The organism is Pseudomonas sp. EMN2 (assembly GCF_009650555.1).
In the GTDB taxonomy this organism is placed as follows: Bacteria; Pseudomonadota; Gammaproteobacteria; order Pseudomonadales; family Pseudomonadaceae; genus Aquipseudomonas; species Aquipseudomonas sichuanensis.
The window spans coordinates 56,109-113,779 of the sequence record NZ_VZZR01000018.1 but is presented as its reverse complement, the minus strand read 5'-3'; the positions used below and the strand labels follow the sequence as shown (position 1 = coordinate 113,779).

Here is a 57,671-nt window from a genome sequence, read left to right as displayed (position 1 = left end):
CCAGCAGCCAGCCGCGATGGTCGCGGTACAGCGCGCTGACCAGGTCGGCGTGTGGGCTTTGCGCAGACGTCAAGGAACGTCCCCCGATAAAGAATGCGTTAACTAACGATAATTATTCGCGATTGTGGCAGAGGCAGGGGTGGGGACGCAATTGACGCTTATCGGATTGCCATTACGGTTGGTGGGTTGCCGATGATTTGTATAGGAGCGGCCTTGCCGGGGCGCCGGACCGGCCGGAAAGGGCTGCGTAGCAGCCCCGGCGATTCTGCATGATGCCGAGATCCTGGGGCCGCTGCGCGGCCCTTTCGCGGCACAAGGCCGCTCCTACAGTCCGTGACTTTGCACTTTGCGCCGACGCCACTGTTTGAGGCGCTGATCCAGCTGCAATGGGCTGTCCAGCTGCTGGCGGCGGGCCTGGCTGAACAGGATCAGGGCCAACTCGGCGGTGACCTGGGCGTCGGCACTGGCATGGTGGCGCGCGGGGACTTCGAGGCCGAAGCGGGCGATCCAGTCATCCAGCCCGGCCTCGCGCAACACGGTGTCGGGGTTGAGCATGGGGGCCAGCTCGGCCACATCGAAGAACGGGTGCTGCAGGCGCAGGCCGAGGCTGTCCTTCAGCGCTCGCGCCAGCATGTGCTGGTCGAATGGAGCGTGGAAGGCCAGCACAGGGCTGTCGCCGATGAACGCCATGAGGTCGAGTAACGCTTCGGCCGGGTCACTGCCGGCGGCCAGGGCGCTGGGGCCGAGGCCGTGGATCAGCACGCTGGCGTTGGTCTTCTGCTCGGGGCGGTGCAGGGTGCGCTCGAACTGCTGGCCGAGGTCGATGGCACCGTCCTCTATGGCCACCGCGCCGATCGACAGCACCTGGTCGCGGTTGAGGTTCAGGCCGCTTGTCTCCAGGTCGAGCACCACCCAGCGCTGCTCACGCAGCGAGCATACGGCCAGTGGCGCAGGCCCAGGCAGGCTGGCCAGGCGCTGGCGCAGGTGCTCGTCCAGCGTGGGCGCCGGTGGGCGCAGCCAGGCGAACAGGTTCATAGCTGGTACCGCAAGGCCAGGCTGCTTTGCAGGCGCTGGGCCTGGCGCAGGGATTCGCGCAGGATGCGCCGGTCCAGGTGGTTGAGGCTGTCCGGGTCGAGGCGGTTGGAGTAGGCCAGGTTGGCGCGGGTCTGGCGCTGGTGCTGCTGCATGCGGGTCTGCTGGATGAAGTGGTAGGCCTCTTCGAAGGCGGCGCCGTCGAGGGCGTCGATGACGCCCTTGGCGACCAGCTCGCGCAGGCGCTCGAGGGTGTTGCAGGCCTTGATGCCATGGGCCAGGGCCAGCAGCCGCGCCCCGTCGACGAAGGGCGTCAGGCCCTGCACCTTGAGGTCGAGGGTGGCGGCCTTGTCGTCACCCTGGCGGGTCAGCACGAACTCGCGCAGGCGCCCCACCGGCGGGCGCTGGCGCAGGGCGTTGTCGGCCATCATGCGCTGGAAGATGCGGTTGTCGGCCACCTGCTCCAGCACGCCCTGGCGCAACTGTTCACAGCCCTGTTCATCGCCCCACACCACGCGCAGGTCGAAGTAGATGCTCGAGCCCAACAGGTTCTCTGGGCTGGCCTCGCGCACGAAGCCGGCGAAGCGCCGCGCCCACTCGCTGCGCGACAGGCACAGCTCGGGGTTGCCAGCCATCACGTTGCCCTTGCACAGGGTGAAGCCGCACTGGGCGAGGTTGTGGTTGATGTACTGGGCCAGCGGCAACAGCTTGGCGCGGATGGCGTCGGCTTCGGCGCGGTCGCGGGCTTCGAAGAGGATGCCGTTGTCCTGGTCGGTGTGCAGGGTCTGTTCGCGGCGGCCTTCGCTGCCGAAGCACAGCCAGCTGAACGGCACGCCGGGGTCGCCGCGCTCGGCGATGGCCAGTTCGATCACCCGGCACACGGTGTGGTCGTTGAGCAGGGTGATGATCTGGGTGATCTGGGTCGAGGAGGCGCCGTGGGCGAGCATGCGTTCGACCAGTTGGCCGATCTCGCCACGCAGCGACACCAGGCTGTCCAGCCGCGGGGCGTGGCGGATGGTGCGCGCCAGGTGCACCAGGTCGACCCGTTGCAGGGAGAACAGGTCGCGCTCGGAAATCACCCCGCACAGGCGCTGGTTGTCCACCAGGCAGACGTGGGCGATATGCCGTTCGGTCATGGCCATGGCGGCGTCGAAGGCGCTGGCCTGGGGGCTCAGGTAGAACGGCTTGGCGGTCATGTAGCGTTCGATCGGCGCAGTCAGCTCGGCGCTGGCATCGGCCACCACCTGGCGCAGGTCGCGCAGGGTGAAGATGCCGGTGGGGTAGCGTTGCGGGTCGACGATGACGATGCTCCCGACCTGTTGCTCGTGCATCAGCCGCACCGCTTCGCGCAGGGGCGTGTCGGGGCTGCACACCACGGGATGGCGCATGGCCAGTTCGCCCAGCGGGGTGTTCAGCGAATACTGGGTGCCCAAGGTCTCGACCGCTTTCTGGCGCACCTGCTGGTTGACCTGGTCGAGCAGGCTGCTGACCCCGCGCAGGGCGAAGTCGCGGAACACGTCGGACAGCGAGAACACGCGGATGAACGCGGCTTTGTTCAATTGCAGGCAGAAGGTGTCTTCGCCTGCCAGGTGCTCGGTGCGGGTGGCGCGCTCGCCCAACAGCGCGGCCAGCGGGAAGCACTCGCCGCCGGTGATCTCGAAGGTGGTCTCGGTGCCCGGCCGGGTGACGTGCTGGCGCTCGCCGACCACACGGCCCTGCTTGACGATGTAGAAGTGCTCGACCGGGCCGTCGCTGGGCTTGATGATACTTTCGCCAGCCGCGTAGAAGCGCAGCTGGCACTGTTCCACCAGGTAGGCCAGGTGGCTCTGTTCCATCTGGTTGAACGGCGCAAAGCGCTGCAGCAACTGCAGGGTGCCCTGGATGTTCTGCTGCACTGCTGTCCTGCCGGCCTGGGTGTAGGCGTCCTTTTTGCTCATGAAACTGACCGTTTCGCTACGCCGAACTATATATATCTATCTATAGGGCTCGGCTTTGTTGTTCTCGGCCTCCATGGTCGGCTGGCCGCCTTTTGGTGCCCATTGGACGTAAGTCTAGAGGCACTGATGGCAAGGCCCCGACGAAAGGCGAACCGGGTGGTATGGGTTTAGGGTCTTAAGGTTTGAGCGAGATTTTCGACGAGACGACCATGGCTGAGCATGACGACATTCTGAGTGACGCCGAGCGTGAGGCGTTGGCCGTGGTGAGCGCGCCGGTGGCGCCCAAACCGGTGGTACTGGTGGTGGATGACAACCCGGTGAACAGCCAGGCGCTGAGCTTGTACCTGAAAAGCCGGGGCATCGACTGCATGACCGCCGACGGCGCGCAGGAGGCAATGTTGAAGCTGCATTACGAGCGTCGGATTGCGCTGATGATCACTGATTTGCGCATGGAGCCGAAGGATGGCCTGGAGTTGATCCAGCAAATCCGGGCGTCGACGCGGGCTGACTTGCCGATCGTTGTGGTGTCTGGGGAGTCGGAAGTGTCCGAGGCCGTCAAGGCAATGCACTTGGGCGTGGTGGACTTTCTGGTGAAACCCCTGGATGGCGACAAGTTGCAGGCGTTGCTTGGGCTGGTCAAGCGGGAGCTGAAACTGGAGCAGGGTTGAAAACGATCGCGGGGCAAGCCCGCTCCCACGCCATTACCCCATTTTCAGGATTGGGCGTGGGAGCGGGCTTGCCCCGCGATGCGTTGCTGGCTAGTTACAGCCCGTTACGCGCCTTGAACTCGCGGCGACGACGGTGCAGCACTGGCTCGGTGTAGCCGTTCGGCTGCTTGGCGCCTTCAACCACCAGCTCGATCGCTGCCTGGAACGCGATGTTGTCATCGAAGTTCGGCGCCATCGGGCGGTACTGGGCATCGCCGGCGTTCTGCTTGTCCACCACCGCGGCCATGCGCTTGAGGCTTTCCAGCACCTGCTCCTGGGTGACCACACCATGGCGCAGCCAGTTGGCCAGCAGTTGGGCCGAGATGCGCAGGGTGGCGCGGTCTTCCATCAGGCCGACGTCGTTGATGTCCGGCACCTTCGAGCAGCCCACGCCGTGGTCGATCCAGCGCACCACGTAGCCGAGGATGCCCTGGGCGTTGTTGTCCAGCTCGTTGCGGATCTCGTCGGCCGACCAGTTGGTGTCGGCGGCCAGCGGGATGGTCAGGATGTCGTCCACCGAAGCCGGGGTGCGCTGGGCCAGCTCGCGCTGACGAGCCTGCACGTCGACCTTGTGGTAGTGCAGGGCGTGCAGGGTGGCGGCGGTCGGCGATGGCACCCAGGCGGTGTTGGCGCCGGCCAGTGGGTGGGCGATCTTCTGCTCGAGCATCGCGGCCATCAGGTCGGGCATGGCCCACATGCCTTTGCCGATCTGCGCACGGCCTTGCAGGCCGGTGGCCAGGCCCACGTCGACGTTGTTGTTCTCGTAGGCGCCGATCCACTTCTCGTTCTTCATGGCGCCCTTGCGCACCACGGCGCCGGCTTCCATGGAGGTGTGGATTTCGTCACCGGTGCGGTCGAGGAAGCCGGTGTTGATGAACACCACGCGCTCGGCGGCGGCCTTGATGCAGGACTTGAGGTTGACCGTGGTGCGGCGCTCCTCGTCCATGATGCCGACCTTGACGGTGTTGCGCTTCATGCCCAGCAGGTCTTCGACGCGGCTGAAGATTTCGGCGGCGAAGGCCACTTCTTCCGGGCCGTGCATCTTCGGCTTGACGATGTACACGCTGCCGTTGCGGGTGTTCTTGCGGCTGGTGTTGCCGTTGAGGTTGTGCAGGGCGATCAGGTTGGTGAACAGGCCGTCCTGGATGCCTTCGGGGATTTCGTTGCCTTGGGCGTCGAGGATCGCCGGGTTGGTCATCAGGTGACCGACGTTGCGCACGAACAGCAGCGAACGGCCGTGCAGGGTGACGCTGCCGCCGTTGGGGGCTGCGTACTCGCGGTCCGGGTTCATGGTGCGGGTGAAGGTCTTGCCGCCTTTGCTCACGTTCTCGGCCAGGTCGCCTTTCATCAGGCCGAGCCAGTTGCGGTAGACGATCACCTTGTCGGCGGCGTCGACGGCGGCGACCGAGTCTTCGCAGTCCATGATGGTGGTCAGCGCCGATTCCATCAGGATGTCCTTCACGCCGGCGGCGTCGGTGCTGCCGACCGGGGTGCTGGCGTCGACCTGGATCTCGAAGTGCAGGCCGTTGTGCTTGAGCAGCACGGCGGTCGGTGCGGCGGCATCGCCGTGGAAACCGATCAGTTGGGCGTCGTCACGCAGGCCGCTGTTGCTGCCGCCCTTGAGGGCCACGACCAGCTTGCCGGCTTCGATGCGGTAGGCGGTGGAGTCGACGTGGGAGCCGGCCGCCAGTGGCGCGGCTTCGTCGAGGAAGGCGCGGGCGAAGGCGATCACTTTGTTGCCACGCAGCTTGTTGTAGCCCTGACCCTTTTCAGCGCCGCCTTCATCGCTGATCGCGTCGGTGCCGTACAGCGCGTCATACAGCGAGCCCCAGCGGGCGTTGGCGGCGTTCAGGGCGAAACGCGCGTTCATCACCGGCACCACCAGCTGTGGGCCGGCCATGTGAGCGATTTCTTCGTCGACGTTTTGCGTGGTGGCCTGGAAATCGTCTGCTTGTGGCAGCAGGTAGCCGATTTCCTGGAGGAATGCTTTGTAGGCTGCGGCGTCATGGGCCTGGCCTTTGCGTGCCTGGTGCCAGGCATCGATCTTGGCTTGCAGCTCGTCGCGCTTGGCGAGCAGGGCTTTGTTCTTGGGAGCGAGGTCTTTGATGATCTCTGCCGCCCCGGCCCAGAACTTTTCGGCTTCGATGCCGGTTCCAGGGATCGCTTCGTTATTGACGAAGTCGTACAGGGCCTTGGCGACCTGAAGGCCACCGACTTGAACGTATCCAGTCATTGCTTGCCTCACCTCTGCTCAGCTATTTCGCTTTCGCTCTTCTGTATTAAGCCTGTAGCGCTTCTCTAAACACGGCACCAGTGCATGCACTCGCTGGGCGAGCGCGGCTGGGTGCGGCTCGCCAGACTGGCTGGCGGGCGGTTCGCGTATTTTCACAGGCGCCTTGGCAGACATCCAAACGACGCTTTGTAGTCCGCGTCGACGCATACTACATGAAGCAGCAGGCAGGTAAACATCAGACTAAAAGCGTCGCTGCGTGACCGATAAGTCGCGTATGGTCACGCCGGGAGAGAGTATGTTCGCAAAAAACAGGTGGATTGTTCCAGATAAATCTTGAAACAGTACACGATTGGTCGGCGAGACTGTCCTGCGGCAGGTTGCCGCGCCTTGCCTATACTGATTCGGTCCCTGTTGTTCGGCCGTTTGACACGGCCCTGACCGAACCTGAAGGAGTGGCCTGTGGACCATCTCGTACTCACCGTGATCGCCCCCGACAAGGCCGGGCAGGTCGAACGCATTGCCCAGTGCATCGCCGATCACAGCGGCAACTGGCTGGAGAGCCGCATGTCGCGCATGGCCGGGCAGTTCGCCGGGATCCTGCGGGTGGCGGTGCCTGCAGAGAACTACGACGAACTGGTCGAGTCGCTCAATAAACTGTCGAAATACGATATTCGCGTGCTGATCGCCGAGAGCGGCATCGAGCCGTCCTGCACTTGGAGGCCGATCGCCATGGAGCTGGTGGGCAACGACCGGCCGGGCATTGTCCGTGATATCACCCGCTTGCTGGCGGAGCAAGGGGTCAACGTCGAGCGTTTGAGCACCGAGGTAAGGCCGGCGCCGATGAGCAGCGAGCCGCTGTTCCATGCCGATGCCCTGCTGGCGTTGCCGTTGACCTTGTCGCTGGATGATTTGCAGAAGCGGCTGGAGAGCCTGGCGGATGATTTGATGGTGGAGTTGAAGTTGCGGCCGGAGGATTGACTGCAGGCCATCGCGGGGCAAGCCCGCTCCCACAAGTGCCCCCGTGATCGGGTTATCCCGATTTAACGGGGACGCTCCTGTGGATAACCTGGGGGCGCTACGCTGGAGGCCAGTAACGGCAAGGCCTGGCGAGATTTGAGCAAAAAACATCCACTAATCAGTAGCTTGTGCACAAACCACGGGGACGAGGGTGTGGATAACCTCTGGAGCGCTTGCTGCAGGCCACGCACCGCATGGCCTGCAGGGGTTTGAGCATTATTTGATCAGCCGCGCTTGCGCAAACTGAGCCAGGCATCGACGCTGTAAACGGCCAGGCCCGCCCAGATACAGGCGAAAGCCATCAACGTGCTCGGCGACAAATGCTCGCCAAACAGCAGCACCGCCTGCAGCAGCACCAGGGTCGGCGCCAGATACTGCAGGAAGCCCAGGGTGGTGTACGGCAAGTGACGGGCGGCGGCGTTGAAGCACACCAACGGCACCAGGGTCACCGGGCCGGCGGCGATCAGCCACAGCGCTTCGCTGCTATTGAAGAAGTCCAGGCTGGCGCTGTTGGCGGCAGGGTGCAGCAGCAGCCAGCCGATGGCCAATGGCACCAGCATCCAGGTTTCCACCACCAGCCCCGGCAACGCGGCCACTGGCGCCTGTTTACGAATCAAACCATAGAAGCCGAACGACAGCGCCAGTGCCAGCGACACCCATGGCAGGCTGCCGACCTGCCACACCTGCTGTGCCACACCCAATGCCGCCAGCCCTACCGCCAGCCATTGCAGACGGCGCAGGCGCTCGCCGAGCAGCAGCATGCCCAGCAGTACGTTGATCAGCGGGTTGATGTAGTAGCCAAGGCTGGCTTCGAGCATGCGCCCGTTGTTCACGGCCCAGACGTAAGTCAGCCAGTTGCCGGCGATCAGCGTGCCGCTCAGGGCCAGGATGGCCAGGCGGCGCGGGTTGTCGCGCAGTTCGCGCCACCAGCCGGGGTGTTTCCACACCAGTAGCAACAACGAGCCGAACAGCGCCGACCACAGCACCCGGTGGACGATGATTTCCACCGCCGGGACGCTCTGGATGGCTTTGAAGTACAGGGGGAACAGGCCCCAGATTATGTAGGCGCCGAGGCCCAGAAGGTACCCGCGGCGCGGGTTGGCGGCGTGCATGCAGAATCCTTGCTTAGGTAGCTAAATAACGCGACGCCTATTGTAGGCAGAGGCGGCTGCGCTTCTAGAACAATTTCAACGGTTGTTCATCCAGCGCAGCCATCTGTTCGCGCAGAGCGAGGATCTGGTCGCCCCAGTAACGCGGCTGGCCGAACCAGGGGAAGCTCGGCGGGAACGCCGGGTCGTCCCAGCGCCGCGCCAGCCAGGCACTGTAGTGCAACTGGCGCAGGGCGCGCAGTGGCTCGATCAGGGCCAGTTCGCGCGGGTCGAAATCGTGGAATTCGTTGTAGCCGTCGATCAGTTCGGCCAACTGGCCCAGGCGCTCTTCGCGGCTGCCGGCGAGCATCATCCACAGGTCTTGTACCGCCGGGCCCATGCGGCAATCGTCGAGGTCGACTACGTGGTAGGCCTCGTCGCGGTGCATCAGGTTGCCGGGGTGCAGGTCGCCGTGCAGGCGGATGGTCTGGTGAGGGGTGCGGGCGTAGATGTCCTCGACTCTTTTGAGCAGGTCGCGGGCCACGGACTCGAAGGCCGGCAGCAATTCTCGAGGGACGAAACCGCCGTCCAGCAGGGTGTCCAGCGAGGCATGGCCGAAGTTATCCACCGCCAGGTGTTCGCGGTGCACGAACGGCCGGGTGGCGGCGACGGCGTGCAGGCGCCCGAGCAACTGGCCAAGGCGGTAGAGCTGGTCGAGGTTGCCGGGCTCCGGGGCGTGGCCGCCACGGCGCGGGAACAGGGCAAAGCGGAAGCTGCCGTGCTCGAACAGAGAACGGCCTTCGTGTTGCAGCGGCGCCACCACAGGTACTTCACAGTCGGCCAGCTCGGCGCTGAAGGCGTGTTCTTCGAGGATGGCCGCATCGCTCCAGCGCCCAGGGCGATAGAACTTGGCGATCAGCGGCTGCGCGTCCTCGATGCCCACCTGGTACACGCGGTTTTCGTAGCTGTTGAGTGCCAGCACCCGGGCGTCACTGAGAAAACCCAGGCTTTCCACGGCATCGAGCACGAGGTCGGGGGTGAGGGTGTCGAAGGGGTGGGACATGGGGGCTCCAGGCACGGGGACAGCGTAGGCGCATGGTAGCGCATCCGGCCCGGGCTCATCGCCTGCTGGAGGGCGCGGCGGTGGCTTACCTGACATTTTTGCCAGTACCCACATCCGGCGTACTGATTTAGCGTGCAGGTCAATCGCTCGCGCAGCCAGGTCGTAGCGTTCGAACGGTCAGACCCCGGTCGGTCCAGCTGGAGGGCCAGGTACCGGGCAGTCGCCACGTCATGATGCGTGGCTTCGACTTGGAGAAGCTCCATGCGCCGTCTAGTTGCGTTCTGCCTTGCGTTATTGCTGGTCGTTGGGTTGGTGATGGGCTATCTGGCTTACACAGCTCGGACCTCGATAAAACCCGAGCCCAATCTGCAGGCGACACCAGAACAGTGCCAGGCCGAGCGTTTTTCACTTCCTGCAGAGAACGCCGGCAAGTACGCCACTGGGGCGCTGGTCACCAATACCAACCATGCCGGCCAGGAACATGCCTACGAGTGCAAGGTGGCGGGGTGGTGCAACCAGATCCCCTACGCCCCTGGCTCCAAGCACAATGGACAAGAAATCTGGCCCAATGCCTGGGGCGACCTCGGCGAGTGCGTCGCGCAACCCAAGGTCAACAGCCTGACACTGTCCTTCGAGACCGTTGTCGGCAAGGTGCCGTTCAAGACCACGGCCAAGGGTGTCGGCCCGCAGAACGAGCGCAACCTGCAGGTGACTGGCCTGCTGCGCTGCAAGGGCGAGGAAATTCCGTTCTCGGCCATGTCCACCGAGGAGCTGACCCTGAGCGACCTCAAGCCTTGCCGCTACGACCTGATCGTGAATGCGGCGCAGGGCTACCTGCCGCTGACCACGCCGGATCAGATCGAGTTCAAGGAGGGAGAGCCCGAGCAGAAGGTCTTTGCGGTCAAGTTCCGCCAGCCGCTCGATCTGCAGAAACTGGTGACCCTGCCGGGCGTGAAGATCGAGCTGTTCGCCACCGGGTTGTTCCAGCCCCGGCAAATGGCCATGGGCAACAAGGTGCTGTATGTGGGCTCCAGCGCAATTCCGGTGTATCTCTACGAACGTAAGACCGCTGGCGCCATCTATGCGTTGCCGCTGGACGATGCCGGCAAGCCCACGGGCATCTACGTACTGGCTAGCGGGCTCGAAGAGCCGCATGGCGTGGTGTATCGCGACGGTGACCTGTACTTCTCCACGTCCGGCAAGCTGTACCGCGTGCGCAACGTCGACCAGCACTACCGCGATGCCAGCCCCGAGGCGGTGCTGGACTTCCCGGCCGATGGCCGCGATTTCCCGTTGCTGCGGCCAGGGCAGCGCATCTGGCACCAGAAGCACCCGTTACAGTTCAACCCCCTCGACAGCACCGACAAGGCGCTGTACACGGCTGTCGGTATCCCCTGCAACAGCTGCATCATTCCGGCCGACGCACGCTATGGCACCATGCTGCGCTACGACTTGCAGACCGGTGCGTCGAAGGTGATCGCCAAGGGTGTACGCAACGCCGTGGGTTTTGCCTGGGGCGAGCAAGGCAACCTCTGGTTCGGTGACAACAACCGTGACACTTACCCTAACTCCGACGAGATCAACATGATCCCCAAGGAACAGCAGGCGGGTGAGCCACTGCATTTCGGCGTGCCTTACTTCTACGGGCGCGACACCCCCGGTTTCACGGCGCAAGAGTACCAGGAGCCTGGCTCGATCACGCCACCGCTGGCTGACGGCGCAATCGTCTCCGACAAACCCTTGCATCAGCTCAAGCCGGAGGACTACCGGGCCCCAGCTTATGAGCTCGGCAGCAACACCGCGCCGTTGGGAATCGCGTTCTGGAGGGGCTTCTACAACGATACGCAACCCGGCAAGACCTACGAGCGCTTGTTGGTGGCCGTGCATGGCACTGGCTTGAAAGCGAGCCCTGGTATGGAGCTGCGCATGCTCAACGTCGAAAACGACAGCAAGGTGGTCAGCCAGATACCGCTGGTGACCGGCTGGGGCGGCTCGACGGAAGCGTTCAACGTGTATTGCCTGGATGATTCCTGCCTGGGACGACCAACCGACATGTTGGTGCTGGGCGACAACTCGCTGCTGGTGTCCGACGACCTGGCCGGCGTGATTTACCGCATCACCTTCGACCCACGACAGCTCACCGGCAAGGCGTCGCTGCAACTGCGACCGACCGAGGCGCCCAATGAGCAAGTGCGGCCGCTGATGATCAGCGGCACGCTGACCGACGACAAAGGGGGGCGTCGTCGCTTCGATGTAGCGTGGGGCAACAAGCCACTGTTCATCATGGGCCTGGGAACAGGGCACTACACGATCACACTCGACAACGTCGGTGAGCTGATCCCGAAGACCCGGGAGACACAGGTAGCGCTGGTCGATGGTACTGCGCTGCAGAGCATCGATCTGGAGTACATGGAGCGACCACCGTTCGAACCGATCCAGGCCACCCTGGTGGCACCTGCCAGGCCCACTGCCAGTGGCAATGTGTCCGAGCAGTGGGAGGTTACCCTGATCGAGAACGGCAGCGCGCGGACTGTCAGCGTGCCATGGGGCGGTCAGGAGATCTTGTTGCTGTCGGTGGGCGATCACACCTTCAACTTCCCCTACTACCAGGGACAGTTGCCGGAACCCACCCAACAGGTGGTGAGCATCGTCGTACAGAGCAAGGACCCGGTCACTGTGACGGCGCGCTATCAAGCCGTGCCTGAGCTGGGCAAGCAACTGGTGGCAACGACCTGCTCCAATTGCCATACCGTGCAGTATTTCCAGGACGCCAACCGGGCGATCAACTGGAGCCTGGCGGGCCGTGAGGCACTGGTGCAGCAGATTCGCGGCATGAGCGTGCGCGGTCATTGCGACGCCTCGTGCGCGGGGCAGATTGCCGACTACTTTTACGACGACCTGTGGGCCGGCTACCTGGACCCCGGCCAGGCCTACGGCAAACGCCAGTTGCGCCTGTTGACCCGGGACGAGTACCTCAACAGCGTGCGTGACCTGTTCGGCGTCGAGTTGCAGGCCGACGAACTGCCTGCCAACAAGTTCGATCGACACTTCAAGTACCCCGGCGAGGCTGATCGAGGGGTGATTCAGGCAGATGACCTGAAGACCCTGTACGACGTTGCCTGGAAAGTGGCCAGGGAGGCCAGCAACAGCGTGGCCGACCTGAGCGTCGAGGCGCTGGGGCACCGAGTGTTCCGCAGGCCGCTGACCAGTGATGAGCGCAGTCGCTATGAGCGCTTGCTGGCCGAACATGATCGGGCCTCGCTGGTGGCCGCGATGTTGTTGTCGCCGCACTTCCTCTACCGCTCCGAGCTTGGGGTGGCCGCTGGCAAGGATGCCAGTTACCCATTGACGGCTAACGAGCGGGCAACCGCGCTCTCCTACACACTGTTGGGCACTACCCCCAACGACGAGCTGATGACGGAGGCAGAAGCGGGTAAGTTGGAAACGCCCGCGCAAATCGGTGCGGTGGCCGAGCGGCTGCTGAAAGAACCGCAGGGGGCCGTACAGTTCAACCGCTTCATCAGCTACTACCTGAAAACCGATCGTGGCAGCCAGGAAAAGCCCGGGCTGAGCGAGGATGTGATCAAGAGCATGCAGGCCGAGCAGGCGGCGCTGGTGGGGCAGGTGATTGCCGACGGTGGTTCGTTCGAGGCTCTGTTCAACCCTGGCTATACCTACGTCGACAAGGGCCTGGCCAGGCATTACGGCCTGGCGGAACCGGCGGGTAGCGGTATGCAGCGGCTGCAAGTGGACGACAAGCGCGGCGGGCTGTTGCACTTGGGCATCACCCAGGCGGCCAACTCCGACTACCAGGTCACCTCGCTGGTCAAGCGCGGCATCATGATTCGCGAGCAGCTGCTGTGCCGCGAGTTCGGTGCACCGGTGGATGCCGACCCGGTGGAGCCGCAGTACCCGCCCAAGGCCATCAGTACGCGTGAGCGGTGGGACCTGGTCAACGGGGAGCACGCGTCCGAGGGACGCTGCTGGCAGTGCCACAAGTACATGAACGACACAGGTTCGAGCATGGAGCACTACGACGCTGCCGGACGTTACCGTGACCAGGAACAGGCCTACAACCACGCCCAGTATCCGGTGAATGTACCGATCGACGCGGCCGGTCCATTCATCAGCAACACCGGCGCCGAGGAGTGGGGGCCGGTCGGCAACGTACGCGACCTTGCCCGCCTGCTGCCGGGTAACAGCACGGCGCAGACCTGCATGGCCGACAGCTACTTCCGCTTCATGTTCGGCAACAAGGTTTCGGGCGGCTCCGTGGGCACCCTGAAGGCCGCCTCTGAGTCGCTCAAGGACAATGGCTCGCTGATCCAGATGATTCGCGAACTGGCCACTTCACCTGTGTTCCTCAACCGCCACGAGGAGAACTGACATGGACCTTCTCAAGAGTCGCCGGCGTTTCCTGATGCAGCTGGCCGCGGCCGGTACCTTGCTGCCGCTCAGCAGCAGCGGGTTCGCGCAGTATCTGTTGCAAGGGCAGCGGCAGGAGCCACGGTTGAAGGTGGTGTTTTTCATCGTCCCGGACGGGCTGGCGGTGGATGCCTACAGTGGTGCCGAGCACAATGGCAAAGGGCTGTGGTTCCCCAGTGCGCAGGGGGAGGATACGGCGGACTTCGAACTTAACGAGGTCAGCAGGGAACTGGCGGACTATCGCGCACAGTCGTTGTACCTGCAGGGCATCATCCTGGCGAGCGGCACCGGAGGACACAACGGCTGGCTGTACGCCATGCGTGACAGCCAGGGCAGCAAGAGTTCCATCGACCGTATCCTCGGCGATGCCATGCCCGGTAACCAACCTGCGCACCGCAGTCTGTTCGCGGGGCCGCATGCGGGCATCGATGGCACACCCTGGTATGTGTCGTGGGAGGGCGACAAGATCCGCACGCCGCAGCAGAACCCGGTACGGCTTTACGAGTCAGTTTTCGGTGGTGCTACCCGTGAGGCGCGCGATCGTCAGTTGCGCAATGCCCATGTATTCGACCCCATCCGTGCCGATATCGCCGAGCTGCGCGGACGCGTGGCCGGCGCGCAGCGGGCCAAACTGGAAACGCATCTGGATGCGCTGGAGCAGGTGGCCAAGGACCTGGAGGAGGCCGTGCCTTCGCTGTGCGAGCCGGTGCGGCCGGAGGAGCACCCGATCAGTTCCGCGCAGTATCGCAACCAGATCCAGGCGGCCCATCACCAGGTGGTAGCCACAGCGCTGGGATGCGGTGTGACCTGCGTGGCCACGATTCAGGTTGGACGCTCGGCGGAGTCGCTGAATATTCTCGATGTGAGCGCCAGTACCAACCCCCATGACTGTGCCCACCGATACGCCGGTGAGGCGGTCTGGAAAGGTTCCCGGCAATGGTATGTGCGTCAGGCGAAACTGTTCATGGATGAGCTGGCCAAGCATGCCGACCCCGATGTGCCGGGCGACAATCTGCTCAAGCACACCCTGGTGGTGCTGACCAGCGAGATGGCCGACGGTGCCCCGGAGCACATGCTGAACATGCCCATCGTACTGATGGGCGGCGCCAGTGGCCTGTTGCGCAACGGCACCGGCAATGGCCGCTATTTCAACATCAAGGCGCAAGGTGACCGGCCGCACTGGACCGGTGGCAAGTACGTGGACATGCAACGCATCTGGGCCACGATCGCCCGGGCGGCCGGCACCACGGTGCCCTATGCCGGCGATGTGTCACCGGTGACCGGCATCTTCAGCAACGTGAGCTAGTCACGCCGGCACCCCCAGCAGTACGAACGAGGGCTGGAACTGCACCCGGACTCCGGCGTCGGTGCCCAGCCCCTGGGCTGCCAGCCATTCGGCCTCGGCGAAGGCACACAGGGTTTGCCCGTTGCCCAGGCTCAGGTGGACTTCGCTCGGGCCGTAGCTGGCTGCCAGTACTTCGCTGATGCTCGTCTGCAGGCAGTTGCTACCGGGTTCGGGGGTGTCTGCGTCAGCCAGCAGGTGCACCCAGCCAGCCTTGAGCAAGGCCACCACCGGGCTGCCCAGGGTCAGGCCCAGGTGTTCGGTGCTGTCCTGGGTAATCAGCGCTTCGATCTCGAGGCCGCCGCCCAGGGCCAGGCTGACCCGATCGTAGCGGCCTTCGCGGCGCAGGCCGCTGACCTGCCCCTGCAATTGATTGCGCGCACTGGTGCGCAGCATCAGGCGGCCGAGCAGGTCGAGGTCGCTGCTGTGCTCGGCGGCTTCCAGCAGTTCGCTCTGCAGCGCCTGCAGGCGCTGGTACAGGCGCAGCACCCGTTCCCCCTCTGGCGACAACCGCGCACCACCACCGCCACGGCCCCCTGTGCTGCGCTCCACCAATGGCTGCGTGGCCAGGTTGTTGAGCTCGTCGATGGCGTCCCAGGCGGCCTTGTAGCTGATGCCGGCGGCCTTGGCGGCGCGGGTGATCGAGCCTTGTTCGGCCACATGCTGCAGCAGGGCGATGCGCTGTGGACGGCGGGCGATGTGCTGGGTGAGTAGGGCGGGCAGGGACATGGTCGGGTTTCGGTTGTGCGGAAGATTGCCCGACGTTGCCGCCCGCACCCGGTCAAGTCAAGCCTGATCGGGCCGGGGCGTGCGCGCCAGGCAATAGATGTCGACGCGCCGGGCGCCCTGTTTGCGCAGCAGGCTGGCGATGGCCTGGGCGGTGGCGCCGGTGGTCAGCACATCATCGATTACCGCCAGGTGCAGGCCTTCGACTTCTGCGCCCGGAGCGAGGGAAAAGGCCTGGCGCAGGTTGCGCCGCCGGGCCTTGGCCCCCAGGGCCTGCTGGGCCTGGGTGTCGCGCGTGCGTTCGAGAAGCTGTTCATCGCAGGGCAGTTGCAGTTGAGTGGCCAGCCAGCGGGCCAGCATCCCCGCCTGGTTGAAGCCGCGTTGGCGCAGGCGGCGGCTGGCCAGGGGGACGGGCAACAACCGATCTGGCCGCGGCAGGTGTTCGTTGAAGCGATGCTCCAGGGCCTGGCCGAGCAACTGCGCCATCAGGCGGCCCAGCGGCCACTGGCTGTTGTGCTTGAAGCGACTGATCAGGCTGTCGACCGGAAAGCCGTAATGCCACAACGCAACGACCTGCTGGAATGCCGGTGCGCGGCGCCGGCAGCTGGCGCAGGCAAAGCCGTCCATCGGCAGTGGCAGCGCGCAGCGGCGGCACTGTTCCTGGAGCCAGGGCAGTTCGCTTTCGCAGGCCATGCACAGTGGCCAGGGCTGTTGCGCGGGTTCGTCGCAAAGCAAGCAGTTGTGATCAATATTTATACACTTGTAAACCAGTGATTTTATGTTTGGTTGACAGTTCATGGTCCTTCCGTGACTATGCGGGCTATCCGTGATGCGCTGGCGGGCTTTCCTGTCCCGGCGTCAGTCAGACCATAGATAAGGAAACGCCGATGAGCGCCAGCACAATTGCAACCACACGTCACGACTGGTCCCTGGCCGAGGTCAAGGCGCTGTTCCAGCAGCCTTTCAACGACCTGCTGTTCCAGGCGCAGACCATGCATCGCGCGCACTTCGACCCCAACCGCGTGCAGGTATCGACCTTGCTGTCGATCAAGACCGGCGCCTGCCCGGAAGACTGCAAGTACTGCCCGCAGTCCGGCCACTACAACACCGGGCTGGAAAAACAGAAGCTGATGGAAGTGCAGAAGGTGCTTGAAGAGGCCGCCCGGGCCAAGGCCATCGGCTCCACCCGGTTCTGCATGGGCGCTGCGTGGAAGCACCCGTCGGCCAAGGACATGCCCTACGTGCTGGAGATGGTCAAAGGGGTCAAGGCCATGGGCCTGGAAACCTGCATGACCCTCGGCAAGCTCGACCAGGAGCAGACCCAGGCCCTGGCCCAGGCCGGCCTGGACTACTACAACCACAACCTCGATACCTCGCCGGAGTTCTACGGCAGCATCATCACCACCCGCACCTACAGCGAGCGCCTGCAGACCCTGGCCTACGTACGTGATGCCGGCATGAAGATCTGCTCCGGCGGCATCCTCGGCATGGGCGAGTCGCTGGACGACCGCGCAGGCCTGCTGATCCAGCTGGCCAACCTGCCTGAGCACCCGGAATCGGTGCCGATCAACATGCTGGTAAAAGTCGCCGGCACGCCGTTGGCTGAAGAGGAAGATGTCGACCCGTTCGATTTCATCCGCATGCTGGCCGTGGCCCGCATCCTCATGCCCAAGTCCCACGTGCGCTTGTCCGCCGGCCGTGAACAGATGAACGAGCAGATGCAGGCCCTGGCCTTCATGGCTGGCGCCAACTCGATCTTCTACGGCGAAAAACTGCTGACCACCGCCAACCCGCAGGCCGACAAGGACATGCAGCTGTTCGCTCGCCTCGGCATCAAGCCCGAAGCCCGCGAGGAGCACGCCGACGAAGTGCATCAGGCCGCCATCGAGCAGGCAGTGGTCGAGCAGCGCAACAGCGCACTGTTCTACGACGCAGCCTCGGCCTGAGCATGGGCTTCGACCTCGCCGCGCGGCTGGCCGAACGGCGTGCCGCGGACCTTTACCGTCAGCGGCCACTGCTGCAGAGCCCGCAGGGGCCACAGGTGGTGGTCGACGGCCAGCCGCTGCTGGCCTTCTGCAGTAACGACTACCTGGGCCTTGCCAACCACCCCGAGGTGATCAAGGCCTGGTGCGACGGCGCCGAGCGCTGGGGTGTCGGCGGCGGCGCCTCGCACCTGGTGATCGGCCACAGCACACCGCACCATCAGGTCGAAGAGGCACTGGCCGAATTGACCGGGCGCCCGCGGGCGCTGTTGTTCTCCACCGGCTACATGGCCAACCTTGGCGCCATCACCGCGCTGGTGGGGCAGGGCGACACGGTGCTGCAGGACCGCCTCAACCATGCCTCGTTGCTGGATGGCGGGCTGCTCAGCGGGGCGCGTTTCAGTCGCTACCTGCACAACGATCCGGCCAGCCTGGCCAGCCGCCTGGGCAAGGCCACCGGCAATACGCTGGTGGTCACCGATGGCGTGTTCAGCATGGACGGCGACTGCGCCGACCTGCCGGCCCTGGCTGAAGTGGCCCGCGCCCGTGGTGCCTGGCTGATGGTCGATGATGCCCATGGCCTGGGTACCCTGGGTGCCAAGGGGGGCGGCATCGTCGAGCACTTCGGGCTGGGTATCGAGGAGGTGCCGGTGCTGATCGGTACGCTGGGCAAAGCCTGTGGCACGGCGGGCGCTTTCGTCGCCGGCAGCGACGAGCTGATCGAGGCGCTGGTGCAATTCGCCCGCCCCTACATCTACACCACCAGCCAGCCACCGGCGTTGGCCTGCGCCACGCTCAAGGCGCTGGAGTTGCTGCGCCGGGAAAACTGGCGGCGCGAGCACCTGGCGGCGTTGATCCGCCAGTTCCGCGAGGGCGCCGGGCAGATCGGCCTTACGCTGATGGACAGCCACACGGCGATCCAGCCGATCCTGATCGGTGATGCCGCCCGGGCGATGGCGTTGTCGCGCCGGCTGCGCGAGCGTGGCCTGCTGGTGACGGCGATTCGCCCACCCACCGTACCCGCTGGCAGCGCGCGCCTGCGGGTGACGCTGAGCGCCGCCCACAGTGAGGCGCAGGTGCAGCTATTGTTGAATGCATTGGCCGAGTGTTATCCACAACTGGAGGCCGCCGATGCGTAACCGATTGATCCTTCTGCCCGGCTGGGGCCTGGGCACCGCGTCGCTGGAGCCGCTGGCCGCCAGTCTGCGGGCACAAGATGTGCGCCTGCAGGTGGAGCTGATGCCGCTGCCGGAGCTGCCCCACAGCGACGTGCAGGCCTGGGTCGAACACCTCGACCGGCAGTTGCCGACCGATGCCTGGCTGGGTGGCTGGTCGCTGGGTGGCATGCTTGCCAGCGCGCTGGCACACAAGCGTGGCGACCACTGCTGCGGGCTGCTCACCCTGGCCAGCAATCCCAGTTTCGTCGCCCGGCCAGACTGGCCCCATGGGATGGCGGCGGACACCTTTGGCACCTTCCTCGATGGCTGCCGCAGCCATACGCAGGTCACCCTCAAGCGCTTTCGCACCCTGTGCAGCGACGGCGCGCTGCAGCCGCGCACCTTGTTGCGGCAGTTGGGGGTGGGCGTGCCCGATACCGACCCGTTGTACCTGGCCACCGGCCTGGAAGTGTTGGCCAAGCTGGATACCCGCGCGGCACTGGAGCAATACGGCGGCCCGCAACTGCACCTGTTTGCCGGCAGTGACGCGTTGGTTCCGGCGGAGGCGGCCAAGGCGTTGAGCGAGTTGTTGCCGGATGTGGAAGTCGGCCTGGTCGAAGATAGTTCCCACGCCTTCCTGCTGGAGTATCCGCAGGAGCTGGCGGCGGGCATCAAGAGTTTTTTGCATGAGAGTGGCGATGACTGACCTTTCCCAGCCGAGCCTGCCCGGCGGCCTGCCAGACAAACGCCAGGTGGCGGCTTCGTTCTCCCGTGCCGCCGCCAGCTACGACAGTGTCGCAGCCTTGCAGCGTGCGGTGGGGATGGCCCTGCTGGACAAACTGCCGGACGACCTGGCGCCTGAGCGCTGGCTTGACCTGGGCAGCGGCACAGGGCACTTCAGCCGGGTGCTGGCGGCGCGTTTCGCCGGTGCCAGCGGCGTGGCCATGGATATCGCCGAGGGCATGCTGCGCCATGCCCGTGAGCAAGGTGGTGCGCAGTATCACGTGGCGGGTGATGCCGAGCGCCTGCCGCTGGCCGATGGCAGTGTCGACTTGCTGTTCAGCAGCCTGGCGGTGCAGTGGTGCGGTCAGTTCGGCAGTGTCCTGAGCGAGGCCGGGCGGGTGTTGCGCCCGGGCGGTGTGATGGCGTTCAGCAGCCTGTGTGTCGGTACGCTCGATGAGCTGCGCGCCAGTTGGCAGGCAGTAGACGGCATGGTCCACGTCAACCGCTTCCGCCATTTCGAGGATTATCAGCGCCTGTGCGCGGGCAGCGGCCTGGAACTGGTCGGCCTGGAGCGCCGCGCCCATGTGCTGCACTATCCGGACGTGCGCAGCCTGACCCACGAACTCAAGGCTCTCGGTGCGCACAACCTCAACCCAGGGCGCCCTTCAGGGCTCACCGGGCGGGCGCGGATGCAGGGGCTGCTGCAAGCTTACGAGCAGTTCCGTCAGCCCCAGGGGCTGCCGGCCACCTACCAGGTGGTCTATGGTGTGCTGCGTCAATCTGCGGCAGAGGGGCAGTAACATGAGCCAGGCCTATTTCATCGCCGGCACCGACACTGACGTCGGCAAGACCACCATCGCCGCCGGCCTGCTGCATGCGGCGCGACAGCATGGCTTGAGTACCCTGGCAGCCAAGCCGGTGGCATCCGGTTGTGCGGTCACCCCCAAGGGTTTGCGCAACAGCGATGCCCTGGCGCTTATCGATGAAAGCTCGATCAAGCTGCCTTATGAGGAGGTGAACCCGTTCGCCTTCGAGCCTGCCATTGCGCCCCATGTCGCCGCACGGGAAGCGGGGGTGGCACTTGAGGTGCAGACGTTGCGCGATGCCATGAGGCATGTGCTTGATCAAGGCGCCGATTTCACCCTGGTGGAGGGGGCCGGTGGTTGGCGCGTGCCGTTGTCCAACCATGCCAACTTGTCGGACCTGGCGATTGCCTTGAGGCTGCCGGTGATCCTGGTGGTCGGCGTGCGCCTCGGGTGTATCAACCACGCCCTGCTCAGTGCCGAGGCGATCGCCCGGGATGGCCTGCAACTGGCCGGTTGGGTGGCGAATATCGTCGACCCGCGGACATCGCGGCTGGAAGACAACCTTTCCAGCCTGGCCGAGCGGCTGCCTGCGCCTTGCCTGGGACGGGTGCCATGGCTCAAGCAGGCGAGTGCGGATGCGGTGGCTGCGCATCTGCAGCTGGATCTACTGGACTAGACGGCCTGTCGGATGGCGGCATGATCCGGGTCTATTGGCTGGCACTAGGCTATTAGGGATTTAAACGGGCCTTTTTCCGGCCGGCCTGCTTTAATAAGCCCTGTTCATTACCCAGCGTCACGGAGTCCTGACATGGAAATCAACGCAAGCTCCGCTTTCTACGCAGGCCTGGGGGCCATCCAGAACGGGCAGAACCGCGTCGACCAGGCCGCCCAGCAGATCGCCAGTGGCGCGGTCGAGCGTGGCAACACCAGCCAGTCCACCGACTACCAGGCCGAGCGCCTGCGTGGCGTCGACCGCAGCCAGCAGATGGACCTCGCCACCAGCACCGTGCAACTGGCGCTGGGCAAGCAGGAGGTCGAACTGGGCGTGAAAGTCGCCAAGGCCTCGGACGAAATGCTCGGTCGGTTCATCGACACCTACGCCTGATCGTCACCTAACATTCAGCAACATCGCGGGGCAAGCCCGCTCCCACGCCCCGCCCATCGGCATTGCGTGGGAGCGGGCTTGCCCCGCGATGCGTTTAGAGGGTGCTGGCGTAAATGTCATGTTGGGCGGCGTAAATGCCGTTGAGCCTTCCTTGACATCACTGCTACCTAAACGTAAGTTTCAAACAACTGTTTGATCGATAGCCGCCAAGCGTTGGTCGGTGTCAGCGGTCTCCCCAGAGAACTCATCACAGAGGTTCATCGCAATGCCTGATTACAAAGCCCCCTTGCGTGATATCCGCTTCGTCCGCGACGAACTGCTTGGCTATGAGGCGCACTACGCGAGCCTGCCGGCCTGCCAGGACGCCACGCCAGACATGGTGGACGCGATTCTTGAAGAAGGCGCGAAATTCTGTGAGCAGGTATTGGCCCCGTTGAACCGTGTCGGTGACCTGGAAGGTTGCACCTGGAGCGAGTCGGGCGTGAAAACGCCGACCGGCTTCAAGGAAGCCTACGAGCAATTCGTCGAAGGCGGCTGGCCGAGCCTGGCCCATGACGTCGAGCACGGCGGCCAGGGCCTGCCTGAATCGCTGGGCCTGGCCCTGAGCGAGATGGTCGGTGAGTCGAACTGGTCGTGGGGCATGTACCCAGGCCTGTCCCACGGCGCGATGAACACCATCTCCGAACACGGCACCCCCGAGCAGCAGCACACCTACCTGACCAAGCTGGTATCCGGTGAGTGGACCGGCACCATGTGCCTGACCGAACCGCACTGCGGCACTGACCTGGGCATGCTGCGCACCAAGGCCGAGCCTCAGGCCGACGGCAGCTACAAGGTTTCCGGCACCAAGATCTTCATCTCGGCCGGTGAACACGACATGGCCGACAACATCGTCCACATCGTCCTGGCCCGCCTGCCCGATGCGCCTGCCGGCACCAAAGGCATTTCGCTGTTCATCGTGCCCAAGTTCCTGCCAAACGCCGAAGGCGGCGTCGGTGAGCGCAACGGCGTGAGCTGCGGCTCGCTCGAGCACAAGATGGGCATCCACGGCAACGCCACCTGCGTAATGAACTTCGACAGCGCCACCGGCTACCTGATCGGCCCAGCCAACAAGGGCCTGAACTGCATGTTCACCTTCATGAACACCGCACGCCTGGGCACCGCGCTGCAAGGCCTGGCCCACGCTGAAGTGGCGTTCCAGGGCGGCCTGAAGTACGCCCGCGATCGCCTGCAGATGCGCTCCCTGACCGGCCCGAAAGCGCCTGAAAAGGCGGCCGACCCGATCATCGTCCACCCCGACGTACGCCGCATGCTGCTGACCATGAAGGCCTTCGCCGAAGGTAACCGTGCGATGGTCTACTTCACCGCTCAGCAGGTGGATATCGTCAAGTACAGCCAGGATGAAGAGGCCAAGAAAAAGGCCGACGCACTGCTGGCCTTCCTCACCCCGATCGCCAAGGCCTTCATGACCGAAGTCGGCTTCGAAGCCGCCAACCACGGCGTGCAGATCTACGGTGGCCACGGCTTCATCGCCGAGTGGGGCATGGAGCAGAACGTACGCGACAGCCGCATTTCCATGCTGTACGAAGGCACCACCGGCATCCAGGCCCTCGACCTGCTCGGCCGCAAGGTGCTGATGACCCAGGGCGAGGCGCTCAAGGGCTTCACCAAGATCGTCCACAAGTTCTGCCAGTCGCAGGAAGGCAACGAAGCGACCAAGGAGTTCGTCGAGCCGCTGGCCGCGATCAACAAGGAGTGGGGCGAGCTGACCATGAAGATCGGCATGGCGGCGATGAAGGATCGCGAGGAAGTCGGTGCCGCTTCGGTGGATTACCTGATGTACTCCGGCTACGCCTGCCTGGCCTACTTCTGGGCTGACATCGCTCGCCTGGCCGCCGAGAAGCTGGCTGCCGGCACCAGCGAAGAGGCGTTCTACACCGCCAAGCTGCAGACTGCGCGCTTCTACTTCCAGCGCATCCTGCCGCGCACCCGCACGCATGTCGCGGCGATCGCGTCCGGTGCCGACAACCTGATGGCGATGAAGGAAGAAGACTTCGGTCTGTCCTACTAAGCCCGCTGGCTGTAGCAAAACCGCCTGCCGTTATCGGCAGGCGGTTTTTTTTCGTCCGTCGATTGAGCTGGCCATTGGGTAGGGGCTCAGGCATCTCCAATGCGATCTCGAAGCAACCCCGTTCTTACAAAAAGAACGGAAAAGTCTGCACAGATGTCGCATCCAGTAACGAGTGTGCCTCAAGCATGCACACTTGCCTGCCGTTAACCCGACGTCAAAATTTCATCTATTCAGGTGCACAGTGGATGAAGTAGGGGCACAATGCCATTATTGATCTGCCGGGTCGGAGATTACCCTTGTTTCGTCTATCCGCTGTACGCGCGAGCCACTTCCTGCCTTCGCTGATTCTTTTGTTGTCGGGCCTTGCCGCGGCCTATGTGAGGGACCTGAGTGTCTTCTTCACATCGTTGTTCAATGTGCTGCCCACCTTGGTCCTGCTGCTGGGCGGGGCCTATTGCGCGGTGTATCGCCGGCAGCGCGAGCTGTTCCTGATGGTCACGGTATACATCGGCTATTTCCTGCTCGACACCCAAACCGACTTCTACCGCGACAATGGCCGGGTGCGCGAGGATGCCGCGGTGATCTTCCACCTGGTCTGCCTGCTGCTCCCGGCGTTGTTCGGCCTGTACGCGGCCTGGCAGGAACGTACCCACCTGGCCCAGGACATGCTCGCCCGCTTTGCCGTGCTGTTCGCGGTCGGCAGCGTGGCGCTGGCGCTGGAGCAGAGCTTCCCCGAGGCCCTGTTGGGCTGGCTGGCGGAGATCCGCTGGCCGTCGCTGCATGGCCAGTGGATGAGCCTTATCCAGTTGGCCTACCCGCTGTTCATCGCCGTGTTCATCCTGCTGGTGGTGCAGTACCTGCGCGAGCCCCGGCCCTTGCATGCGGCACAGGTCATCGGGTTGATCGGTATCTTCTGGATGCTGCCCAAGACCTTCATCCTGCCGTTCACCCTGAACATCATGTGCAGCCAGGTGATGCTGATGATCGCGGCTGCAGTCTCCCACGAGGCCTATCAGATGGCCTTCCGTGACGAACTGACCGGCCTGCCGGGGCGCCGCGCATTGAACGAGCGCATGCAGCGTCTGGGGCGCAACTACGTGATCGCCATGAGCGACGTCGACCATTTCAAGAAATTCAACGATACCCATGGCCATGACGTCGGCGACCAGGTGCTGCGCCTGGTTGCCAGCCGCCTGTCCAAAGTCACCGGTGGTGGCCGAGCCTACCGCTATGGCGGCGAGGAGTTTGCCCTGGTGTTCGCCGGCAAGACTGCCGAGGAATGCCTGCCGCACCTGGAGGCGGTACGCGAGATGATCGCCAACTACGCCATCCAGTTGCGCGACCAGAGCAACCGCCCACAGGACGATGGCGCCGGCCGACAGCGCCGTGGCGGAAGCGGCAGCAGTACGGTCTCGGTCACCATCAGCATCGGTATCGCCGAGCGTCAGCTTGATCATCGCAACCCCGAGCAAGTGCTCAAGTCCGCGGACCAGGCCCTGTACAGCGCCAAGGGCGCGGGGCGTAACTGTGTGATGACCTTCGGCCAGCAATCACAGCGCGGTGCCATTCGAATGGCGTGACCGTTACTGACTATTCAGTCGCATGATGACCCTATGTCTCGAAAAAGTTGTTCGGTTACACTGGCTACAACCCAGTGCCGCGGTCCCGTCGGACCGCCCCGACCCTTATAGCGAGAGGTTGTCATGGCTGAATATAAAGCGCCCCTGCGCGATATGCGCTTCGTTCTCAATGAAGTCTTCGACGTGGCCGCACTCTGGTCGCAGCTGCCCGCCCTGGCCGAGACGGTCGATGCCGACACCGCCATGGCCGTGCTGGAAGAGGCCGGCAAGGTCACCAGCAAGACCATTGCCCCGCTGAGCCGTGCCGCCGACGAAGAAGGCTGCCACTGGGACAACGGCGTAGTGCGCACCCCGGCAGGCTTCATCGAGGCCTACCAGACCTTTGCCGAAGGTGGCTGGGTGGGCGTGGGTGGCGATCCGCAGTTCGGCGGCATGGGCATGCCCAAGGCGATCTCCGCCCAGGTCGAAGAGATGGTCAACGCATCGAGCCTGGCGTTCGGCCTGTACCCGATGCTCACCGCCGGTGCCTGCCTGTCGATCAACGCCCACGCCAGTGAAGCGCTGAAGGAAAAATACCTGCCGAACATGTACGCCGGGGTCTGGGCCGGTTCCATGTGCCTGACCGAGCCCCACGCCGGTACCGACCTGGGCATCATCCGCACCAAGGCCGAACCGCAGGCCGACGGCAGCTACAAGGTCAGCGGCACCAAGATCTTCATCACCGGTGGCGAGCACGACCTCACCGAGAACATCATCCACCTGGTGCTGGCCAAGCTGCCGGATGCCCCGGCCGGCCCCAAGGGCATTTCGCTGTTCCTGGTGCCCAAGTTCCTGGTCAACGAAGACGGCAGCCTCGGTGCGCGCAACCCGGCCAACTGCGGCTCGATCGAGCACAAGATGGGCATCCAGGCCTCGGCCACCTGCGTGATGAACTTCGACGAGGCCGTCGGCTATATCGTGGGCGAACCGAACAAGGGCCTGGCCGCCATGTTCACCATGATGAACTACGAGCGCCTGGGTGTTGGCATCCAAGGCCTGGCCTCGGCCGAGCGCTCGTACCAAAATGCCGTCGAGTACGCCCGTGACCGCTTGCAGAGCCGCGCACCGACCGGGCCGCAGGCCAAGGACAAGGTCGCCGATCCGATCATCGTCCACCCGGACGTGCGTCGCATGCTGCTGACCATGAAGGCGCTGATCGAGGGTGGCCGGGCCTTCTCGAGCTACGTGGCGCTGCAACTCGACAGCGCCAAGTACAGCGAAGACGCCGCGACCCGCAAGCGCAGCGAAGAACTGGTGGCCCTGCTGACGCCAGTGGCCAAGGCCTTCCTCACCGACCTGGGCCTGGAATGCACCGTGCACGGCCAGCAAGTGTTCGGTGGCCACGGCTATATCCGTGAGTGGGGCCAGGAGCAACTGGTGCGTGATGTGCGCATCACCCAGATCTACGAAGGCACCAACGGCATCCAGGCCCTGGACCTGGTCGGTCGCAAGGTGGTGGCAAGCGGCGGCGCCTACTACCAGCTGTTTGCCGACGAGATCCGCCAGTTTGTCGCCGCCGCAGGCAGCGATTTGGCTGAGTTCACCAAGCCGCTGGCGGCCTCCCTCGACCAGCTCGACGAACTGACGGCCTGGGTGCTGGACAAGGCCAAGGGCAACCCCAACGAGATCGGTGCGGCGTCAGTGGAGTACCTGCACGCGTTCGGCTACGTCGCCTATGCCTACATGTGGGCGCTGATGGCCCGTGCGGCCAAGGCGGGTGAGGGCGATGCCGACTTCTACGGGGCCAAGCTGGGTACTGCGCGGTTCTACTTCGCGCGGCTGTTGCCACGGCTGCATTCGCTGGTGGCTTCGGTGAAGGCGGGCAGCGATTCGCTCTATCTGCTGGACGCTGAACAGTTCTGAACTATCTGTGGGCTGCCCTGCGGCCCACTCCAGGCTGTCCGACGCCTCGATCTGCAACACTTAAGCAGGGCCACGATTTTCGTGGCCCTGCTTGTAGGAATGCTGTTGAGGTGGTGTGAGATTGATCGGAAAGTTGGAAGCATCACCTCCCGCTGACCTCGCTGTTTGCCTATGGACCTTTTTGTAAGCTTTGTCTTACATGACGTGGTGACTTTTCGCCTCTTTCCTAAGATTGGATCCACGGTTACTCTTTCTTACATGGACGTAGCGCAGGAAGCGCAATGGACAAACAGGGACACGAAAGGATCCTGCCAGGATGGTGGGGAGATAGGGATGTCAAAGGGAAACAGTCTAGGAAACCTCGCTTCGGCGGGGTTTTCTTTGTGCGCGTGTTTTTCAGCCGAGCACGTCCAGCGGTGATACGCCCAGCTGGCGCGCGTCGGTCTCTGCTTCCAGCAGGGTGCGCAGCAGCTCCACAGACGCCTGCTGGCGCTGGGCGTCGCGGAACACCAGGCCGACCTTCAGCGTTATCCGCGGCTCGCTCAAGGGCTTCCACAGCAGTGCCTGGTCATCCTCGGCAGCCTCTTTGGCCCGCCCTGGCAGGACGGTGGCCAGCGCCGTGTGTGCCAGGCTGTCGAGAATCCCCGCCATATTGTTCATCTCCGCCTGTACCTGCGGCCTGCGGCCCAGGTTGGCCAGTTGCGCCTTCCAGATCTGGCGGATCTGGAACTCCTCACCCAGCATCAGCATCGGCAGTTCGGCCGCCTGGCGTAGCGAGACCTTCTTGAAGTCTTTCAAGGGGTGGGTATTGGGGATGACCAGCTGCAACTCGTCCTCATACAGCAACAAGCCATGCAGCCCTGGTTGGCGCGGCGGTAGGTAGCTGATCCCGATATCCAGGTTGCCGTTGAGCAAGCGTCGCTCGATCTCCAGCCCCGACAGTTCATAGATCTGCACCACAAGGTGCGGCTGAGCCTTGCGCACGCGTTCCAGCAACTGCGGCACCAGGCTTGGGCGCACGGTCTGCAGCACGCCGATGGCCAGGGTACGCAGCGACTGGCCCTTGAAGTTACGCATGGCCTCGTGGGCCCGCTGTAGGCCGTCGAGCAGGGGCAGGGCGTGGTTGTAAAGAGTGTGGGCGGCCAGGGTTGGCAGCAGGCGTTTGTTGCTGCGTTCGAACAGGCTCAGGTCGAGGCTGTGCTCGAGCTGACGGATCTGTTGCGACAGGGCTGGCTGGGAGAGTGACAGGCGTTCGGCGGCGCGGCCCACATGGCCTTCTTCATACACCGCGACGAAATAACGCAGTTGGCGAAAATCCATAAGTGATACTTATCGAAAAAGCTGAAAAAACCAAATGGCCCCGAAGCGCCCCGACGCCTAGTCTATCGCCGTATTCCAGTGGGTTACAGCGATCATCGACGCGATTGTTACCCCGGATGAAAAACACTTTTGATAGGCAAGGCAAAATATCCAATCCGGCATTCGACCGGAGGCCTTGACCGCCGCCGACCGTGAATGGCTGGAGCCCTGATGAACCTGTTCAACCTGCGCCGCCCGGCCCCTGCCGTGGCAGCGCCCAAGCCTGTTGCGGCGCCCGAGCTGGCCACGGCGCAGTCATCGCGCGAACGGCTGATGTCCGGCAGCGCGCGCGCGGCGCAGGTGTTCGTGCGCGGCCAGGGTTCCTGGCTGTGGGACAGTGAAGGGCATGCCTACCTGGACTTCACCCAGGGCGGCGCGGTCAACAGCCTCGGCCACAGCCCGAGCGTGCTGGTCAAGGCGCTGGGCAACCAGGCCCAGGCATTGATCAACCCGGGCGCGGGCTACCACAGCCGCAGCCTGCTCAGGCTGGTCGAGCTGCTGTGCCAGAGCACCGGCAGCGACCAGGCCTACCTGCTCAACAGCGGCGCCGAGGCCTGTGAAGGGGCGATCAAGCTGGCGCGCAAGTGGGGGCAACTACACCGTAACGGCGCCTACCACATCATTACCGCCAGCCAAGGCTGCCACGGGCGAAGCCTGGGTGCGCTGTCGGCCTCCGACCCGCTGCCGTGCAACCGCTGCGAGCCGGGGCTGCCGGGTTTCAGCAAGGTGCCGTTCAACGACCTGGCCGCGCTGCATGCGGCGGTGGACTCGCGCACCGTGGCGATCATGCTCGAACCTATCCAGGGGGAGGCCGGGGTGATCCCGGCCACCCGCGAATACCTCAAGGGTGTGGAGCAGCTGTGCCGTGAGCTGGGCATCCTGCTGATCCTCGACGAGGTGCAAACCGGCGTAGGGCGTTGCGGTGCCCTGTTGGCGGAACACACCTACGGCGTGCGGGCCGACATCGTCACCCTGGGCAAGGGCCTGGGTGGCGGTGTGCCGCTGGCGGCGTTGCTGGCCCGTGGATCGGCCTGCTGCGCCGCCCCCGGCGAGCTGGAAGGCAGCCACCACGGCAACGCACTGATGACCGCCGCCGGGCTTGCGGTGCTGCAGACCGTGCTGGAGCCGGGGTTCTGCGAGCAGGTGCAGGACAGCGGCCGGCACCTGCGCGACGGCCTCAGCCGCCTGGCCGGGCGCTATGGCCAGGGCGAAGTGCGCGGCCAGGGCCTGCTGTGGGGCCTGCAGTTGCGCGATGACACCGCCGCAGCCCTGGTCGAGGCCGCGCTGCACGAAGGGCTGCTGCTCAATGCACCGCAGGCCGATGTGGTGCGCTTCTCGCCGGCCCTTACCGTGAGCAAGGGCAACATCGACGAGATGCTCCTGCGCCTGGCCCGCGCCTTTGCCCGCTTGCACGCCCAGCAAGCCAACCGCCGCGAAGTGCCGGCTTAACGAATTCAACGAACCGTCTCGCGTTTCTGCGCATCGCCCTTGGCCTGTAGTGTTTGGCTCGGGGCGTTTTTTTTGCCTGGCGTTCAGTGATGGAACCACTGCGCGGTGCAGCTAGTCTTTGTTGAAACCCTTCAAGGAGCGTTTCGCATGGATTTCATTCGCATCATCATCGCCATCATCCTGCCGCCACTGGGAGTCTTCCTCCAGGTGGGCTTCGGTGGGGCGTTCTGGCTGAACATCCTGCTGACCTTGCTGGGGTACATTCCGGGCATCGTGCATGCGGTGTACATCATCGCCAAGCGTTGAGGCCTGGGTGGCCTCATCGCCGGCAAGCTCCACTCATCTACCGGTTCAACACCCGGCAATAGAACTTCCACTCCTCCTCCAGCGCATGCGCCAGGTTCGCCGCCTGGCGAAAGCCATGTCGCTCGCCGGGATAGAAATGCCCCTCGGCCTCTATGCCGTTGGCCGTGAGGGCGTCGAGCATGCTGCGGGTCTGATCCGGTACCACCACCGCGTCCAGCTCGCCCTGGAAGAACACCACCGGCACCTTGATCCGCCCGGCGTGTAGCAGAGGCGTGCGCTGGCGATAACGTTCGGCATCGCGCAGCGGGTCGCCGATCAGCCAGTCGAGGTAATCGCCCTCGAACTTGTGGGTCGCACGGCCAAGTGCCTCAGGGTCGCTGACGCCATAAAGGCTGGCACCGGCACGGAAGACCTCGTGGAACGCCAAGGCGCACAAGGTGGTATAGCCCCCGGCGCTGCCGCCCCTGATAAAGGCCTGGCTCGGGTCGATCAGGCCACGCGAAGCGAGGTGGGCGACGGCGGCGCAGGCATCCTCCACGTCGCTCTCGCCCCAGCGCAGATGCAAGGCCTGGCGGTAGGCACGACCATAGCCGCTGCTGCCGCGGTAGTTGAGGTCGGCGACGGCGAAACCGCGCTGGGTCCAGTACTGGATGCGCGGGTCGAGCACCGGGTAGCAGGCCGAGGTCGGGCCGCCGTGGATGAACACCAGCAGCGGCGACGCTGTGCCACCGGCCATGGCGGGGTAGAAGAAACCGTGGGCCACGCCATCACCGCTGGCGTAGCGCATCGGCTGCGGGGTGCTGATATGCGCGGCGGGCAGTACTTCAGCGCCGCCAGCCAGCACCTGGACGTCATGGTTGCTGCGGTCGATGGCGATCACGGCCGGCGGGCTGATCGGCGACGCGGCGATGGCGTAGATATGCCCGGCATCCATGGCCAGGCTGCGAAAGCGCGTATAGGTGCTGGCGTATCGCGTCATCTCGCCCGTATGGCTGTGTAGCCCGAGCTGGCCGAAGCCATCCTCGAACCAGCTGGCCAGGTAGCTTTGCGGGCCAAGCGCCAGCCAGGTGCAGGGCCCCAGTTGCCAAGGGGCCGCTGCGTGGTCGGCGCTTGCCGAGGGCAGGCGTTGCCAGTGCCCATCGACCTCGCCCCAGGGTTGCCAGTAACCGTCGAGGTCAGACAGGCAGTACAAGCGGCCCTGGGCATCGAAGCGCGGTTGTTGCAGGGACTCTGCACCACCGACAATGCAGTGTGGCGCTCCCCACGCACCGCTTGCATCGCGCTCGCGACACATCAGGCGGGTGAGGGTCCAGGGTTGCTGCGGGCGGTCCCATTCAATCCAGGCCAGGCGGCAGCCATCGGTACTCATGGCCGGCGTGGCATAGAAGTCGGCCCCTTCGGCGAGCACATCGCGCCGGCCTTCGGCAAGGGCAACCAAGCGGTGCTCGACATCGGTGCCATGACGCTCCTCGACCGCCAGCATTTCACCCTTGTGCCATAGCAGGTCGCCGTAACGGCAATCGGTGTACTGGGTCAGCCTGTGAGGTGGCGTGCCGTCGAGCGCCTGGAGATAGACCTGTTGATCATTCTCGTTGACGAACGCCAGGCCATCATCGGCGAGGCAGAAGCTGCCGCCACCATATTCGTACACCCGGCTGCGCACACTGAAACCATCGGGGGTGAGGCAGCGGGCCTGCTGGTCGCGCCAGTGCCAGATACGGCAAGCGCCGTCGGCAGGGCGGAATTCGTTCCAGAACAACCCCTGCTCACCGGCCTTGAGCTCGGCGAAATCGGTACCGGCGGCCACCGCCTGTGCGGCGCTGAACTCAGCCGCGGGCGATGACATGGGAGTTGCGCTCATTGCGGAAAGTCAGCTCTTCGATGGCAAGGGTGGCATGTTCGGCCTCCTCGCGGGCCTTGAGGATGATGCCGTGGTCCGGCGACTTGCCGCACACCGGGTCGGCCTTGCTGGCATCGCCGGTGAGCATGAACGCCTGGCAGCGGCAGCCGCCGAAGTCCTTTTCCTTCTCGTCGCACGAACGGCAGGGTTCGGGCATCCACTCATAACCGCGGAAGCGATTGAAACCGAACGAGTCGTACCAGATGTGGTGCAGGTCATGCTCGCGCACATTGGGGAACTGCACCGGCAACTGGCGTGCGCCGTGGCACGGCAGGGCGGTACCGTCGGGGGTGATGGTCAGGAACAGGCTGCCCCAGCCGTTCATGCAGGCTTTGGGGCGCTCTTCGTAGTAGTCCGGGGTGACGAAGATCAGCTTGCAGGGGTGATCTTCGGCCTTGAGCTTGGCGCGGTATTCGTTGGTGACGCGCTCGGCTCGCTCGAGCTGCTCACGGGTTGGCAACAGGCCCAGGCGGTTGAGCTGCGCCCAGCCGTAGAACTGGCAGGTGGCGAGTTCGACGAAGTCGGCCTCCAGGGCGATGCACAGCTCGATGATGCGGTCGATCTTGTCGATGTTGTGCCGGTGCGTGACGAAGTTGAGCACCATCGGGTAGCCGTGGGCCTTCACTGCCCGGGCCATCGCCAGCTTCTGCGCGAACGCCTTCTTCGAGCCGGCCAGCAGGTTGTTCACCTGCTCGTCGCTGGCCTGGAAGCTGATCTGGATATGGTCCAGCCCGGCCTGCTTGAAGGCGGCGATCTTCTGCTCGGTGAGGCCGATGCCGGAGGTGATCAGGTTGGTGTAGTAACCCAGGCGCCGGGCTTCACCGATCAGTTCGGCGAGGTCCTGGCGCACCAGCGGCTCGCCGCCGGAAAAACCGATCTGCGCAGCGCCCATCTCGCGGGCTTCGGCCATCACCTTGAACCACTGCTCGGTGGTCAGTTCCTTGCCCTGCTCGGCGAAGTCCAGCGGATTGGAGCAGTACGGGCACTGCAACGGGCAGCGGTAGGTGAGCTCGGCCAGCAGCCACAAAGGCAGGCCGACCGGCACCTCAGGCGAGGGTGATCCAGTGTTCGGCACGGGCCACCTCCATGAATTGCTCGATATCGTCGGCGACTTCGGGCACACCGGGGAACTGCTGTTCAAGCTCGCTGATGATCGCCGCAACGCTGCGCTGGCCATCGATCAGCCCGCCGATCAGGCCGGCGCTGTCGTTGAGCTTGATCATGCCTTCGGGGTACAGCAGCACATGGCCCTTCTGCGCCGGTTCGTACTGGAAACGGTAGCCGGGGCGCCAGGCGGGCACCCGTTCACGATTGAAACTCATAGGGCGATCCCCTTGTGCCAGACCCGTTCAGCCGTGACGCTGTGATAGGGCGGGCGGTTCAGTTCATAGGCCATGCTCATGGCGTCGAGCATGCTCCAGAGGATATCCAGCTTGAACTGCAGGATCTCAAGCATGCGCTCCTGCCCGGCACGGGTGGTGTAGTGCTGCAGGGTAATCGCCAGGCCGTGTTCCACATCGCGGCGGGCCTGGCCCAGGCGGGTGCGGAAGTACTCGTAGCCGGCCGGGTCGATCCACGGATAGTGCTGCGGCCAGCTGTCCAGCCGCGACTGGTGGATCTGCGGGGCGAACAGTTCGGTCAGCGAGCTGCTGGCGGCCTCCTGCCAGCTGGCGCGGCGGGCGAAATTGACGTAGGCGTCGACGGCAAAGCGTACGCCGGGCAGTACCAGCTCCTGGCTGCGCAACTGGTCCGGGTCCAGGCCCACGGCCTGGCCCAGGCGCAGCCAGGCCTCGATGCCGCCGTCCTCGCCTGGGGCGCCGTCATGGTCGAGCAGGCGCTGGATCCACTCGCGGCGCACTTCGCGGTCCGGGCAGTTGGCCAGAATCGCCGCATCCTTCATCGGGATGTTGACCTGGTAATAGAAGCGGTTGGCCACCCAGCCCTGGATCTGCTCGCGGCTGGCGCGGCCCTGGTACATCGCCACGTGATACGGGTGATGGATGTGGTAATAGGCGCCCTTGGCGCGCAGGGCCTGCTCGAATTCGGCAGGGGACATCGGTGTTGCGTCATTCATTCAGCGCACTCCCTTGGAATGAACCATCGGCCCCTGTGGGAGCGGGTTTACCCGCGAATGCTTCGGTGCATTCACTGCCGCATTCGCGGGTGAACCCGCTCCCACAGGCTTGTGCAATACCTTCACAATTCGATGCTCATGCCATCGAAGGCCACTTCCACACCCCGACGCTGCACCTCGGCCCTTTCTGGCGAGTCTTCGTCGAGGATCGGGTTGGTGTTGTTGATGTGGATAAGCACCTTGCGCTGGCGTGGGAAGCCGTCCAGCACTTCGAGCATGCCGCCCGGGCCGTTCTGCGCCAGGTGGCCCATCTCGCGGCCGGTGCGGGTGCCGACACCGCGACGCTGCATTTCATCATCCTCCCACAGGGTGCCGTCGACCAGCAGGCAGTCGGCGCCGTGCATCATCTGCAGCAGCTTGTCGTCGACCTGGCCCAGACCCGGCGCATAGAACAGTTTGCCGCCGGTGCGGGTGTCTTCCACCAGCAGGCCCAGGTTGTCGCCCGGGTGCGGGTCGAAACGGTGCGGCGAGTAGGGCGGTGCGGCGCTGCGCAGGGGGAAGGGGGTGAAGCGCAGGTTGGGGCAGGCGTCGATCACGAAGCTGCCTTCGAGCTCGATGCGGTTCCAGATGAGGCCACCGTTCCAGTGGCTGAGCATGGTGAACAGCGGGAAGCCGGTGGTCAGGTCCTGGTGGACCATGTCGGTGCACCACACCTTGTGCGGGCAGCCTTCGCGCAGGCTGAGCAGGCCGGTGGTGTGGTCGATCTGGCTGTCGAGCAGAACGATCGCGTCGATGCCGGTATCGCGCAGGGCGCGGGCCGGCTGCATGGGCGCGAAGGCCTGCAACTGGGCGCGGATGTCGGGCGAGGCGTTGCACAGGATCCAGTGCTCGCCGTCGTCGGACAGCGCGATGGAAGACTGGGTGCGCGCAGTGGCGCGCAATGTGCCGTCGCGGTAACCCTTGCAGTTGGCGCAGTTGCAGTTCCACTGCGGGAACCCGCCACCGGCGGCAGAGCCGAGAATCTGGATGTACATGGCCACTCTCTATCCGAAAAACCGTGTCCGAAAACAAAAACGCCCCGGCGGGCCGAGGCGTTGAACCGCAGAGCTGCTTAGCGGCTGGCGAAGTACATGGTGACTTCGAAGCCGATACGCAGGTCGGTGTAAGCGGGTTTGGTCCACATGGGATGTCTCCTTCCGGATGGGGTTGAGTTGAACAGCTGATGATTGGGTACCGCCTGAAACAGGCAGTTCCATTAGCCGGGGTTGCGCTATCTTACAAGAATTATATGTACCGAAAGGTTAATTCTTCGAAAAGCGCCGTTACATTCCGGGTAACAATCCAGCTGCACCTACTGCCAGCGAGCGTCCGGTGCTGCGGCATTACCCAGGCAGAGCCAGCCGTGGCGGGCACTGATCAGCAGCTGCAACAAATCGTCCAGAAAGTCCTGCTCGGTATTGAGAATAGACCAGCTTGTGTAGGAAAGGTCTGGGTTGTGCTGTGCGATGTGCGCCTGCCAAGCCCACTCAGCCACCTCGGCGTTGCCCATGCTGGCTTCGTCGAACTGCTCGGCGAGTTGCCGGCGGCTCTGGGTATCCAGGCTGATGCCTTGGTGCAGGAGGCCCAGCAGGTGGCCGAGGATCTGCTCATGGCTGGCGTGGGGTGATTGCACGCCAAACAGCAGCCCGCCGACGCCCTCGACCTGACGGAAGGTACTGAATACGGCGTACCCCAGTTGCAACTCCACCCGCAGGCGCTGGTACACCGGGCCTTGCAGCAGGTGTGCGAGCAGGCGGCCGGCCGGCTGCAGCTCAGCCGGCAACGGGCAGAACAGCAGCAGTGCCGGCTCGCTGCCCGACGTGGGTACCTGCCGCCACTGCCGGCCAGTGATCGCCACCTTCGCCCGGGGTGCGCCGGGTTGGCCCATGACCCCCTGCAATGCAGCCCCCAGGGCGTTGTGCTGCGTTGCCGCGAAGCCCACTGCCAGGCCCTGCCAGTGGGCCTGTTGCCACAGCGAGTCGAGCAAGGGCTGGGTGAGGATGCAGGATGGCTGCGGTTGTTCCTCACCGGCCATCAGCGCATCCGGCAATGCCTTGAGCAGGGCGCGTATCGGGATCAGTTCCGGTTCCACGGCAGCAGGGGCAGTCCAGTGCTCGGCGGCGGGTCTGTGCATGATTGCGAGGGTTTCTTCGATACCTCTGATCACCGCTGTCGGCTGACCGGCGGCCTGCAGTTGCCAGTACTCACCGCTGGCACTGAAGCGCAACTGTAGGGCAACACGCTCGGCGCGCTCCTGCAGCGGTTGCAAGGCGCGTTCGATGATTGCCTGGAAGCGAACGCGCAGCGGCGATGGGATGTGCCAACGCAAGTAGAGGCTGGCGAACTGGCGGGTGGGCGGCAGGTTGTTGTCGAGGGTCAGGGCCGTGGGCAGTGGTGCGCTGTGGGCAGGCATCGTGCTGTCCAGCAGCGGCTCTGCGGGTGGCAACTGCCAGCGGCCGCTGTTTGCGTGGGGCAAGCTGTCCAGCAACCTGGCGAAGGCCGCAAGGCCTTGCTCATCGAGCTTCTCGAAGGGCTGGCCACTGCTGTCGCGGCGCGCAAGTTCGAGCGCGCTGCAGCTTTGCTTGCGGCAATGCTGCAACTGGGCGTAGGCATCGTTCAACTGTTCGGCCGGCTGCCTGCGGATGAAGCCCAGCCAGCCGTGCAGCAGCGACTGTGCCCTGTGCAGTGAGGCTGCGGCGGGCAGCTGCAGCTGGATATGCCAAAGCATCTGCCCGGCGTGGGCATACAGCAATTGCGTGGTGCAGCCCTGCAGCCAGCCGCGTTGGCGCAGTTCGGCCAACCAGCCGCCTGGTCGGCTGTCGTTGAGCAGGGTCAGCAGCAGGTCCAGTGCCTGTTCTGCCGCCGCGGGCAGGCCTTCATGGGCGAACAGCAGGTCATGGCGCGAGCCGCTGGCTGCGGGGGGACGCAGCTGCCCGTCGAGTAGGTTCACAGGGGGATCCCGCTGCTCACGCACACCTGCCGGGAACAGCGCACCGAACTGTTTGCCCAGTTGCTCCAGCTCGTCCAGCGGCTGCGGCCCGGCCAGGCTCAGGGTCACCTGCCCGCCTTGGTAGAAACGCCGATGGAAAGCGTTCAGTGCCTGCTGGAAGCCGCGAGCGTGCAGCGTCAGGCTGTGCCGGTTGCCCGCATGGAACCCACTGAGCGGATGGTGCGCCGACACCGACTGCAGCAGGTTGAACTGGCGCTGGGCTTCGGGGTTGCGCGACCAGGCGATGAACTCGGCGTGGATGACCTCGCGTTCGCGACGCTGGCGTTCCAGGCCGAGGTCCGGTTCGACGAGCATCTGGCACAGGCGCTCCAAGCCACCGGCCATTGCCATGGGCGGTACCTCGAAGAAGTAATCGGTGGTGCGCTCACGGGTGCTGGCGTTCACCTGGCCGCCCAGGCCCTGCACGTAGCGCATCAGGCCGTCTTGCAACGGGAAGCGGGCAGTGCCGAGGAAGAACAGGTGTTCGAGGAAATGGGCCAGGCCCGGCCATTTGGCAGGTGCGTCATGGCTGCCGGCGTGTACTCGCAAGGCTGCAGCGGCGCGCTTGAGGCGCGGGGCGTGGCGCAGGGTCAGGTGCAGGCCGTTGGGCAGGGTCAGGTGACGGGTAGTGTCGGGCATGGCGTCATGCTAGCGCGCCAAGGCGGTGTTGTCTGTGCTGGCCCATTCGCCGCCTAGCAGGCTCCCATAGGATTGCACATAACTTACTGATTTAGCGGGACCTGTAGGAGCGGCTTCAGCCGCGAACACCGGCAAAGCCGGTGCCATCCACTGCGTCGTCTGCTTCGCGGCTAAAGCCGCTCCCACAAGGTGCGCGCTGGGTCCCCTGTCAGTGCAAGTCGCGGCGCAGATCGGCCAGGTACGGAAACGCCTCTCGCCCTTTCACCACTCGCTCGTGCTCCAGTTCCGCCAGCCACAAGCCCTCGTCATGCCCGGCCATTGCCAGCAGGCTGCCGTCCGGCCCGACGATGCTGCTCTGCCCGCAATACTGGATCTCGCCTTCGCTGCCACAGTAGTTGGCGTACACCAGGTAGCACTGGTTCTCCTGCGCCCGCGAGCGCACGGTCACCTGGCAGACGAAGTCATACGGCGCCATGTTCGCCGTCGGCACCAGGATCAGCTCGGCGCCGGCCAGTGCCAGGCGCCGGGCGTTCTCCGGGAACTCGATGTCGTAGCAGATCAGCAAGCCGACCTTCCAGCCGTCAAGCTCGACCACCGGGAAGTGATTGGCGCCCGGGCTGAACATCGAACGGTCAAGCTCGCCGAACAGGTGGGTCTTGCGGTAGTTGCACAGGCTGCGGCCATGGGCGTCGATCAACTGGACGCTGTTGTAGATCGCGCCGTCGTCGGCCCGTTCGGGGTAGCCGTAGACGATGGCGATACGGTGAGCCTGGGCGATTTCCACCACGCTCATCGCCGAAGGGCCATCGTCGGCCTCGGCCAGGCGTTCCACCTGGTCCAGGCCGATGTTGTAGCCACTCAGGAACATTTCCGGGCACACCAGCAGTTGGGCGCCTTGTTGGGCGGCCAGCTGGGCCTGGTGCTGAAGGCGTTCGAGGTTGCCGGGCACGTCCAGGGGGCCGGGCGTGCCCTGGAACAGGGCGATGCGCATCACGCTACTCCTTCGCTCAGTCGGCCAGGGCGATGGGGCCGATTTCATGGAACACATCGCCTGGGCCTGGGTTGTCCGGGTGGGTCTGGCCACCGAAGTGGTTCATGATACCCCACACCGCGTTCAGCGAAGTCTGCACCGCGCCTTCCACCCAGGCCGGGGTCCACGACACGTCGTCACCGGCGATGAAGATGCCGCGCTGCTCGGCGGGCATGTCCTGCTGCATGAAGTGCGCGTACATGCGCTGGTTGTAGCGATAGTGGCCCGGCAGCGCGCCCTTGAAGGCGCCGAGGAAGTGCGGGTCGGCTTCCCAGGAAATGGTGATCGGGTCGCCGATGATGTGCCCGGCGATGTCGGTCTTGGGGTAGATTTTCTTCAGTGCATCGAGGGCCAGCTGCACGCGCTTTTCGGTCGGGTGCGGCAGCATCTTCAAGGCATCGCTCATCCAGGCGTAGGACAGGCAGATCACCCCTGGCTTGTCGTCACCGTTGTCGAACAGGTAGGTGCCGCGGGTCAGGCGATCGGTCAGGGTCATGCTCATCAGGTCGCGGCCGGTTTCCGGGTCTTTGTCTTTCCAGAACGGCCGGTCGACCATCACGAAGGTCTTCGACGACTGCATATAGCGGGTGCGGTCCAGGGCCATCCACATCTTTTGCGAGAACAGTGCCTCCTCGCAGTCGATCTGGGTGGTCAGCAGCCAGCTCTGGCAGGTGGTGAGCACCGCCGCATAGTGGCGTACGTCGCCATAGTTGTCGGTAACGGCCAGCAGGCCATCGGAGGCCCGAGCGATGCGCTTGACCCCGGTGCGCGGTGCGCCGCCGTGCAGCGAGCTCAAGCTGGTGCCGGCCGGCCAATGGGCGCAACGTTCCGGCACATGGCGCCAGATCCCCTGCGGTACCTGCTCGACACCGCCGACCACCAGGTGCTGATGATCGTCGCAGTTGGTCATGACCACCCGGAAGATTTCCAGCATCGAGTTGGGGAAGTCGGAATCCCAGCCGCCGGTACCGAAGCCCACCTGGCCAAACACTTCGCGGTGCTGGAAGCTCAGCTTGGCGAACGAGCGCGAGGTGGCGACGAAGTCATAGAAGGTGCGGTCATCCCAGAGCGGCACCAGCTTGTTCCACAGGTCTTTCAGGCGTGGCACATCGCGGTCGCGGATGGCCTGCTGGATATCGCTGAATTGCGCGCCGCTCTCCAGGGCGTCGGCCCAGGCATCGGCCACTTCGTGGAACAGCTGCGGCAGGTCGGCCTTGCTTTCGGCGTAGTAGGTCTGGCCTTCGAGGTCGATCACTGTGCTGCCCGAGGCCGGGGTGAGCGGGTTGGGGAAGGGTTTGGTTTCCAGGCCCAGCTTGTCGACGTAGTGATAGAACGCCGTGGACGACACCGGGAAGCGCATGCCGCCCAGCTCGGCGACGATGCCATCGGTGCCATTGAAGGCTTGCGAACGCAGGCGCCCGCCCAGCTTCGACGCTTCGTACACCACCGGTTTGAGGCCCAGCTTCATCAGTTCGTAGGCCGCCACCAGCCCGGCAATGCCACCCCCGACAATCGCCACTTCCTCGCCATGCCGCGCTGCGGGGATGCTGCCCAGGCCGGCCGGGTGTTCCAGCCAGTCATCGAAGCCGAAGGGGAAGTCCGGGCCGAAGATGGTGACGGGTTTCTTGCCGTCGGCGGGGTGGCGGTTGTTCTTGTTCATGTAATGACCTTGCCAGAGAGGCTGCGCAGGGGGCGGAGCCTGAGTATAGAGAATGACTGGTGGCCATTTTATGAAGCGCGGTGTTCGTAAATAAGATGCAGAGTGGCGTCGTTATGTCGTTTGTTTCGTCGTTATGATGCTATTGCATCTCATATCGACGAATCAGCGCAAGGAGGCCAGGTGCTCGACTGTCTCGGGGTACTTCTGCACCAGGCGGATCAAGGCGATGGCCTGGGCGTTGGGTTGAGAACGGCCTTGTTCCCAGTTCTCCAAGGTTCGTGCGTTGGTGCGCAGGTAGGCGGCGAACACTGCGCGCGACATGTTCAGGCGCTGGCGCAGTTCGATCAGCTCGTTGGGTACCAGCGGTGCCAGTTGTTCGAATTCGACCTTGTGCGAGCGCAGGGTGAGCTTGCCGGCCCGTTCGCCGGCGAGGGCGTCGAAGCCTTCGGTGAGTTCAGTGAAGATGTTGCGTGGCATTGGCGGCCCTCATCAAATATCTGTACGTATTTTGCGTATAGTTTGTGATTTGGTCGTCAAATCGTCAATAGGGTGGACTGCTGCCAGCCCAAATGGAGAGGGGAGAAGAGGGAGGGGAGAGAATTGCTGAATATGTCGCAGATAAAGGGCTGTAGCCTTGGGTGCCCCCGTCTGTTCGGCATCTGCGGCGATGGGCTGTCCATCATTCCTACAGACCATCTAAAGATAGGGAATTATCCTACTCGTCTTGTCGCTCTGGTCTGGCTGCACGGGTAATTCTTCACGGCTAATTTCTTGCGGTCGCCGCACATTCGGTGACTGGGCGTGAGAAACCCATCCTTCAACTTGAGCGCCGAGGCATGCTTTATGGCAGCCGTGCGCGGGCAGGCTATTGCCTGGCCGGATTCCAAGTTGGCCGGTTTCTCACCCCGCGTATGGCTGCCACCTTGTTCCTGTGAGAAGGAACAGTGGGCAGCTTTTCCTAGCCCAACTTGGAAACTGCGCCATGAAGAAAATCGTCCCCGACCCACCCCTGAAACTGAATCCCACCACCGAGCGCCCGTTCTGCACCTGCCAGTCCAGTCACCCGCCCATCTTCACCGTCCGCCCCGGCGTCGATGCCGCCGACGCGCTTGTGCACACCAGCATGTTGGCGTCCGCGATCCAGGAAATCGCCGACGACTACGCCCTGCATCACGCGCCCGAGGCGAATCGGGCGATGATCTGGTCGATCGTGCATTCGGCTGAAACCATCCGGGCACTGACGGATGGCCTGCTTGACGCGATGGAGGCCTGATGGCCGACCGTGGGGCAGTCAGCCCGGTTGCCCCCGGTCTACCTTGCTGCTGAGAATGATCGACGTGGTGGTCTTCTCGACCCCGTCGAGGCTACCGATCTGGTCGAGCAGTTGGTCCAGCTGTTCCGGCGAATCGCTGTGCAGCCAGGCCACATAGTCGAACTCGCCACTTACGGCACACAGCTGCTGCACCTGGCCCATGGCCGACAGCCGCCGCACCACCTCCTTGCCCGCACGCGGCTGCACCTTGATCCCCACATAGGCTTGCAGCCCGCCGCCGATCAGGCGTTGGCCAAGCCGGACGCCATAGCCGGTGATTACCTTGCTCTTCTCCAGCCGTGCCAGGCGCGAATTCACCGTGGTGCGGGCGATACCGAGCTGCCGGGCCAGGGTGGCGACGCTTTCGCGGGCATTGATCTGCAACAGGGCGATCAGCTGGCGGTCGATTTCGTCGAGGGCGATGGGGCGTGAGTCAGGCATGGCTAATCTCTGCAGTGGACGCGCTAGCCTAGCCAGCCGCCACGCTGCAGGGCAAGCGCTGGCTTTTGTGGTGCAAGCCGCTAATATTGCGGCCTCATGCCGCCCGGCAAGGATCGGGGGGCCACCATTGCAGGCGGAGTTGCAGATGAGTCTCAGGGACTGGTACTGGAAGCGCTGGATACGTCGCCAGGGGGGCAAAGTCGGCCTGGGGGTGTCGAAGTTCGGCAAGCGCGCCGTACTCGACCTTGAGCAGGAGGTCCGCCTCGGCGATGTCATACTCGACTGCCGCGAACTGTCGATCGGCGCCCACACCTACATCCGCAGCGATTGCCTTCTGCAACTGGTCGAATCGATCGGACGCTTCTGTTCGATCGGCAGCGGTGCCGTGATCGGCCAGGAAAAGAACACCCATCCGGTCGATTGGCTCAGTACCCACCCGTTCCAGTACACCGGCACCACCCTTGAATACACCGCGCGCGTGGACATGGCCAGTATTGGTCACGATGTGTGGATCGGGCACAGCGCGATGGTGATGGAAGGGGTCAAGGTCGGTACCGGGGCGATCATCGCCACCCGTGCCGTGGTCACCCGTGACGTGCCGCCCTATGCCGTGGTGGCAGGTGTGCCTGCCCGGGTGGTTCGTTACCGCTATCCGCCAGACATGATCGAGCGTCTGCTCGCCAGCCGTTGGTGGGAGCGTGACGTGCAGGCGTTGCAGCGTTTGCCGCTCAATGACCCGGCGGCCTGCCTGGCGGCAATTGAGCCACTTCCCCCGGCACGCTATGGGCGGATTCGCCTAAGCCGAAAGGGTGGCGAGGTGCTGGCCGGCCCGCAGTGAACGGACGGGCCGCAGAAACGAAAAAGCCGCGCATCAGCGCGGCTTTTGTATTTCTGGTGGGCCCACACGGACTCGAACCGTGGACCAAAGGATTATGAGTTGTGGCCTAACACCACAACACTAGGTAAATCTAAGCAAATCCAGGGAAATATACAACTGCTACAACTAATTGATTTTCATAGATTTATCAAATTTAGGTAAATCATGAGGCACTTGGCACTGTACCTCTGTTGTACCTTTTTCTACCTCATCCGCGTTAACGCAGTGTGTACCACGGGATGGATGAACTTCCCCCAGGGTGGCCTCTTGCAGGGCAAACGTCGATGCCACGGATGGTGAAGTGCGGAATGGAGGAGCTGCCCTCTGGATGCCCTCTCGCTGGGCAGATGTCACTGCCTCGGATCTGGTAGTGGGGTATGGAGGAGGTGCCATCAGGATGGCCACGAGCTGGGCAGATATCGGTTCCTCGAATTGAGAAATGGGGTATTGATGAGCTTCCTTCCGGATGCCCGCGTGCTGGGCGCAGTTCTGTAGCCATTGCTGATCTCCTTCTCATGGGTTTTGAAAAAGACTAGCTGTAGAGCTCCGTATCGCTAGTGATACGGAGCCTATCCTATGTCTACTTATGTTGCTCTTGAGGATTGCCGGCAAGGGCTCGAGTGTAATCCAGGTCGTTAACCTTCACCGGATCGGCCTTGAGCCAGTAATTCTCAGAATTACAGTTGGTGCACATCAATTTTGTTCCATCTTCGTTCAGGGCGTACTTCGTTGATGAGTCTCTGGAGAGAAGCACCAGTTCATTGCCATCCACTTCGAAATTACGATCCGTCGAGATTAGTTTGTTCGCAGTGCTGTAAGTGAATGCCCAGTGTTTCACGCCTTTCTCAGGGCTTATCGACATAATGAATAGAGAGTCATCTTTATAGTGACGTTTAGCTACCCAGTCACCACTGAACTTAACCAGCTTTGCAGCTTCAGCCCTACGTTTCTCCTCTTCTCTTTCTGCCGCTTGGCGCTTCTCTTCTTGCGCTTTCAGCATCGAGTCTACGTCGTATGGCTCAGAATTGAGTAGTGCCCAGTCGATCGGCAGCCGGATCGAGCGTTCGCTGCAGTTTAGACAGTTCAGTCCGCGCTCATCTTCAGCACGTTTGAACGTCAGATGTACATTCTCTTTAGACGAGTCCAACAGAAGCTTCTCATTCTTATAAGATACTGCGAAATCGGTCAAGCCGCTGATTTCTGCTGTGGACTTATTTACAATGAAAAATTTGGCATTGTCACCAGTAATATTCAGCACTAGATGTTTGCCGTAAGGGCCATCCGTTCCGTAAGCGCCGCTAAAATCTTCTCCCCCGCATCCTGCCAGACTTCCAACGGCTACGAGTGCGGCTGCAAATTTCATTATGTGGTTCACAGACTAAGTCCTTTCATTGAGAGCTAAACGAATTAGAGTCTGGCCTGCAGGCGTGGCCAGATTGGTAACCCTAATTCCGCACCACGTGTGGCAGAAGCCGACCAGCACGCAGGGCGAGGCAGCTCTTGTAGAGCTTGCGCTGGCATTTTGACATCAAAAAACTGACTAGTGCTAGCCGGTAGAACGAATAGGGATCGGGAGGAAAAGCAGAGGACTGAAGCGAAAAGAGGAGCCTCAGGCTCCTCATTCTTTACTCCCTATGGGGTGGGGAGAGCGGGGCTCTGAGGCCCCTTGCTAAAGGGAGGAGATCGTCTGTATTCAGATCGAACCGCCTCTCAGTACCTGCCACACGCAGCGACTACGCTGGATTTACCCCTCCGCCTCGTACGCTGGACCGGCCAAGCGAATAGAATCATAACGGCTACTTCTCAGGTTTCCAACCCAAATTGTGCAGCCAACTGCCGGCGTTGAATTTCCTGGTCGGTATGCAGGTCTTCTCCCCAGCAGGATTCAGTCAGATGCTGGCGCGCCTCGTCGAGGGTCTCTCCCAGGATGGCCAAAAGGGCAGCCCTAGCGATTTCGTCGGTGCTGAGGAGGGCGATCGCACGCAGTTGGTAACGTTCGGGATCTGTCATTTAGGTATTCTCCGAGAGACGTTCCAGGCGTCTCGCTTCTTGCTGTAGGAATGTCAGCTCCGCTATCTCCGGATCGTTTGTCAGTGGGGGGTAGTGACGTTCGCCGAATAGCCTCTTCTTCGTGTAGGCCTTCATGTGTCCAGCCCAGTCCTCTCTATTTACGGGGGGAAGTCCCAAAGAATCCCTTTTCACTGCAACGTAGTAGCGGAGTTCCTTCAGGGCAAAACGGATTTCGTAATGATTAGGGAGTGAGAAAAATCCAGACAGTCCATAGAACCGCTCTAGTCGGTCTAGGTAGCTCTCCTTTTTGATCCAGCAGTACCAGACGCAAACGCTACCTAGTTTGATGCGAGGATCTGACTTGTAGGTGCCATTTGGCTCTGCTCCTGGTGGGCTACAAGCACAGAGTGCTGCAGCTAAGCAGGTTGCTGATGCTAACTGAATAGCTTTCCTCATAATTATTTCTTTTCCTTCTTGCTCATGTCTTTATCAAAGAGATCGAAACTCCAATCGGTAGGCCGATCATCACGCATATAAATAACTTTGCTGCCTCACGTTGCCCGATAAGCCAGCAAAACAATGCGAGATATGCTGTATGTACCCAAGACATTGCCGCCCAGAACAAAACTGGTGGATATGGTAGAGGAATGTATGAGTTTGCCATGTTGATCAAAACAATTGTCGGAATGACCAAGCAAAGCCAAGCGGCTACTATCAAGAGCCGAATATTCATCCTAGGCCCTCCCCAGGTAGTCAACTGTTGGAGCAGGTAGTGAACTCATGCGTCGTTCCAGCTCGCGCTCATGCAACCGCTGAACTTCAATTCCGATTCCTAGGCGCGAATTCACCTCGCCTAGCAGCAACTCAAGTTCCAAGTCGTCCAGCTCCGGAGCTGAAGGGCGAACGCCGGATAGACCTTGGCAGAAATACAGGGAGTAGCCGATTAACTGCGGGCGGAGGTATCTAGGGTCATCGTCCAGGGTCCAGTAGCGATGGCTGAGTCTCAACATGGCATCAAGTAGCCAACGCAAATCTCGCGGCGGGCTGTCTGCCAAGTCATGCTGTTGCTCTAGGAAATCGCTGTAAGTGGTACTCATGGTCAGGCTCCATTGGTTGGGAAGCCTGACCATCCCCCTGTTTGCGGTGTGCCAGAAGCTATCAGTCGTCATTTTTTTTCGGACGTCTTTTCTGGCTACGTGGAGTTCTCCCGGTGCTGAAACGACCCTCGTTTGCTGCCACTCCTGGAACCAAAGGGGGGATGGACGAACGTGCAGAAGTGTTGCCTGTTGAGGACCACCCACCGCCGGAACTGACCTCCTGCGCGGTTCGTACTTTCTGTTGTGTCCCCTGGTCAGCCACGGAGCCTCCTCCGCCGTCGCCTCCTCCCGAAGGGCCGCCAGGGTGCTTATTGTCGCTCTCCATTGCTGCGGACCAGCCTCGGGAAATGACGCGCATCGCGATCCCTGCCACTACGGAGGCCGCTTCGGGAATCGTTGTTGCTGCATTCTGGGCGGCAGCGCCCAGAGGCCCGACGACAACGCCTGTGATCTTCATCGCCATGAAGGCGCTCACAGGAAGGATTAGCGCGAATACCAGCAGCAGAGATCCTCGTACTAGATCTTGATCTGCACTGGCCCCTTGCCAACCGGCAACAGCAGCAGCCTGAGTTACAGCCACGCTGCCTATAGAGATCGACGCGGCGACTGTTACCAACTGGGCCATGATCACAAGTAAGACAGGGAACACCAGGAGGGACAGCCAATTGGTTAGGCTGGTAATGCCTCGGATGAGGGCCATCATCAGATAGATCGGCATGGTGGTGAGCACAAGCCATAGGAGGGCTGCACAGCCGGCAACATAAAGAGGTAAGAGCGTGTACAAATCAATGTAACTGGACAGCGATTTGATTAACTGCAGACCGGTTACTGAGCCGGAGACTAAGTCCGACCACAAACTACTTTCTGCTTTTCCATCATTGAGGGATCGGTTTATGGTCCGTTGCAGGGCTCGAGCAGCCCCTACCACACCGCTATTTGTATTTGCTGATTGACCATCGGAAGCTTTGCTTCCAGTCTCGACGAGGGCGTTATACGCCTGCTCGGCACCAAGTTGTGCGACTTGGTATGCCTCATAGCAGTTGCTTGGCGAGAATCCTTGAGCGGTTGCTTTCCCCTCGGATTCTTTCCATGCCTGAGCCCGTTTTTCCATTGCTGATGCTAACGCACCAGGTGCATCGCCAATTGAGAGGTAGTCGGGGGTGGTCCCTTCTTCGCCACGATACGCCCCGAGCCAATACCCTTTTGTTGGCAACTTATATGGCGATTGACTTACGAAAGGGTCATTTTTCTCCTTGAGAGCTGCAATGCCGGCAGCTCGGCGTCTCTGGATCGTGTTCAGATCGAGAACGTCTAACCATTGATAGGGTGTAAATCGGATGTGCCAGGCTTTGGATAGCTGTGCCATCAGTCCGATGTCGGAGTCTGGCATCCCCAGCCCACCACCACCCATGAGGCCAACAGCGTGATATGCCTCAATAGGCACAGCGTCCTGGGCCTTTTTGAACATTTCCGGTGACGGGTTGCACTGCGCATTGTAGTCCCGGATGAGTCTCGCCAGATCAGTATTCGCGAACTGCGATGCGGTCCGCTCAACAGCCGAGTCAGTGACACTTTGCGCCGGCAGAAACTGCCCCGCGTCGCTAAATCGTTCGTCCAGGGCGCGCTGCATGGCAGTGCTGAAAATTTTTTGTATGGAGAATGCCAGCGTTGCGCCGTGGGTGGTTAGGTTGACTGAGTCGACAACTGTTCCTGAGGGTAGTGTCAGCTTCTGAGGCTGCAGCCCCCAGCCAACGGCTAACAGCACTAGAGCACCAGACAGAACGCCTTGTCGCATTGTGTTCTGACCGAGCACTCCAATCAGCACCATGATGAGCATGATTGCGGCGCCACTGACAAACAGAGAGCCAGTGGCATGACCTATGGCGATCATCAGCGGGCTAGTGGCAACGATTAGCTGTTCTACGACGCCGCTGAATGTGGAGAAGATCCAGTCGAAATTTCGGAGTGACTCAGCGTCCATCATAGGGCCCTCCACTGCTCGGGTAGCAGCCAGCAGATCAGCGCCACGCCGAGCACGAAGGGGGCTACGACGCCTACAGTGCCCCAGGCCTCATATCCGAGCAGGGCTCCGGGCGCGAGTCCAAATGTGATCAGGTGTGCGATGCGCGTGCGGTTACGCCGCGAGAGCAGGCGGTCGGCGTGGATGCCAGGCTTGGTGCTAACACGATAAAGGCCCAGAGCGATCAGGGGCACCAGGATCAGTATTTGGAAATTGTCCATTGAGAATTCCTGCGAGGTTTGCGCGACCAGCAAAACGCAGGTGTTAGACGGATTCCAGCCAAAATAGGGGGCTGAATTTCGCCTATGGTAGGAGGGGGAGAGCTTGTAAGATTCTGACTTGGTGCACGGGCTCACACGTTGCGAGAGCCCGTGCTGAACGGATCAAACGAGCACCCTACCTACTAAAATGTCGATCAGATCAGGATCGAGGGGGCCCATGATAGGTACGGGAGTGGTGTCGAGCATCACCAACCAATATGGCGCCCGCTCGACGTTTACCTGATGATGCTCCTGCCAGGATTTCTGGGTTTCCTGCATGCCTATCTGGTTCACCAACCAGGCATCATTCAGATCGACCTCACCGTGCTCGTCCGCGATGGCGCAGAGCTTACTTGCCTCCGAAAGGAGGCGACCTGCATCGGGTTGGTTGATCCCATATTGTGTGGCGATTTTCTCAACCTGAGTTTCATTCATTGGATGCTCCTATTGGCCAGTTGGTACCTCATGCCTAAAGAGCACGCTGGGGGATTGGACTCCAGTCAAACCTTAGGGCTGGAATTCCGACTTATCCGCGGGTAGATCCCAGATAAGAGTTCGTGATTGAAATGCGGCCATGGCCGAGTTCCTCCGTGATGATTTGGCGGGCATCTCGATCATCAAGCCCTGCGGAAGTAAGCCCTTCTGGAAGCTGGGGTATTGGCCGTATCACTTGTCCAAACCACCCGTTTTCTCCGCCAACAAAATGAGCCTGTGTCGACAGGGTTCGTTGTACCGCTGGGCACTGTCTCCCTGTCAATTGAAGGTATCGAGTCTGTGCGTAGAGGTGGCGCAATCCATGGTTTTTATGGAGCCCGGCTGCATTGGTTTGGTATTCATACCGTTTGAGCTGCTGCGCGTACGAGAGGTGAGCAGGGATTAGGCTTGAGGTTCCGCAGAAGTCGTGTAGCTCGCGGAGCAGTGCTTTCTGCTCTGGAGTCCGAATCAGGATTTCTCGAGCCCTGCCCCCTTTGCACCAGGAAGCCGCCAGAGCAATGCGATCGGTCCCTCTGTCTGCTTCCGCGACCCGGAATTTAATTGACTCCTCGCGACGTAGACCGAACTCGGCCTGGAGACGAAGGCTGAACTGGATATGGCGGTCATGTACCTGCTGTAGAGCCCCTACAGTCAAAGCGGTAGCACGGGATTCGCGAGCAATGTACTGGCGACGTTCGATACCGAGGTCATCATTTCTCAACCCGGCAACGCCGGGCCGGCCGGCCTTCTCGCAGGCCCAGCGCAGATGCGCCATCCGGTTTTTTATCGTGGCGGGGCTTAGGCCGTCACCTTTCCATTTACCTACCAAGGCTCGTAGGTGCTTTTGGGCGACACGATCAGCACGTAGGTTCCTATAGCCAAGTTCTCGGAGCTGTCGTGCCGATAGGCTGAGGGTGGCCCGTCGTGCTGATTGCGTGGAGAAAGAACCGTCGCGATTGTGTTTTTGTGTCTGCACCCAATCCCATTCGAGTTTGTCCATAACCATCGCTCAGTGAATATCTGAAGCAAGGTCAACACATTGACCCGGCCCGTTCCATTCAAAGGCTAGGGCTGAAATTCCGTCCAGATCTCGGGCGGCCGCAACGTCGAGGATGAGCGGTAAGTGTTAGTTCCTGTCCCAATCACTGAGTGAAGGGAGCTGGCCAAGGCCAGGATCGGAACGACGTTGCTAATGACCTAAGGAGGTCGCCGTAACGAGCGGACTCGGAGAGTCGCGGTTACGGAATTGGTGCGCTCAATCCCAGAGGACGAGCTGCAACCAAATGCACGCTGAGCCGGTGCAATGCCGTGTCCACAACGACAGCCTGACCGAGGTCAGTTGGAGGGGCACCCTACGGTGGACCACGTAGAGGCGGCTCGTTTGAGCCGGTGTAGTTTTCGCGCCTACAACGACTCAGTTTTACGTCCAGAGCTGGACGACCCTCAATTTCACGAACAACAGCCGAGGGTTCTGTTGATCGCCTGGCGTGACGCCACCAGGAGTCGGGCGATGAATCATCGCTGCCAGGTTGCCAACCCTGGAGCGTTTGCCGCCTCTGACGAGTGAATTCACAGATCAGAGGCGGCGACGATGCAGCACCAGAATTGCTGGCTGGCTGCATCATCCCCCGCAACCGGAATCGGAAATTTTCGACCCGGCTAACGGTGAGAATTAGGGGCCATCACGTGGCCGTCACCAGAAAAACATATCCAATAAATCGAAGCAAGCCAAAAGACTGCTCTGAAAACAAAATTGGCTGTAAGCCTCGCGTAGCGGGGCTTACAGCCTGAAAGGCAAGCTTCAACGGGTGCATAAATGCACCCGCTTTTGGGCCCGCTTTGCGGGCCTACGCTCTGCGTCACTACCTAATGGTAGTGACGCAGAGCTATCCCACCTCACTGCCAGATCCAGGCAAAAAGCACCCAAAGCGCCCCAAGAATGCCCGAGAGATTCCCTTTCCTACCCTTTTGTGCCGTTGATCGCCTCAAAAAGGCTCGGTGAAAAATCCCCTTCTACGCCTTTTCCCGTCATTTGTTGCCTTAGAAAACACCCAAATATCCCTTTTCCCGCCCTAAGCTGCCCTGAGCCAAATCGGCGCTCTTAGGCTTTTCAAGGGATTTCAGCTACCGGTTTTGGCTTGGATGTTGACCCATTCCCTTGCAGATTCCCTTTTCGGGTTAACTACTGGGAAGTCAGATTCATGAAACCGCTATGGCTGATGGCCACATGCATTTTGCTAACCCTCGCAGGATGCATTGACACTCGACCGACAGAAGGCGTGTTCGCGAGTACTGCTGTATGGCGAGCAGGCTACGTTTTACTCGAGCTAGCTAATGGTCATGCCGTTATGCGGTGGTTCGATGACCAAGGACGGGAGAACCGCCGCCAGGAGTTCACAGTTGAGTTGTGGAGTGGGAGGGGAGGGCTCCAATTGACTGGAGCAGATCAATTCGTGCTGAGATGGGATGGTACTGGAGGATTTGGTTGCCTTGGCTGCGCAAGCCATATCCCTACAGAGTGGTGGCCTCGTTGATAATAGATACCGCCCCTTATGGGGCGGTTGCTACAGATTCACCGCCAAACCAAGCTTCAAGTGTGCCGATCGCTTCAGGGGTGAGCTCCTGTGTGAACAGGATGGCAAGGCGCCTCTGTGGCCTTGAGCAAGCCACGTAGAATAGATTTCGGTTACGTTCGAAAGCAGCTTCCCTTGCAGCCGGTACGCGTTGGGCGCCTGCCAAAGTAAGCATCTCACCGAAGTTATATTGATTCCATCCTCGACCGACCACAACGAGGACATTCTCGAACTCCGCTCCTTTTACGCCATGCTTAGTCTCAAAGGGAGAATGGCCATCAAGGTATTTTCGTAGTGCTTTGATCTCCGAGTAGGAAACATTGCGTAACTGCTCCAGCTCTGCCAGAACTCGAGGTATCTCAGCGCCGGCTGTCTTATCGAAGTCTCGCAGCGCTCGTTCACGTTTTTCCAGCGTGTCTGGCAGCCTAGGACGTCGCCGAGCAAGCATAAAATCGGTCACTTGGCCAACTGTTCCAGTTTCTCGAAGAGCCACAAGCTGGGTCATAGCTTCGTGCCAAGCGACTTTATCTGCATGGCTGCGCAGCAGCGGCACATTACCGCCTAGTGCATCGAACATCGCACCGTATTTTTGCGCAATAAACGCATCGCATGCAGGCTCAAGCTGGTCGACAAAAAAAGCTATATGGGCGTCTTCTTTTTTTGTAAAAGACTCGTTGTAGCGGAAGGTGGTCGGCAAGCTTTGGTAGCCTTGCTGGCTTGCAAGTAGCCGATGCGTCAACATGAGGATCTTTGTGTGCTCAGGAGAGAAATCCCAACCCTCCTGTTCCAAGGTGGCTTTGACGCGCTCTAACGCAGCTTGGGCTTCATCAGTGGGTAGATCTCCTCCCCAGTGCCCGCCAGTTTGTCGTTGTCCCTGCCAATTGTTAGTGTGAAACACCCAGACTTGACCGAAAGCTTGAGGGTCTTCTACGCATTGCTGGAGCCCTGGACGCATTCGATTGAGACAGTCCACCAGGGGCTTAGACGATCGGAAGTTTGCCTCTTTCCCAATCTCAGTTACTGCTGGATGGTCGAGTTTTCCGCAGCCGTTGCCGTAGATTTTCTGCCAGTGATCACCAAAAAAACCAAACATTGGCGTACCAGGTTGTCCTAAGAAGCGGGTTTTGATCGCTTCAACCCAGTCGCTATCTGTATCTTGATACTCGTCTACCAAGATAACTGGATATCGACTAGTGATCATGCGCCGAAACTTTTCATGCTCCATGAGCGATATGGTGAGCGGTAGCACGTCGTCATGATGAATCGACGCCCGATCGTCCTTTACGGAGCGATAGCCGAGGCTGTATTCAATTGTACGATCGCCTAAGCTCCCACCGACCTCTGCGATTTTCTCTTGCCAAGCTGGCATTGCTTCAACTAATGCGCGTAGCGGCTTTTGAAAGCCGCTTATTAGCGACCAACAGAATGCATGGTTTGTTTCGCAGAAGATAAGGGGGCTTTTGTCTGTACGTGCTTCAATCTCGCTTTTTGCAACGTTCGTGAAGGTTATGCAAGCGATTTTTTGGTCGAACCTTGGAAAGGTATCCTTGTGGCGATTGATTAAATATCTAAGTGCCTTGATCAGCGAGTATGTCTTGCCGGCTCCTGCCCCGGCCTCTAGTCTGAAGCTTTGCCCGTTTTCAAGGCAGGCATACATAGCCTCCAAAGCGCGGCGGCTTGCGGCTTCTGCTGGAGATTCAACTTCAGTCATGGTCGGTACCTTTTTCGGGCAGGTCGATGGCTGCTTCGACGGCTAACGCTAAGGCTAGATCAGGGCGGATAACTTCTGGTGCTAGCCAGCGGAGCCCATCTGCAATGTAGGTAGGAACCGACCAGTTTTTCTCTGAAATCGCATACTTCAATGCGAATTCTGATTTCTTCCACTTTGAAGCTTGGGTGCGAGCTTCAATTTCCAGTTCATTGGGAGAGGTGCTTGTTAGACCAAATGTTTTTGAGTTGGCAAGTATGAATGCATCTTCAAATGTACGCCCACATGGACCGTTTTCTAATTCAGGGCACTGGTACGCAATCCGATTGCCATCTTTTATTTTGTCGGGCTCTTTTTTTGCCAGCAGGCCATTCAACGTGTAGGGGTTGTCGTTGGAGAACCATGCTTTAATACATGCATTGCTGGAGTGCTGGCCAAGATGAACTGCACATGCTTCGCCGCCAGGTTTTTCAACAGCGTCGATATCCGTAATGATTAAGCTTTGAAGCTCGAGGAATTGAAGTAGCTCGAAAAATAACTGTGCGTAAGCTCCGCCGACTTCCAAGATGGTGATGTATTGGCTGGATAGTTTTGGTGCCTCGGGAGATTCTTTTTCAAGTTTTTCTACCATGACGGGGAGCAATAGTCGTTCGCTGAGCCCTTCTACAAGGATTGCTTTGTCGGCGAAAAAAAGATCACAACGAGTCAAGGTCATATACTGGTGAAGAAACTTCTTGTCGTCACTATTGGTCTGTTTTAAGCCTTTTCGCAGATCCTTGATTTTGATAATCCGCATACCATCTTGGGCATCGACTGCTGCAGTGCTGAGAAAATAGCGAATACTCTCGAAGCCTGCTGCGTTGGCTATATGAGAGGAGTGCGTGGAAACAACGAACTGGACTGGCCATGGTCGTTTGTCTTCAGTGCCATCAACAAGCTTCTGGGCGATCTCGGAGAGTTTCTTAATGAAAACCTCCTGCATTTGAGGGTGAAGATGTGCCTCCGGTTCCTCAATGAAAATCAAATGTATCCCAGGTTGAGTGGTTTCAGCTCGGTAGGCTTTGTAGAAGCCTGCAAGCTGAAGAAGTATAAAGATAAGGTTTCTGGCTCCTAGCCCATTATAGGACTCTGGTAAGGTGATGCCGCTAAATCCTGTATAACGAACCTTTGTGAAGTTTGAAAGAAGCTTTCGAACATCAAGCAGTGTTTCTGTGTGCAGTTCCTGGCTTCCAAGTCCGGGGTAGCCAAAGGTCTTTAGTGCCGGGATCAGACTTTTTAGTTGTCCGCCAAAATTTTCATCTATCTGATTTTGGATGTCATGTACAGCCCCTTCCAGAGCGGCCGCAATTTGTTTGTCGGCGGAGTCCGCCGTGGAGGAAGAGGCAGTGGCGAATAGGCTTTCAACAATCTTTGCTAATACATCCGACTCGCGTGATGTGACATCATCCAGCCCTCGTTGTGCATTAATGAAGCCAGTCTTAATTAGGCTGCGAAGCACGCCGGGTTGTAACTGTCGACGATTTTCTACATCGTTAGGGTCTTCTGCCCAAATTTTTGTGGCGAACTCGGTAGGGATTCGCTCTCTGAGTGTTCGGAAGAACGTTACCCGAGTCTCGGGGGTGAGAGGCTCCTTCGGCAGTCCATCTAAAAGATGTGCAACTTGGCCATCCTTCAGTTCATAGCGAATGACTACCCGAGCCTCAGTGCATGCGGGGTTCAAGTCGATAATGAACGGGCTAAGTGGCCCCAACTGCGGTTGGGCTGGATCGTATTGAATTGATAGGCGCAGCTCTATGGCTGGAATGAGCTTTCGAAGCTCAGCCTCGTCCTGCCCTTCGTTGAAAGCTACCAGTGCTTTGCAGAAGTCGTCATAGCAGACGCTCGAAAAGTCTTCTAGCTGGAACGCGACGCTACCGTCAGCGAGAAGCCTGCGAATGACTTCTGATAAGGAGGTTTTGCCGCTGTTATTTCGTCCTACGATGACTGTAGTCTGTGCTTCAAGCGCAAGCTCTACATCGGATAGCAGACGAAAATTCTTTATCTCGGCTTGCTGGATGTACATATTTCCCTCCCCCAAAGTGAATTCCCTATCCAGAGCGCGGGCGCTCAATGACCCGATAGTGCCAGCGTGATGGCCATTTGTCGCTACTCCGGCGGCTGACCTCCCGAATCCGATGGTGGTAACTGATGATGCTTGCCGCACGTTGATTACAAGCTAGTTAAAGATTTTTTGGTTAAGAAACGCGCGCGCGCGTTAGGGTGGAGCTGGTCCGGCGGAAACCCAATGAGCTTGGGGGGTGTACAGAAGTGGTCGCGTGTGAAACGACGAAGTAATCGTGGGTGAAACGACGTGTCTTTTCACAGGATTTCGCGTGTGAAACGACGAGGCGAGTGCGTGTGAAACGACGATACTATCCACAGTCTGCTCCGTCTGCTCGGTGCTAGGAAGCCTCATGACCTAGCTTGATTTTGCTGGGTTGAAGAAGGTCACCCTGTCCTTTTCGCCCAGCTCCAATCGGTATCCAGGAAGGCCATTTTCTGCTTGGATGGCACGTACCTGGCGCCGGAAATCTCGTAATTGAGAGTGGCTGCCAACCCTTCCCCTTAGCAACTCAAGGCCAATGCTCCATTGTCCCTTGTATCCGCAGTGTTTACGTGCAATCTCGTAGAGCCTTCGGGCCAGGGGGGATCGAAGCTCGAAATAGGCTGGATCAAGGGTTAACACCTCTAGCGAGCGAACTGCGCTGAATAGCCATTTGGATAAAGTGATTTCAATTGCGACCATGCGGGTGTCATGAGCGGATTGCTCCACAATTCGCCATCGGTCTATGAGCCCGAACCCCTCTCTGAATCGCTGACCACCTGATTGAATATTGGTCATGATTTTCGTGCAGCTAAGCCGTTCCAGCGCCTCTCTCAAGCGTCTATAGCCATCCCCACTAGTTTGGCGGTTGGTGGCCACAAGGAGGTCATATGCTCTGAATCTGACAGTACGATTTCTTGCGTCCGCCCTACCTCGATTGCGCCCTTCTACGAGCTGGCTGATCACAAAAATCAAGATGTCTTTATCGTGCTGTGTAGCGCGTCCTAGAACTGATGGAACCACTTTTATGTACGATTTTTCGTCCTTGCTCCGCCATTCCCAAACGTTTCTATCCGGCTTGGTTGAAAGCGAGAAGATCGGCGCCTGAAGGCTGTGACCGTCACATTTGAGTGGAAGGTCGAACATATCTGCGAGGAAAAATTCGCGATTCTCACAGTTCTTCTCAATCGCCCCCAAAGGAGCTTCGATTGGCGCTTGGGTGGTGAGCCGATCCTTAACGTGCGGAACGACTTTTCCACGTCGTAGGCGGCTTTCTTCCAGGCGTGCTAGCGCCTGATCTACTTGCACAGGCACGTTACGAAAGCGCCGCAGCCAAATCGGTTGCCCGGAAGTAGACTTTCCGGCCAATCTTCACTCGAGCAATGTTGAGTTGGTCAGATAGGGGGCCGGGACGGCTAAGTGCAACAGACAGGCTTTTGGTGGGGCGGTGCAACAGTTCGGCCAGCTGCTCCATGGACAGAAGCGGACCGAAGCGGGAAATTAGCTGTTCCTCGAGGGACATGGGGTATCTCCGTTTTTCTTGATACCCAAATAGTGGAAATGCAGTGCCCCTTTTCTGAGGGCAGGCTGGCGTAGTGAGGAAAGGAGCACAACCCCTGTAGCATTGGCAGGTGGCGAGTCCCCTAAAGGTGGGTGCCTCTAGGGGAAATTTCGACTACTTTCGCATGCTAAACCGGAAATCCAGGCAACTAGTTCTGCTGGATGCGATCCAGCTTAGAAACAAGATCCTCCGCTCGAAGATGCGTGTAACGACGGACCATTTGCATGGACCTATGGCCGGAGATAGCTGAGACCTCCTGGTCAGATAGCCCTCCTTCAACCAGGCGGCTAACTGCCTCATGACGCAGATCGTGAAAGCGTAGGTCTGCTAGACCGAGACGCTGTTTGATCAGGCCCCACGTCTTTGTGAAAGCATAAGGACGTCGTTTATGGTCCTTGCCAGGCTCACCGAAGAACACCAGGTTGCAGTCCGCTGGGCGCAGAGGATTTTCCAGGGCCAGCCTGAAGGCTTCAGTGGCGAGCCTGGTCAGTGGCACTGTGCGTGCGCTGTTGTTTTTGGTATCGGAAAGGCGCGCAACGCGCTTTTTCAGATCGACCTGGTGGCAAAGCAGCCCGGTGATTTCTGATGAACGCATGCCGGTTTCCAGTGCGATGCAAACGATCCAGCCCAGCATAGGGTTGCTGTGATTATTCACGGCAGTCATAAGGCGTCGTTCCTCATCCTGGGACAAACGCCTGTCTCTACCTTCGCCTGGACTCGGTTTGCGAATGTTCAGAACTGGATTGAATGTCAGGCCAAGCCCCCATTCTTGGATCGCTACTGTGAAGAGGTGGCTGAGCAGAGCCAGCTCAAGTCTGACGGTGTTATTGCTGGTTGGGCGTTTGCGCTTGGTAAGGGAGGCAAGCCGAGTGTCGCGGTAGTCGGCAATGATGTCTGCAGAGAGGGCTGCGAGG

General features: G+C 61.4%; 49 protein-coding genes (2 of these 49 cut by a window edge). 17 read left to right on the top strand and 32 right to left on the bottom strand.

The window, feature by feature from the left end; translation table 11 throughout:
• The 3 genes from F6X61_RS07380 to F6X61_RS07370 all read right to left on the bottom strand — a co-directional run.
• Positions 1-73, bottom strand: partial view of an RNA polymerase sigma factor gene (locus F6X61_RS07380; protein WP_153786035.1) — the start only. It extends 446 nt beyond the left edge of the window; only the first 73 of its 519 coding nucleotides appear in the window; the start codon lies at positions 71-73; its stop codon lies off the left edge, out of view.
• A gap of 251 nt (positions 74-324) precedes the next feature.
• On the bottom strand, positions 325-1,035 hold the full coding sequence (locus tag F6X61_RS07375; RefSeq protein WP_153786034.1) for a PolC-type DNA polymerase III: 711 nt from the start codon (positions 1,033-1,035) through the stop codon (positions 325-327).
• Positions 1,032-2,969, bottom strand: coding sequence for a DUF294 nucleotidyltransferase-like domain-containing protein (locus F6X61_RS07370; protein WP_153786033.1), 1,938 nt, complete (start codon positions 2,967-2,969; stop codon positions 1,032-1,034). The genes F6X61_RS07375 and F6X61_RS07370 overlap by 4 nt, the downstream gene beginning before the upstream one ends.
• A gap of 209 nt (positions 2,970-3,178) precedes the next feature.
• Here F6X61_RS07370 and F6X61_RS07365 point away from each other — a divergent pair, with 209 nt between their 5' ends.
• On the top strand, positions 3,179-3,637 hold the full coding sequence (locus tag F6X61_RS07365; protein ID WP_153786032.1) for a PleD family two-component system response regulator: 459 nt from the start codon (positions 3,179-3,181) through the stop codon (positions 3,635-3,637).
• A 94-nt stretch (positions 3,638-3,731) separates the two neighbouring features.
• Here F6X61_RS07365 and F6X61_RS07360 read toward each other — a convergent pair whose 3' ends face one another.
• Positions 3,732-5,909 (bottom strand): malate synthase G, encoded by a 2,178-nt coding sequence (locus F6X61_RS07360; RefSeq protein WP_153786031.1) that lies wholly within the window; start codon positions 5,907-5,909, stop codon positions 3,732-3,734.
• Between the two features lie 459 nt (positions 5,910-6,368).
• Here F6X61_RS07360 and F6X61_RS07355 point away from each other — a divergent pair, with 459 nt between their 5' ends.
• Complete coding sequence (locus F6X61_RS07355; RefSeq protein WP_153786030.1) at positions 6,369-6,887, top strand: glycine cleavage system protein R; 519 nt, start codon at positions 6,369-6,371, stop codon at positions 6,885-6,887.
• Positions 6,888-7,150: 263 nt separating this feature from the next.
• Here the strand turns inward: F6X61_RS07355 and rarD are convergent, their stop codons facing one another.
• Positions 7,151-8,038 (bottom strand): EamA family transporter RarD, encoded by an 888-nt coding sequence (gene rarD, locus F6X61_RS07350; RefSeq protein ID WP_153786029.1) that lies wholly within the window; start codon positions 8,036-8,038, stop codon positions 7,151-7,153.
• A 64-nt stretch (positions 8,039-8,102) separates the two neighbouring features.
• Complete coding sequence (locus F6X61_RS07345; protein WP_153786028.1) at positions 8,103-9,077, bottom strand: serine/threonine protein kinase; 975 nt, start codon at positions 9,075-9,077, stop codon at positions 8,103-8,105.
• A gap of 261 nt (positions 9,078-9,338) precedes the next feature.
• Between F6X61_RS07345 and F6X61_RS07340 the strand changes: the two genes are divergently transcribed.
• Together F6X61_RS07340 and F6X61_RS07335 are read left to right on the top strand one after the other, a co-directional pair.
• Positions 9,339-13,463, top strand: a complete 4,125-nt coding sequence (locus F6X61_RS07340) for a DUF1592 domain-containing protein (RefSeq protein ID WP_153786027.1) — start codon at positions 9,339-9,341, stop codon at positions 13,461-13,463.
• 1 nt (position 13,464) lies between these two features.
• Positions 13,465-14,808: a DUF1552 domain-containing protein gene (locus tag F6X61_RS07335; RefSeq protein ID WP_153786026.1), complete on the top strand. Its 1,344-nt coding sequence runs from the start codon at positions 13,465-13,467 to the stop codon at positions 14,806-14,808.
• Here F6X61_RS07335 and F6X61_RS07330 read toward each other — a convergent pair whose 3' ends face one another.
• Both F6X61_RS07330 and F6X61_RS07325 read right to left on the bottom strand, forming a co-directional pair.
• Positions 14,809-15,573: a TOBE domain-containing protein gene (locus tag F6X61_RS07330; RefSeq protein ID WP_153786025.1), complete on the bottom strand. Its 765-nt coding sequence runs from the start codon at positions 15,571-15,573 to the stop codon at positions 14,809-14,811.
• A gap of 57 nt (positions 15,574-15,630) precedes the next feature.
• On the bottom strand, positions 15,631-16,368 hold the full coding sequence (locus F6X61_RS07325) for a ComF family protein (protein ID WP_153786024.1): 738 nt from the start codon (positions 16,366-16,368) through the stop codon (positions 15,631-15,633).
• A gap of 89 nt (positions 16,369-16,457) precedes the next feature.
• Between F6X61_RS07325 and bioB the strand changes: the two genes are divergently transcribed.
• From bioB to F6X61_RS07280, 9 genes are all read left to right on the top strand, one after another.
• Positions 16,458-17,516, top strand: coding sequence for a biotin synthase BioB (gene bioB / locus F6X61_RS07320; RefSeq protein WP_153786023.1), 1,059 nt, complete (start codon positions 16,458-16,460; stop codon positions 17,514-17,516).
• A 2-nt stretch (positions 17,517-17,518) separates the two neighbouring features.
• On the top strand, positions 17,519-18,691 hold the full coding sequence (gene bioF, locus F6X61_RS07315) for an 8-amino-7-oxononanoate synthase (RefSeq protein WP_153786022.1): 1,173 nt from the start codon (positions 17,519-17,521) through the stop codon (positions 18,689-18,691).
• The gene (locus F6X61_RS07310; protein WP_153786021.1) at positions 18,684-19,415 is read left to right on the top strand and encodes an alpha/beta fold hydrolase; all 732 of its coding nucleotides are present in this window, start codon (positions 18,684-18,686) and stop codon (positions 19,413-19,415) included. Before bioF ends, F6X61_RS07310 begins: the two co-directional genes overlap by 8 nt.
• The gene (bioC, locus tag F6X61_RS07305; protein ID WP_153786020.1) at positions 19,408-20,232 is read left to right on the top strand and encodes a malonyl-ACP O-methyltransferase BioC; all 825 of its coding nucleotides are present in this window, start codon (positions 19,408-19,410) and stop codon (positions 20,230-20,232) included. The genes F6X61_RS07310 and bioC overlap by 8 nt, the downstream gene beginning before the upstream one ends.
• Position 20,233: 1 nt before the next feature.
• Positions 20,234-20,914 (top strand): dethiobiotin synthase, encoded by a 681-nt coding sequence (gene bioD / locus F6X61_RS07300; protein WP_153786019.1) that lies wholly within the window; start codon positions 20,234-20,236, stop codon positions 20,912-20,914.
• A gap of 132 nt (positions 20,915-21,046) precedes the next feature.
• Positions 21,047-21,343, top strand: coding sequence for a pyrroloquinoline quinone biosynthesis protein PqqE (locus tag F6X61_RS07295; protein ID WP_125462323.1), 297 nt, complete (start codon positions 21,047-21,049; stop codon positions 21,341-21,343).
• 265 nt (positions 21,344-21,608) lie between these two features.
• The gene (locus F6X61_RS07290) at positions 21,609-23,414 is read left to right on the top strand and encodes a phenylacyl-CoA dehydrogenase (protein WP_153786018.1); all 1,806 of its coding nucleotides are present in this window, start codon (positions 21,609-21,611) and stop codon (positions 23,412-23,414) included.
• A 296-nt stretch (positions 23,415-23,710) separates the two neighbouring features.
• Positions 23,711-24,994 (top strand): diguanylate cyclase, encoded by a 1,284-nt coding sequence (locus tag F6X61_RS07285; protein ID WP_153786017.1) that lies wholly within the window; start codon positions 23,711-23,713, stop codon positions 24,992-24,994.
• Between the two features lie 123 nt (positions 24,995-25,117).
• Positions 25,118-26,896 (top strand): acyl-CoA dehydrogenase C-terminal domain-containing protein, encoded by a 1,779-nt coding sequence (locus F6X61_RS07280; protein ID WP_153786016.1) that lies wholly within the window; start codon positions 25,118-25,120, stop codon positions 26,894-26,896.
• A gap of 396 nt (positions 26,897-27,292) precedes the next feature.
• Here the strand turns inward: F6X61_RS07280 and F6X61_RS07275 are convergent, their stop codons facing one another.
• A complete protein-coding gene (locus tag F6X61_RS07275) occupies positions 27,293-28,216 on the bottom strand; it encodes a LysR family transcriptional regulator (protein ID WP_153786015.1) in 924 nt (307 codons plus the stop codon).
• Positions 28,217-28,426: 210 nt separating this feature from the next.
• Here F6X61_RS07275 and F6X61_RS07270 point away from each other — a divergent pair, with 210 nt between their 5' ends.
• Together F6X61_RS07270 and F6X61_RS07265 are read left to right on the top strand one after the other, a co-directional pair.
• On the top strand, positions 28,427-29,704 hold the full coding sequence (locus F6X61_RS07270) for an aspartate aminotransferase family protein (RefSeq protein WP_153786014.1): 1,278 nt from the start codon (positions 28,427-28,429) through the stop codon (positions 29,702-29,704).
• 147 nt (positions 29,705-29,851) lie between these two features.
• Positions 29,852-30,010 (top strand): YqaE/Pmp3 family membrane protein, encoded by a 159-nt coding sequence (locus F6X61_RS07265; protein ID WP_009681539.1) that lies wholly within the window; start codon positions 29,852-29,854, stop codon positions 30,008-30,010.
• 37 nt (positions 30,011-30,047) lie between these two features.
• Here F6X61_RS07265 and F6X61_RS07260 read toward each other — a convergent pair whose 3' ends face one another.
• From F6X61_RS07260 to F6X61_RS07215, 10 genes are all read right to left on the bottom strand, one after another.
• Complete coding sequence (locus F6X61_RS07260) at positions 30,048-31,871, bottom strand: S9 family peptidase (RefSeq protein WP_153786013.1); 1,824 nt, start codon at positions 31,869-31,871, stop codon at positions 30,048-30,050.
• Positions 31,837-32,985, bottom strand: coding sequence for a pyrroloquinoline quinone biosynthesis protein PqqE (gene pqqE, locus F6X61_RS07255; protein WP_153786012.1), 1,149 nt, complete (start codon positions 32,983-32,985; stop codon positions 31,837-31,839). The genes F6X61_RS07260 and pqqE overlap by 35 nt, the downstream gene beginning before the upstream one ends.
• Positions 32,957-33,232, bottom strand: coding sequence for a pyrroloquinoline quinone biosynthesis peptide chaperone PqqD (gene pqqD / locus F6X61_RS07250; protein WP_153786011.1), 276 nt, complete (start codon positions 33,230-33,232; stop codon positions 32,957-32,959). Before pqqD ends, pqqE begins: the two co-directional genes overlap by 29 nt.
• A complete protein-coding gene (gene pqqC / locus F6X61_RS07245; RefSeq protein WP_153786010.1) occupies positions 33,229-33,984 on the bottom strand; it encodes a pyrroloquinoline-quinone synthase PqqC in 756 nt (251 codons plus the stop codon). The genes pqqD and pqqC overlap by 4 nt, the downstream gene beginning before the upstream one ends.
• 122 nt (positions 33,985-34,106) lie before the next feature.
• Positions 34,107-35,018: a pyrroloquinoline quinone biosynthesis protein PqqB gene (pqqB, locus tag F6X61_RS07240; protein WP_153786009.1), complete on the bottom strand. Its 912-nt coding sequence runs from the start codon at positions 35,016-35,018 to the stop codon at positions 34,107-34,109.
• Positions 35,019-35,095: 77 nt separating this feature from the next.
• Entirely contained in the window at positions 35,096-35,167 is a 72-nt protein-coding gene (gene pqqA, locus F6X61_RS07235) for a pyrroloquinoline quinone precursor peptide PqqA (RefSeq protein ID WP_008365141.1), read from the bottom strand.
• A gap of 168 nt (positions 35,168-35,335) precedes the next feature.
• On the bottom strand, positions 35,336-37,651 hold the full coding sequence (pqqF, locus tag F6X61_RS07230) for a pyrroloquinoline quinone biosynthesis protein PqqF (protein WP_153786008.1): 2,316 nt from the start codon (positions 37,649-37,651) through the stop codon (positions 35,336-35,338).
• A gap of 208 nt (positions 37,652-37,859) precedes the next feature.
• Positions 37,860-38,642 carry a carbon-nitrogen hydrolase family protein gene (locus tag F6X61_RS07225; protein WP_153786007.1) on the bottom strand — a complete coding sequence of 261 codons (783 nt, stop codon included), beginning with the start codon at positions 38,640-38,642 and terminating at the stop codon, positions 37,860-37,862.
• 16 nt (positions 38,643-38,658) lie between these two features.
• Positions 38,659-40,341 (bottom strand): NAD(P)/FAD-dependent oxidoreductase, encoded by a 1,683-nt coding sequence (locus F6X61_RS07220; protein ID WP_153786006.1) that lies wholly within the window; start codon positions 40,339-40,341, stop codon positions 38,659-38,661.
• 162 nt (positions 40,342-40,503) lie between these two features.
• Complete coding sequence (locus tag F6X61_RS07215; RefSeq protein ID WP_153786005.1) at positions 40,504-40,818, bottom strand: DNA-binding transcriptional regulator; 315 nt, start codon at positions 40,816-40,818, stop codon at positions 40,504-40,506.
• Positions 40,819-41,323: 505 nt separating this feature from the next.
• Between F6X61_RS07215 and F6X61_RS07210 the strand changes: the two genes are divergently transcribed.
• The gene (locus F6X61_RS07210; protein WP_153786004.1) at positions 41,324-41,614 is read left to right on the top strand and encodes a DUF3077 domain-containing protein; all 291 of its coding nucleotides are present in this window, start codon (positions 41,324-41,326) and stop codon (positions 41,612-41,614) included.
• A gap of 18 nt (positions 41,615-41,632) precedes the next feature.
• On the opposite strand, the gene F6X61_RS07205 is transcribed toward F6X61_RS07210, so the two are convergent.
• On the bottom strand, positions 41,633-42,094 hold the full coding sequence (locus F6X61_RS07205) for an Lrp/AsnC family transcriptional regulator (protein ID WP_110994299.1): 462 nt from the start codon (positions 42,092-42,094) through the stop codon (positions 41,633-41,635).
• Positions 42,095-42,239: 145 nt separating this feature from the next.
• On the opposite strand from F6X61_RS07205, the gene F6X61_RS07200 reads away from it, so the two are divergent.
• Positions 42,240-42,932, top strand: a complete 693-nt coding sequence (locus tag F6X61_RS07200) for a CatB-related O-acetyltransferase (protein WP_153786003.1) — start codon at positions 42,240-42,242, stop codon at positions 42,930-42,932.
• A gap of 619 nt (positions 42,933-43,551) precedes the next feature.
• Here F6X61_RS07200 and F6X61_RS07195 read toward each other — a convergent pair.
• The 12 genes from F6X61_RS07195 to F6X61_RS07140 all read right to left on the bottom strand — a co-directional run.
• Positions 43,552-44,334, bottom strand: coding sequence for a hypothetical protein (locus tag F6X61_RS07195; RefSeq protein WP_153786002.1), 783 nt, complete (start codon positions 44,332-44,334; stop codon positions 43,552-43,554).
• A 440-nt stretch (positions 44,335-44,774) separates the two neighbouring features.
• Positions 44,775-44,981 (bottom strand): hypothetical protein, encoded by a 207-nt coding sequence (locus F6X61_RS07190; protein WP_125857202.1) that lies wholly within the window; start codon positions 44,979-44,981, stop codon positions 44,775-44,777.
• A gap of 734 nt (positions 44,982-45,715) precedes the next feature.
• Complete coding sequence (locus F6X61_RS07185; RefSeq protein ID WP_114763375.1) at positions 45,716-46,078, bottom strand: hypothetical protein; 363 nt, start codon at positions 46,076-46,078, stop codon at positions 45,716-45,718.
• 61 nt (positions 46,079-46,139) lie between these two features.
• Complete coding sequence (locus F6X61_RS07180; protein WP_153786001.1) at positions 46,140-48,062, bottom strand: hypothetical protein; 1,923 nt, start codon at positions 48,060-48,062, stop codon at positions 46,140-46,142.
• Positions 48,059-48,319, bottom strand: coding sequence for a hypothetical protein (locus F6X61_RS07175; RefSeq protein WP_153786000.1), 261 nt, complete (start codon positions 48,317-48,319; stop codon positions 48,059-48,061). Before F6X61_RS07175 ends, F6X61_RS07180 begins: the two co-directional genes overlap by 4 nt.
• Before the next feature lie 162 nt (positions 48,320-48,481).
• On the bottom strand, positions 48,482-48,793 hold the full coding sequence (locus F6X61_RS07170) for a hypothetical protein (protein ID WP_114763376.1): 312 nt from the start codon (positions 48,791-48,793) through the stop codon (positions 48,482-48,484).
• Between the two features lie 91 nt (positions 48,794-48,884).
• On the bottom strand, positions 48,885-49,832 hold the full coding sequence (locus tag F6X61_RS07165; RefSeq protein WP_153785999.1) for a phage integrase N-terminal domain-containing protein: 948 nt from the start codon (positions 49,830-49,832) through the stop codon (positions 48,885-48,887).
• 1,550 nt (positions 49,833-51,382) lie between these two features.
• Complete coding sequence (locus tag F6X61_RS07160; protein ID WP_114763378.1) at positions 51,383-53,116, bottom strand: UvrD-helicase domain-containing protein; 1,734 nt, start codon at positions 53,114-53,116, stop codon at positions 51,383-51,385.
• Positions 53,109-55,175 carry an ATP-dependent endonuclease gene (locus F6X61_RS07155; protein ID WP_153785998.1) on the bottom strand — a complete coding sequence of 689 codons (2,067 nt, stop codon included), beginning with the start codon at positions 55,173-55,175 and terminating at the stop codon, positions 53,109-53,111. The genes F6X61_RS07160 and F6X61_RS07155 overlap by 8 nt, the downstream gene beginning before the upstream one ends.
• A gap of 396 nt (positions 55,176-55,571) precedes the next feature.
• Positions 55,572-56,510 carry a replication initiator protein A gene (locus tag F6X61_RS07150; RefSeq protein ID WP_153785997.1) on the bottom strand — a complete coding sequence of 313 codons (939 nt, stop codon included), beginning with the start codon at positions 56,508-56,510 and terminating at the stop codon, positions 55,572-55,574.
• A 1-nt stretch (position 56,511) separates the two neighbouring features.
• Entirely contained in the window at positions 56,512-56,718 is a 207-nt protein-coding gene (locus F6X61_RS07145; protein WP_033995319.1) for a hypothetical protein, read from the bottom strand.
• A gap of 187 nt (positions 56,719-56,905) precedes the next feature.
• On the bottom strand, positions 56,906-57,671 hold the 3' portion of the coding sequence (locus F6X61_RS07140) for a site-specific integrase (RefSeq protein WP_034003578.1). Its footprint extends 296 nt past the window's final position; the window shows 766 of its 1,062 coding nt (coding positions 297-1,062); the start codon falls outside the window, past its right edge; the stop codon is at positions 56,906-56,908.

Coding starts and splice junctions, on each gene's coding strand:
- F6X61_RS07375 (WP_153786034.1), bottom strand. CDS start 1,035: ATGAACCTGTTCGCCTGGCTGCGCCCACCGGCGCCCACGCTGGACGAG.
- F6X61_RS07370 (WP_153786033.1), bottom strand. CDS start 2,969: ATGAGCAAAAAGGACGCCTACACCCAGGCCGGCAGGACAGCAGTGCAG.
- F6X61_RS07365 (WP_153786032.1), top strand. CDS start 3,179: ATGGCTGAGCATGACGACATTCTGAGTGACGCCGAGCGTGAGGCGTTG.
- F6X61_RS07360 (WP_153786031.1), bottom strand. CDS start 5,909: ATGACTGGATACGTTCAAGTCGGTGGCCTTCAGGTCGCCAAGGCCCTG.
- rarD (WP_153786029.1), bottom strand. CDS start 8,038: ATGCACGCCGCCAACCCGCGCCGCGGGTACCTTCTGGGCCTCGGCGCC.
- F6X61_RS07345 (WP_153786028.1), bottom strand. CDS start 9,077: ATGTCCCACCCCTTCGACACCCTCACCCCCGACCTCGTGCTCGATGCC.
- F6X61_RS07340 (WP_153786027.1), top strand. CDS start 9,339: ATGCGCCGTCTAGTTGCGTTCTGCCTTGCGTTATTGCTGGTCGTTGGG.
- F6X61_RS07335 (WP_153786026.1), top strand. CDS start 13,465: ATGGACCTTCTCAAGAGTCGCCGGCGTTTCCTGATGCAGCTGGCCGCG.
- F6X61_RS07330 (WP_153786025.1), bottom strand. CDS start 15,573: ATGTCCCTGCCCGCCCTACTCACCCAGCACATCGCCCGCCGTCCACAG.
- F6X61_RS07325 (WP_153786024.1), bottom strand. CDS start 16,368: ATGAACTGTCAACCAAACATAAAATCACTGGTTTACAAGTGTATAAAT.
- bioB (WP_153786023.1), top strand. CDS start 16,458: ATGAGCGCCAGCACAATTGCAACCACACGTCACGACTGGTCCCTGGCC.
- bioF (WP_153786022.1), top strand. CDS start 17,519: ATGGGCTTCGACCTCGCCGCGCGGCTGGCCGAACGGCGTGCCGCGGAC.
- F6X61_RS07310 (WP_153786021.1), top strand. CDS start 18,684: ATGCGTAACCGATTGATCCTTCTGCCCGGCTGGGGCCTGGGCACCGCG.
- bioC (WP_153786020.1), top strand. CDS start 19,408: ATGACTGACCTTTCCCAGCCGAGCCTGCCCGGCGGCCTGCCAGACAAA.
- bioD (WP_153786019.1), top strand. CDS start 20,234: ATGAGCCAGGCCTATTTCATCGCCGGCACCGACACTGACGTCGGCAAG.
- F6X61_RS07295 (WP_125462323.1), top strand. CDS start 21,047: ATGGAAATCAACGCAAGCTCCGCTTTCTACGCAGGCCTGGGGGCCATC.
- F6X61_RS07290 (WP_153786018.1), top strand. CDS start 21,609: ATGCCTGATTACAAAGCCCCCTTGCGTGATATCCGCTTCGTCCGCGAC.
- F6X61_RS07280 (WP_153786016.1), top strand. CDS start 25,118: ATGGCTGAATATAAAGCGCCCCTGCGCGATATGCGCTTCGTTCTCAAT.
- F6X61_RS07275 (WP_153786015.1), bottom strand. CDS start 28,216: ATGGATTTTCGCCAACTGCGTTATTTCGTCGCGGTGTATGAAGAAGGC.
- F6X61_RS07270 (WP_153786014.1), top strand. CDS start 28,427: ATGAACCTGTTCAACCTGCGCCGCCCGGCCCCTGCCGTGGCAGCGCCC.
- F6X61_RS07265 (WP_009681539.1), top strand. CDS start 29,852: ATGGATTTCATTCGCATCATCATCGCCATCATCCTGCCGCCACTGGGA.
- F6X61_RS07260 (WP_153786013.1), bottom strand. CDS start 31,871: ATGAGCGCAACTCCCATGTCATCGCCCGCGGCTGAGTTCAGCGCCGCA.
- pqqD (WP_153786011.1), bottom strand. CDS start 33,232: ATGAGTTTCAATCGTGAACGGGTGCCCGCCTGGCGCCCCGGCTACCGT.
- pqqC (WP_153786010.1), bottom strand. CDS start 33,984: ATGAATGACGCAACACCGATGTCCCCTGCCGAATTCGAGCAGGCCCTG.
- pqqB (WP_153786009.1), bottom strand. CDS start 35,018: ATGTACATCCAGATTCTCGGCTCTGCCGCCGGTGGCGGGTTCCCGCAG.
- pqqF (WP_153786008.1), bottom strand. CDS start 37,651: ATGCCCGACACTACCCGTCACCTGACCCTGCCCAACGGCCTGCACCTG.
- F6X61_RS07225 (WP_153786007.1), bottom strand. CDS start 38,642: ATGCGCATCGCCCTGTTCCAGGGCACGCCCGGCCCCCTGGACGTGCCC.
- F6X61_RS07220 (WP_153786006.1), bottom strand. CDS start 40,341: ATGAACAAGAACAACCGCCACCCCGCCGACGGCAAGAAACCCGTCACC.
- F6X61_RS07215 (WP_153786005.1), bottom strand. CDS start 40,818: ATGCCACGCAACATCTTCACTGAACTCACCGAAGGCTTCGACGCCCTC.
- F6X61_RS07210 (WP_153786004.1), top strand. CDS start 41,324: ATGAAGAAAATCGTCCCCGACCCACCCCTGAAACTGAATCCCACCACC.
- F6X61_RS07205 (WP_110994299.1), bottom strand. CDS start 42,094: ATGCCTGACTCACGCCCCATCGCCCTCGACGAAATCGACCGCCAGCTG.
- F6X61_RS07200 (WP_153786003.1), top strand. CDS start 42,240: ATGAGTCTCAGGGACTGGTACTGGAAGCGCTGGATACGTCGCCAGGGG.
- F6X61_RS07195 (WP_153786002.1), bottom strand. CDS start 44,334: ATGAAATTTGCAGCCGCACTCGTAGCCGTTGGAAGTCTGGCAGGATGC.
- F6X61_RS07190 (WP_125857202.1), bottom strand. CDS start 44,981: ATGACAGATCCCGAACGTTACCAACTGCGTGCGATCGCCCTCCTCAGC.
- F6X61_RS07185 (WP_114763375.1), bottom strand. CDS start 46,078: ATGAGTACCACTTACAGCGATTTCCTAGAGCAACAGCATGACTTGGCA.
- F6X61_RS07180 (WP_153786001.1), bottom strand. CDS start 48,062: ATGATGGACGCTGAGTCACTCCGAAATTTCGACTGGATCTTCTCCACA.
- F6X61_RS07175 (WP_153786000.1), bottom strand. CDS start 48,319: ATGGACAATTTCCAAATACTGATCCTGGTGCCCCTGATCGCTCTGGGC.
- F6X61_RS07170 (WP_114763376.1), bottom strand. CDS start 48,793: ATGAATGAAACTCAGGTTGAGAAAATCGCCACACAATATGGGATCAAC.
- F6X61_RS07165 (WP_153785999.1), bottom strand. CDS start 49,832: ATGGACAAACTCGAATGGGATTGGGTGCAGACACAAAAACACAATCGC.
- F6X61_RS07160 (WP_114763378.1), bottom strand. CDS start 53,116: ATGACTGAAGTTGAATCTCCAGCAGAAGCCGCAAGCCGCCGCGCTTTG.
- F6X61_RS07155 (WP_153785998.1), bottom strand. CDS start 55,175: ATGTACATCCAGCAAGCCGAGATAAAGAATTTTCGTCTGCTATCCGAT.
- F6X61_RS07145 (WP_033995319.1), bottom strand. CDS start 56,718: ATGTCCCTCGAGGAACAGCTAATTTCCCGCTTCGGTCCGCTTCTGTCC.